The sequence below is a fragment of the Rhodococcus sp. USK13 genome, from assembly GCF_018343855.1.
Lineage (GTDB): Bacteria > Actinomycetota > Actinomycetes > Mycobacteriales > Mycobacteriaceae > Rhodococcus_F > Rhodococcus_F oxybenzonivorans.
Genome location: NZ_CP069241.1, coordinates 403,701 through 461,371 on the forward strand (window position 1 = coordinate 403,701; position 57,671 = coordinate 461,371).

Consider the following 57,671-nt stretch of genomic DNA (forward strand, 5'->3'; position numbering starts at 1 on the left):
GAGATGGACCCGGGACCATCCGACCAATGGTGTAAAGACCAAAGCCAGCAGCCACCACGGTGACACCGCTAGAGCCAATACAACCGTCACACCGGCTGAAACGCCGGTATGGACGCTGACTTTCCAGTGGAAAATGCTCGTGATTACCGCGGCCACTACCAGCGCCACTAGGCCCGCCGACATGAACGCGATCATCTCGATCGGTGCGTGCCCGAGGATCTGAATGATCAAACCACCCACCGCAACACTTAGAAGCACGACGATCAAGAGATGTCGCTCGTTGATCTGGGTGACATGGTGGTCGCCTATCCGCGACCTCCGCATCCCGAACAGGATGACGGCCATCGGGACGACTCCCGTACACACCGCAACGAACGCTCCCCAGCCCGCAGTGCCCACGGAAAAACCGATCACCATCGACGTCACGATGTTGATGACCCATGGGGCACCGACTTCAGTCAGTACGCGTGCGGCCATATCGGTTGCAGTACGGCGGTCTCGAAAATCGATCTCCGTCATTGCGCCAAGGCCATCTCTCGTTTGTTCGCGCGGGCGATTCGATAAGCGTTGCCTAACATGCACGCCCACATGGTGTCAGTGGTTCCGGGATCGAGGAAAAAGCTGTTGTATCCCAATCGGTCGGGAAGTCGACCGGTGACGAGCCATTCGGTGATTGCGTCGACGGCCAACTGCTGGGGAAGAGGTTCGCCCGGCGGCATACCACTGTGGTCGACTTCTAGGCTAAGAGCATCAAGTAGCTCAGCTGCTCGGTCGTCGACTTGCTCGGCGGCGCTGCTGCCGCGTTTCGATTCTCGTTCGGCGTTCGGCCACCGCGTCAGCAGCTCGGCTCGAAGGTCGGAGAACTGCTTGAGCGCAGCCTGGGCTCCAATCCAGTTCATCGCCAGGGCAGTAAGTACTCCTGCGGCGATGAGTAGCACGCCGGTCAGGGCGAGCGTACGGGAGATGGCGAACGGTGTGGGTGTCGGCGCCATCAGTCCGTAGCGCGCGGCGACCAGGTATCCGATTCGAAGGGCGGCGTATGTAGTCAGGATTGCAGCCCCCGGACAGATCAAAAGTAATCCCCGGCCGGTGACGGTATGTCGGTCTGCCTGGACGATCGTTACGACCGTCACCATCAGGCATAGCAGAAACGGGTATGCCATCGCGAGAATCAAGCCTTCGGCATATCCAGGTAGAAACGCATAGTCGTTGTCGAACGTGCGATTGTCCACATTCGCCGGCCATGGCGTTTTGAAAAAGAACACGAAGGCCATGGCGGCTGTGAACAACGAGAGTGCGAGGTGAAGCCGAATCAACTTGGTGCGCTGGCCGGCCTTACTCGTCACATCCGTGAACACGGTGGCAGTACCGATGCAGATTCCATAAACCAACAACATTTTGAGGGCACCAGGCATGCCCGCGCCCAAGGAAGATCGAACGAACTCCTCAATGGGCTGGATGTTGAGCATCATGTGAAGTGACATGCATACCAGGATGAGCGCGGCACCAGCGAGAGTCCATGAACGACTGAACCACCACCGATGCAGCCGGGTTGCCGCCGCCACGCCCAACAGTGCGGCAGCCAGCGCGGTAATCAACCGAGGGCCTCGTCGAGCCGTGACCGAACCGCAGGGTTGTGGCTAGTCTGACTGCTACCTTTCAAGCGTCGCAGCAGCAGGCTCGCGAACGCTTCAGCGTCGGCCTCCTCGATGGACCTTGTATCCGTGCAGTCGCGTTGGAGCATCAGTTTCGCTAGGTCGTGAGATTCGGGTGGAAGGTAGTCGGTAGCCAGTTCGATGGCAGGCCTGCCGACATGTCCCAGTGCCATGTGGCCGAGTTCGTGGGCGATGGTTCGCTCACGAGCATGCACCCACAACGCATATTTTATTTCGTCATGGTCGGGGTTGCGTACCCATTGGCCGAACACTCGGGACGGCAGGTCGGGGCCCTCCTGAATCAACAGTGGCCGTCCGCGATCGCGTGCGAGCGCATTCGCCATGCCTGTCAATGATCGTGCTTCGTCGCCCACCGCGATGCGGAACAGGTGATCGACGGCACGTGTAACTGCCGCTCTATGTGCCACTCCCGAAACCTCCTGCCGTCAGCATCCCCCGCGATGCCGACAGACAACGGTAGTCGCCTGGCGCGGGTACGCCCAGTCGGGGGGGCGGGCCGCACCCATGAGAAGTTCCACGCACTCTCGACTAGGATCGCCCGAATGCCGATCAGCCTCCGTCTGTCTCGTCACGGCACCGCTTGTGCCGCCATCATGGCAGGTACCTTGCTGCTAACGATGAGCGCGCTCGCTCCGACATACGCCGCAAGTCAGCTCGTGAAGATTCCCCTGGACATTGAGGCGGACACGGTCTCCACCGGTATTGCGCAACTGCTCGATGCGGCCGCTCTGGCGAAGGGTAAGCTGGAGATCAATCCCACAGTACCGATCACTGTGAACCAACGGGTCACTGTCCAAGATCCATCCGATTCAAATACCGTGACTCTGCAGTCTGCCGTGCAGATGACGCGGGATGACCGGATAGGACCAGGCGCAGTTATCAATGCAAGCGTCGACCGAACTACCGTCGATAGGCGAACCGGTTTCGCTGTTCCGGAGCCTTCTGGATCCATCCAGTCTTCGCTCGACAAGCCGGCGGAGCCAGTTGCTCACGAGGGACTCCAGTTTAAGTTCCCCTTCGACACAAAGAAGCTCTCCTACCCCTATTTTGATACGACCCTGCGCTCAAGTCGCGCCATCGACTTTGTGAAAGAGACCGAGATCAAGGGCCTCCCGGTCTTCCAGTTTCACCAAACAATCGAGCCGACCGCGATCGGGAGTGCTATCACACTTCCGGCGGTGACCTGGGGGAGAACCGGAACGGATCCGGTGTCCCTGAAGCGCTTTTACGGCGTCACTCGGGATCTCTGGGTCGAACCGGTTTCCGGTGCAATCGTCCAGGTACGACAGCATTACAACCAGCACTTTGGATCCGACATCGACGATCCGGAGCCAGTCACCATCATTGATGTCGCCACGATGCTCGACGAGCAAACCATCGATGAACAGGTGGAACGAGCCGTCGCATACACGCGGCTAATTCAGTGGGGCACCGTCTGTGGTCCCGGGATCGGTGCAGCAGCTGGTCTTTTGTTGATCGCCGGCGGTGTCTACCTCGGTGTTAGGTCAACCCGAGGAGCGACAGCTAAACCAAAACCCTTGGAAGAGGTTGCGGTCACTGACGAGCCTGTCGGCGTGCGCGATCGGGTGAGCAGCACCAATACGTGACGCTCTCGAGATCCAGGACTGCTGGCAGGTCCGCCGCCGGACTCGGTTCGGGCCCCTCGAGGCATTGCGAAGCGCCACCGATCGAGTAAGTCGATGCTGTATCACGCTGGACACAACAGCCCATTCGGGTGGCGAGACGATCAACGGCTGTCCCCACAAGCGAAGGACGCCCGTCCCACGGTCCTGTGAGGATTTCGCTATGCCCGCCCTGCGCTGTGGTCGGGATCGTGCTGATGGGCCCCGATCAACTTCGGGCGCCGCTGATCTCGCAGCTAGTTGAACTCGTAAAAAGCCGCACGTGCGTATGGCAGTGCCTCGGTGTAAGCGCTGCGGACCTTGTCTTCGGTGCCGAGATAGGACATGTTGTCGTCGTAGGCTTCGCGGTCCTCGAAGTACGTGCGGCCGCCCAAGTGGTCGGACAGCTGGATCGCCACGGCGTACTCGACCGGGTTGCCGTTCTTTGCGGCTTCCCCCTGGCTTTCCGCACCTGCATAGAAGGTCTGGATTGCGTCCGTGACGGCTCCGGCGTCGAGGGCAGGTCGGTTGTCCCACTTCTGGCTCCATCCGAAGAGGTTCCGTCCTCCCGAGCCGGAGTGGTGGACCCGCCAGAATCCTTCAGCTCGTGAGGCGACGAGAGCCGCGATGATGGCGTTGTCAGGCGCCTTCCGCTCGTTGCCGAGAGCGATGATGCGGGTGACGGTTTCCTTCTGCTGTCCGTCGGCGGTGTCGTCGACGAAGGGATCGACGACCTGGGTAGTGGCGTCGATCGTAGGTGCCGGTTGGGATGCGGTGTCGTCGTTCGAGTCGCTGCCGCACCCCGCGATGACCGCGGTGGCGAGCACCATGGCCGTCAGAGCTGTAGTGACGCGGTACTTCAAGGTTCCCCCTCGCTCGTTCGGTTGTGTTCAGTAGGTGAGGTTATCGATCAACCATCGGCCGTCTGCTTCGGTAAGGGTGAGCCAAACGGTAATTTCGGGCTCGACGGGGTGGGGGGTGTCGCCGAGGACCGCGGTTTGGGTGATTGTGGCAACCCGGTGAGCGGTGGAGTCGGTGTCGGGTGGGCAGCCGGAGCAACCGATGGCGACATCGGCGATGACCCGGGCGTTGTCGTTAATCCATTGCTGCCATTGCAGGCTGGGTCCGCGCTCGTTCCGGACATCGGAGGTAAGGTGCGCAGCCAGGGCCGGTGTGAACCATTGTGTCGCGCGACGGAACCCGCTGGTGGGGCTCTCGTCGGTGGCGGGGGCCCAGGTGAATGTGACGGTCATGGCCTGGCGGGCGACTTCCTCCGGCGATGTCGGTTCCGGTCGCTGAAAAGAGCTGGTGCCCGTTTCCGGTGCAGGTGCCGTGGTCGTCGTTCTCTGCTGTATCGCGGTTCCTGAGGGGTTGCCGTTGTCCTGGCAGGAGTAGAGCAGTGCCGCGACTGCGGCGGTGATCACCATGAGCACGATCGAGGTTCTTCGCATGGTTCCTCTCCTCCTGGGTCACATACGGCGGGCGCGCATGTCGGCCATCACGGGTGCTTGTTTGACGACGTCACCGGTGGTGGGTGCGTGAACCATCTGCCCGTTGCCGGCGTAGATACCGACGTGGCCTGGACCGCTTGCCTCCCAGGATCCGAAAACGAGGTCGCCGGGCTTGGCCTGGGAAATCGGAATTTCAATGCCCACTTCCCATTGCTCCTCGGAGGTGCGGGGAAGGATGGTCTTGCCGCCGGTGGCCCGGGCATAGGCGTACTGGGTCAGGCCAGAGCAGTCGAACCCGCCCCCGGACGGTCCACCAGCGCCGCCGCCGCCCCACACATACGGGGTGCCGAAGTACTGGCTGGCGGCCTCGACGACATTGCTGCCGCCGGCGGTGGGGGTGGGGACGAACTCGCCGCGACCGCCAGGTTGCTCGAACTCGGGAATGTAGGAGAGGACTTTTTGCACGTAGGGGCGGGTTTCGTTGGAATAGTCACCACCGGAGGGCATCCCACCGGCTCGCTTGATGGCACCCTCGCCGGCGTTGTAGCCGGCGATGTAGAGCGAGCGTGGATCGCCCTTCACGGAGCCGTCGGCGATCCAGCTGTCGACCGATCGCGCGATCTCACAGAAGTAGCGGCCCTGAGCCATCACCGCATCGCCGACGTCCGCTTGAGACACTCTGCCGTTGCCGTCGTCGTCGCGGCCGTACACGGCCCAGGTGCCATCCATGAACTGGGTGTAGCCTTTCGCTCCTGCGGGGCTGGTGACAGCGCGGAACCCGCTCTCGGCTTTGGTGTCCGCAGCGAGCAGCGCCGGGCTGATCTGGGGGCACAGCGATCCGCCCTTGCGGAACCATTCTTCGAATGCGGGTGGGACACTGCCGGGTTTGAGGTCGCCGCCGCCCGCGGTGCCGAAGCCTCTGCCGCAGTCGAGAGGAGCGGATGCGGCCATGAGAGAGATGGTCGATCCCGGTGTGCTCGAGTCCCATCCGGATGGTGCAGGGGCGCCGCCGAGCTTGGTCATAGGGTCGATCGCGGTGCCGCCCTGCAGGCGGCCGCCTTCCCAGTATTCGAAGTGCAGGTGTGGCCCGGTCGATCCGCCGGCGTTACCGATGTCGGCGATGTGGTCTCCGGCCTTGACGCTCTGCCCGGGTTTGACGTGGATACCGTTGGCGTACATGTGCCCGTAGACCGTGGAGACCGGCCGACCGTCGACCGCGGAGTCGATGATGACCCAGTTCTCGAAACCGACACCGGGAGCTTCACCGCTCGAACCGGCGGCGACGACGAGGCCGTCGAGGGCGGCGTAGATCGGGGTACCGACCGGGCCGCCGAAGTCGACACCGTTGTGCATCGCCCCCCATCGGGGTCCGAAACCGGAGGTGAACGTGGTGGTCTCCGGTGCGGTGGGGTGCTGGATCGGCCCGGACGGGGTCAGCGCGGCCGCCGGCGGATCGTCGGGTGTGCTGTCTGCGTGCGTGCCCCCGGAATCGGAGTGGGCGGGCCGGCAAGGTTTGGGCAGATCGATGATCGCCCCGCCGGTGCAGGCGCTGGCCATCCCGATGGTGAATGATGCGGCGAGAGCAGCCGCGGTCAGACGCCGAGGGGTCACGCGATCGGGCCCGGCAGAGGTGTGTCGAGTTCGGGGATGGTGGCCCGCTGTGCGGGCGGAGCAGGCTCCGAGGGCAATAGGGGCTCTGGGGTGCGCTCCGGGCTCAGTGCGGTGGCGGGTGACGGCCTGGTGGTGCGCGGGGTGGTGGGAGCCGCGTCCACGTCGTCGAGGTCGAGCGTCGGGAGGGGCGAGTCGACTTGCCAGCCGCCGTCGGTGTCGGTGACCGCGACGGTCAGGGTCCCGGCACTGGTGTCGATCTCCACGGTCGTTCCGGTGGTGCCGGTGCCTGACAGGGTGCGTGTCGGCCCGAGAATCGACACCTGAGCGGTGGGCCGGGCCGCGGCGAGGGTGTCATTGACGTGCTCGGGGCGGGTGACACGGCTGAGCGCGATCGCCCACTGAGTTGGCGACGCGGTGGTGTCGACGAACTCGTGTGCGTAATACATCGCCGCTGTTGCGGGACTACGACGGATCGAGCTGGCCGGCATCGACGTGACTTCAGTCTCGGTGATCTCCTTGGTTGCGGCGGTCTTGGTGGCCACCGACGTGGTGTGGGTGTGCGCCGCGTTCGCGAGTGGCTCTGCCGTGTCGCCGGCTGTCCCGGTGACTGTGGTGACCATCAGGCGGGCGAGGTAGAGGATCGCGACCATAATCGCGATCCCGCTGGCGAGCCGGCCGGGACTGCGCAGGACCCAGCTGCGGATCGCGGTGGTGATCGGGTTGGTGGTTCTCACTAGTTCACTCCCAGTTCCCGATTCGGCCGGTCGAGCACTCCCGTCGAGTGCTCCGCCGCGGTGTTCTCACGCAATCGAGCGCGGGGCAGGTCGTTGCGCGGGGGCGGCGCCACCGCCGTGGCCGAGGCCGGTGCGGTCCGGGTGATCGACACCCACGGACGCTTATCCTTTTCAGTCGCTTCCGTTTCCTCGATCGGCCGGTAGATGGTGGTCGGTGCGATGATCGCGTCGGGTCCGCCGTCCCACCGGTTCGCGTCCTGATGAGGAATGAAGATCTCGCTGTCATCGGTGTGGAGGGCCTCGAAACCGTCGGTGAAACCCGTTGCGGGGGTGTGTTTGCGCAGGTCTGCGAGCCTGGTGTTTCCGTTGCCGCCAGCTGGGTCGGCGGTGGGGTCGATACCGGGGAGCCGGGTGCCGGGGTCGGGCCTGTCTGGGGACGTTTTGCGCAGATCTGCCATCGCTCGACCGTCGCCGCTGCGTAGGGCGGCCAGTTGTGCTTGGCGGGCGCGGTTGCGGTAGTCGTCGGTGCGTGCGGCCGACAGTGCGCGTCCTTCTTGCCGGACGATCGGGGGCTTGTTGCCGCCGATCATGTCGGACCATTGCCGATCGGTCCCGTCGGCGGCGCGGTTGGTGCCGGCGCGGGCGAGTTCGAGGCTCTTCTCGGCAAGTCCTATGGCGGGGTTGGTGACCATCGAGCTGGCGGTGAGCAGTTTCTGCTTCCAGGAGCCGTGCTTGTGTCGGTCCATCGCACCGCCGATCATGCCGCGATGCGACTGGGTAATGGTCTGTGAGAGCCGTTTGAACGGGCGCAACAACATCCAGAAGACGATGGTGAGGATGACCAGGAACCACAGCCGCCAGGTTCCGTCGACCGCATCATTGCGGTACAGCTTGATCAAGATCAGCAGGTAGACCGACATCAGCACCGCAGCGGCTACCGCCCACAGGTAGATTCCGCCGAGGATGCGTCCGACACGGATCAGGATCGATGCGGAGACGATGGCGAGCGGAACCCACACCGGTGCGGTGACGATCGCCACCCGGATCGCCAAAAGCGCCGATAGTTTCAGCACCGAGGAACCGATCCACAAGAAGGAGGGCATCGAGGTCTTGACCATTGACAGGAACCCGGTCGAGACCCGGCTGCTGTCTTTGCCTTGAAAGGTGTAGAACGAGAGCCCCTTGCTCTCCAACGGCTCGACGACCTCCCGCCGGAACTTCTCGGCCTTGGCCTCGTCGATCTCCTTCTGTGTCGCGTTGTCGGCTTGGATTCTGGCCTGTTCGTCGTAGGTGTAGGCGATTGACTCCCGCAGCTTCGGCCACAGATCGTCGAGCGTTCGGCCAGATGCGTTCGACCCGAAATATCCTCGCTGCACGTCCGGGATGGTGATCCGGTCGGTGATCACCAACCGCGGGTCATCGGTCATGCCCGCGGAGTTGAAAATCTCGCCCTGAGTTTTCGTGATCAGCGCGCTGAACGTCTCGTCGGAGATCTGGATCGCCTTCGCTGGTGCACCGACCATTAACCCACCGATCGCCAGTGCGCCGGCACCGATCGTAAGCTGCCGGAACACCGCTGGGGCATCTGATCGCAGACCGCGGTAGAGGATGATCAGCCCGGCCGCACCCACCCCCAGCCCGAGCCACGGCCCGTAGACGGTCGGCCGCAACGAGTCGGAGACCGCGAGCACGATCTCGTCGAACTGCGCGATCGCTCCCCGTCGTCCGGTCTCGCGGCCTTCTGTGGGGGTGTTGGCCTGCTCGTCGAGCCAGAACGCCGCGGCAGCGAACGATTGCCCGATCGTGAGGAAGGTATTTCCGATGTCGGTCTTGTTGCGCACCAGCGATACCCCGGTGATGTCTTCACCGCATCCGAGGTCGTAGATGTGCCACGTCAAACCCGCCCAGCCGTGGCCGCCGTACCCGGTGCCCGACAGCTGGGATTCCGTGGGCTTGTCCACCGATCCGGAGTCGAAGAACGCCGGCGCCGCCGAGTTCGGGGACTGCGGTGCCGGCACGTCCTTGCAGTTGAAGCCCGCGGCGTGGGCGGTGGCCTGCCCGCACAGGGCGCTGAGCCCGACCAGCATCATGACCGCGCACAGTTGGATGATCCGCTGCAGCAGGTGTGCGGGTGATCTGGTGGTGCGGGCGGTGGCGGGCATCGAGAAGGTCCTTTTCAAGGAGGGGGTTAGGCGGCGGTGGCCCGGGAGTTCAGTGCTTGCGCGACGTGGGCGATGTGGGTGAAGTTTGTCCAGTTCGCGCGCAGCAGCTCGATGTCGCCGCCGAGGCGGACGACGTAGGTGCGGGCCTCGTCGGCGCCGGTCTTCGCGGCGCGCTGTTTACGGGCCTTGTTCGCGCGCGGGTCGTAGGTGTCGTTGCGGCCCCCGCCGAGCTGGTTCGCCAGGATCGTCTCGTACCCCTCGCCTTCGTCGAGGCCGAGAAGTTTCAGTGCGTCGGAGATCGCCCGTTCGGACGAGCCGAGTCGGCCGATGATGATCTCGTCGGTCAGCTGTGACTGGTCCTGGTCGTCGGCGCCGTCCGCCAATCCCAGGAAATCACCGGCAAGCTGGCTGCACACCAGTGCGCGGGTGCGGAACTTGCGGGTGTCGCGACCGAGCCGGACGTACAGAGTGCGCCCGGCCCCGGACTGCTTGAGGTACTTGTTCTCGTCCAGGAACAGCAGTTTCGGCAGCGCACGCGGCTTGTCGTAGACCAGCCGGGTCGCCAACCACGCCGCCAGGTGGATCAGCGGACCGGCCAGGCGTTGGCTGTCGGTGGCCGCACTGCCCTCGGCCTTGTCGTCGATCTGCAGGCCGGGCATGGTCAGGATCGTCAGTCGCTCGTCGAGGACCGAGTCGAATAGTTCGGCGGCGGCGTCGTCACCGGCCGTGGCCGACGGGAACAGCACCCGGGCGTCGCGCAGGTGCGACATCGTGCGCAGCATCGGCCCGATCCGGCCCGCGGCGGTGCGCAATACTTCACCGATGACGGGGGTGTTCTCGGAGTCGTGGGTCTGGCCGTTGGTCGTGCCGTGGGCGGCCCCATGGTCGTTGGTGTAGACCACGCCCGCGGCGATGTGGTCGATCGCGTCGAGGACCTTGCCCAGATGGTTGGTCGGCTCGCCCCCAACCATCGCCGCCGCCATCCGGACCACACTCTTGGCATCCCGGTCGCTGCGATCGTCGGCGTCGAGCATCGAGATCAGCACCCAGGACGCGAGCTGGACGCGCTCGGCATGGGCGGCACCGCGATCGTCCTCGTAGGCCGCTGCTGCGGCTGCTGCGGGGTCGGATTCGTGCGCGTACTCGGGATGGTCGGGGCGGTAGATCTCGTCGGCCGGGTCGGGCTCGGACACGACCCGGTAGACGTTGAGGACGCCGGGTTTGGCGCCGCGGCCGGTCAGCTCGTAGACCCGGGTGAACGGCTTGAGTTCAGGCAGCTCGGCGAGCGCACGCAGCGGACCGGACGGATCCAGGATCACTCCGTGCGCGCCCAGGCGCAGCGCCTGATAGGTGATCATCCCGGCCAGATGGGTTTTGCCGGCTCCCTGGACGCCGACCAGTGGGGTCAGGCCGCCCTTGTCGAAGAAGTCGTGGGCGGCGAAGAGATTCCAGGCGACCGGGCGCACCGAGATCGACGCGGTTTCGCCGAGGATGATGCCTTCCTCGTCACCTATCCGGTCGGCCGCCGCGCCCATCCCCGCCGACATGGCGAGGACGCTCATCCTGCGCTTGTGGGCGGTGTTGGCGAGCTTCTCACCGGGCATGAATTCTTTGAGCAGGTGGTACTGGCCGTTCTCGACTTCGAGTTCGATATCTGGTGCGTACTGTTGCTGCAGCTTCGAGACACGGTCCCGCACCTGTTGGGGGGAGGAACCGGTCACGGCGATCCGCCACCACCCCGATCCTCGGGTGGCCAGTGCCCCACCGTTCGACATCTCCGTCCGCAGGCGCCGGGACAACCCGTGCTGTGCTGCTAACTCATCGGGTGGGGTTTCGTCGTGCTCGACGGTGTAGTGCCGGTACTGCGCCTCGATCGCGTTGCGCTGCTTTTGTATCTCGCCGAGTGTCTCTTCTGGGGTGTGCAGGGTGATCCGCTCGGACCACTCCAAGGGCAACCCGAGCTGGTCGCCGAGCAGCTGCCACGGCATCTTCTGCTCGGGGATGGCCAATGGTGCCATCCTCCCCACCGTCAGCACGGTCACGTACGACCTATAGGTACGGCCGGCGATCGTGCCCTCGACGACGGTGTGTCCGGCGCCGGGCGTGTAATGCATGTCCGCCAGGTTGCTCAGCGACAACACATCTGGCAGACCCCACCCCGACGGTGCACCTGCGGCGGCAGGTTCGGTCAACGGCATCCCCACCGCTGCGGAGCGGCGCAACAGATAGTCCACCTGTCCGTTGTCGGCCGGCAGGGCTTCGACACCGGGGGAGAGCATTACGCGCTCGATCTCGGCGATGTGTTCGGCCGCAGCGTCCTGCTCGGCGATCAGCACCTGCTCGGACCACTTCGACAACCGCGGCCCCAATCCCTTCACCGCGGTGCACATGTCGGCCACCGCGACGATCGCCTGCGCGGTCATCGACCGCCGGGGCAGTTCGATGCCCCAGTAACGGCGCTTGCGGGTAGGGGCCGAGTCCAGCAGCGCGACTTGCTGACCGACGAGGTAGTCGTCCCACGCGAGGGCACCGGGAACGTCGGGGAGTCGGTCCTCGGCGAGCTGCGCGTGTGCGCGTCCCCATTCCTTGACCGGCCAGGGCTCGCGCACGGTGCGCCGGTGGATACCGGCCACCCCTTTGCTGCGCAGTTCCGCCAGCACCAACGCTTCGTCCCGGATGAACCGCGACTGATCGGCAATTGCCCGCATGCTCCACGTGCCGGGCGATTGCACGAACCACAACGTGGCGGTGTCGTCGGTGATCGTGACGTTTCCCAGCACCGCCCGCAGCCGCCACTTGGACTGCTTCCGCAGCCGTGCCCTGCTCCCGCGATCCGCGGCGGCACTGGTCGAGTGCCCCTGCGGACCAGGCCGGGAGTTTTTCCCGCGCCGTTTGCTGCCCATGCGGCGGGTAGGTTCTGCGGCCACGTCCTCGTCATCGTCGGATCGAGTGACCGGGGAAAGGTCGGTGGGCAGTGCATCACCCGAACTGGCGTGTGGTGCAGCGGTGGAGTGCGGGTCGGCGGTCTGCAGCCCGGCTTGGCGTGCCGCGCGCAGCCACGACTCGGGCAGCACCGGCGGGAGCGCACCGGGGGGTGGGACGAGGTCGGCCGGGTCGAACCGGTTACCGGAATAGCTCATGACCTACCTGCTCGTAGTCGAAGAAGTCGTGTGATCGCCGGCGGCGGGGGCGAGGCGAACGCGCGCGATCTGGTCGGGGATCGACACCGTCTGCGGCGTGGTCCGGATCTTCTTGTTGCGGCCGGTCGCGGGGCGTGGGGAGGTGAGGTCGTTGATCGCGGACCGGGCCAGCGACCGGATGGTGCGTTCGTGGCCGAGCCCGTCGACGATCCGTTTCGTCCCGAGATAGGTCAACCCCAGCACCGCGGTGACGGACCAACCGCTCCACGGCACCGACAGCACCCCCATCACGAGGATGTACGACAGGATCAGCAACAACCCACCGATACCCACCGCCTGCCACCTGATCGGTCTCGGGAACGCCCGCCCCGGAGGGCCTAGCCAGTGCTGATCCACCCGGTACAGGTCGTCATCGGTCTCGATCACGGCAAGCCCCTCACCGGCGCTCGCTGATGGCACGGCCGATTGCGAACATGATGGCGGCGGCGATGACCACGCCGAAGATGATCGTCATGACAGACATAAGGGTTCGTTCCTATCGACGCTGGGGTGGGACCGGTTGTGGGTGGGAGCGCAGTCAGATTCCGGGGAAGACCAACCGGGCTATTCCGGTGCCGACGTTCATCGCAGCATCCGGGTTCGCCGACAACCCGAACCAGCCCAACGCGATCAGGGAAAGGCCAGCGATGGTGATGACGGCAGACCAGGATGAGCGAATCGCCTTCGCCAGAAGCACAATCGCTCCGACGCCGAGGATCGGAGGAACTACCTGCTCGCGGAGAAAATCTCCCACCCCGCCGGTGTCGATCCCCTCCTGTGCCAGAAGCGTCAGCTGCGACGCAGCCTCGAAAGACTCATGAAGCATGCTCTCTCCCAGAAGATTCGCGGGCAACACCGAACGGTGACTCGAGAACAGTGGCATGAGGTGGCTTCGGCACACGAAGACCCCCGCACGCGCTCGGGCGTGTCGCTGCGGGATTCACAGAGGGGTGGTGTCGGTTGCCTGGGGTCTCGAGATCCACCATTCGGGCACGCTCTCGGGGACAACCCTCGCGAAGAACGTGATTGGCCCATGCCGGGCACATGTCGACGATTGCGGCATCGTCGATGCTTGCGCCCCACTCCCTTCGGGAGACGCCTCCCCCCTACGGGGGGAGGCGAAGTTGAAAATACCGCCCCGGACCGGTTTCGGCGCGCAGTGGTTCAAACACCACTTGGCAGAGGCGTTTTGAACTCCTCGGTGGGGTCTGTCTCACCGCGGTCGAGGACGCATTCGCGGGAGCTGCGCGTGGGGCGACACGCCCGAGTGCGTGCGGGGGTCCTTGGTGAATCCTTTGACGAGCGGATTCACTTCTGCTCATGAGCACCACCCCGATATCCGACCGAGAAGGGTTTCTGCGATGCCGTCGAGTGACCCTGTAGGAGAGTTTTTTCGGGATGTGTTCGGTTCTTCCGGTACCTCGCCGGCCGCCGGCGGACGAAGGCGTTCCGAGCAGTCGGGGGAGGAGACTGCGCGTTTCACCCCGTGGGTGGTCGTCGCCGCTGTCGTCGCTGTCGTCGTGTGGTGGGTGCCGGCCATGCTGGTGTCCGCCCAGGTCGCCGAGCTGTGGCCGCGCGCGCCGCTCTGGTCACAGTGGTTCATCGACTTTCGTCCCGGGCTCGCCGTCGCCGTCACTCTCGTCGGTGCCGGGGACCTGATTCGGTTCCTACGGCACCGGCAGCGGCGAATCCTGTCCGCGGTGGTACGGCAGACCACCGGTCACAGCCCCGTACGGATCAGGCTCAGCATGCGGACCGGGTGGCACAGCACCGCATGGGCGGTGATCCGCCTGCCGCAGGGATCGGTTGTCGACGCGACCCGGCAAGAGCGTCTGAATACGGCCGTCAATGCGTTGATCGTCGGATCGCCGCTGGGGCACCGCGTCCGCGCCCCGCTCCCCGCCCTCGGACCCACCCGCCCCCTGCGCTTCTTGCCCCGCACGACGCCAGCACAGATCAACAGCGCCCCGACGGTCGAACCGGGACCCGACAGCATCACACCCTCGACGCCGAAGGCGGAGCGATGAACCGATTTCTCGGACCCACAATCACCGACTGGAAATACGTCACCGACTTCCGGGCCGACAAGAGCACCATCACGCTCACCCGCCGACCGGTGCTCCCGGACACCCGCAGCCCACGGCACCGCATGCTCGCCGAGCTGTTCTCCGACGGCAAGGCCCTGCGGGACGTGACGGTCTCAGTTGGCGCCTACGCCGACGACGGAACCGAAGCCTCGTACCGCCTCCACTACAAGCACACGCTGGCCACCGGCATGGAAGCCAACCGCGACAAGCTCTCCGAGGCTCTGCTCGCCGCCCTCGGCACACACGAGTCCGGGCAGCTGTGGCGAGTCGATTGGAACCCGGAGCAGCCCATCATCACGCTCTCGCTCCGCAAACCACTCGAGAAGATGATCCTGCACTCGTTGCCGACACCGGCAGCCGAACTACCCACACCTACGCTCGCCAAGCACGGCATCGGACGTCAACAGATCGCGTGGCCTAGTCGGATTCCGAACCAGCCAGGACAACGCCTGCACGTCCCATACGCCTCGTGCGAGATCGGCTCCGACGTAGTCGACGCGTTCTGGAACGTCTCCCACCGCTCGTCGGCACCGCACATGCTGGTGGTCGGACCGACCGGCGGCGGCAAAACGGTCCTGCTGACCACGGTCATCACCGAACTGGTTCTCCGCGGTATCCCGGTCATCGGTGTCGACCCCAAACGCATCGAGCTGCACCAGTTCCTCGGCTACCCCGGTGTGCCCGCGATCGTGTTCGAGCCACTGCGCGCGGCGAAACTGATTTACGCACTGTGGTGCGAGATGCACGCACGCACCAAGTACATGCAGATCCAGCGCATTGCGCCCGCGAATATGCCACTGCTGGTGGCCGTGCTCGATGAGTTTTTCATCCTGTCCGCGTCATGGACTCAGATGGCCAAGAGCGGAACCGATCTGGAGAAGGACGTTCTCAAGTTCTGCAACCCACTCGGGCGGATCGGCGAACTGGTTGCGCTGGCACGCTCTACGGGAATCCGCCTCGCCGTGGGCGTGCAGCGTCCCGATGCGCACCTGTTCGGACGCGATTCCGGTGGAGTGCGCGACAACTTCAAGACCCGCGCCTCGTTGGCCCGCCTCAGTAGCGACGGCGCCTACATGATGTGGGGAGACACCACCGTCGGCCGCGACATCGATGCCGCCATCGCCGGCCGCGCCACCGTCACCGACCCCTCCGGTGACCCCGCTCTTGCGCAGGTCTGGTTCACCCCCAGCGTGGATGCTCACCCCGCAGTGCGCGCCGATATGTCCGGCGAAGAACGGGGTGCCGTCGACAGTCTCCGCCCAGAGGTGGACACCCCGGTGTTCTGCTTCTCCGCCGAGTTGCCCGAGTTCATTGCCGAAGAACAAGCTCTGATCACCGCGATGGCCAACGACGTGCGCGACCCTATCGCGATCTCGAGCAGCTTCAGCGCACCGAGTGCGGCTGACACTATCGCGGATGCGATCCCGGCCCGCTCCATCGAAGAGGGCATGCACATTGTCGTCGGACTCGACGACGACCCGGACCTGACCGGGCTGGTCACCTCGGTCGAAATCGCCCGCGAAGTCGAGCGCACCAACGACGGCACCGTCACCGACGAAGGGAAGGTCATCGTCGGTATCGCCGTCGAGAGCGCCGGCCGCCGCCCTGAGGTGCTGTTCGTCGAGTACGGCGGCCTCGACACGGTCGTCCTCGCCGCACCGGAACTCACCACAGTCGCCTGATTCCCACATCGCCCACCACCGCCACCCACACGCAGCAAGAAAGGTCCCACGATGGCCGTCCGGCAGATCGAACGAGCAGTCATCCTCGAGCCCGAGGACATCGAGGCCATGCACCGCCCCTTCATCAACAAGGGCAACTCCGACCCCGTCGTTCGAGCGTTCCGCGAAGCGCTACGAGCCTCCACACCCGGGTGGCTCTCGGCCCTGGACTCGGAAAGCAAGACCGTCTCCCGCAGCCGACTCGACGAACTCCTCACCGCGATCGGTCATCGACGGAACCTGGTGGGCGCACTTCCCAACGGCGACGTCAAGACCGAGGCACTCGATCAGCTCACCAGCCTCGATGAGCTGATCACCGAGATGCTCGCCCAGCTCGACGGCACCACCCCCGGCGCCGGGAGTCTGTGATGCGGGCCCCGCAGATGACCGTCGACATCGACGACGGAGGACGCCACGCCACGGCGTATGTGCCGTCGCAGGACGCGACGCTCGACCTGCGAGGCGACACCGAGCACGACCTGATGACCGCCGTGTTCGCCCAGGCCCACGCCGAAGCACGAAGCATCGGCCACACGATCACCGTCGCGGTCAGCGGCGGCATCGACACCGCGCCGATGCGGCTCGAGGTCGACCCCGACCAGACCATCCGCCCCGCCCCAGAACAGCCCCCGGGCCAGGAATCCGTGGCACCCACCCGGGAACGGCCCTTGCCCGGCCTGGCCGGCGGCACTCCCGTGGTACGGATCCAGGCCGAGAGCATCGAGCCCGCGGTTCCCGTGCAGCCGCCAGCGAGCGACCCGACACCCGAATCGGCCGCTATGTCGACCGAGCGGGAGGACGGACACGCTCGCACACCCGCCCGGCCGCTGCACCCCATGTCGGGGCTCGCGGCCCCCGAAATCGCCCCCGGAGCGGGCGAACCCGCGCGTCTGGGAGTGCGAGGCCGACTCAACGCCATGCTCGGGTTGAGTCTCGCCCCGAAAGCGCAGTCACCGGAGATGCGGCTGCGGGCCGCCGAGTCGGTGATCACCCGGACGCTGCCGGATTTCTCCGTGATTACCATCGCCAACCCGAAAGGCGGAGTCGGCAAGACACCGATCGCCGTGGCTCTCACCCAGACCTTGGCCGACCTCCGCGGTGCCGGCACCGCGGTGTGCGCAGATCTCGGCGAGGTCGGCGGCAGTCTCGCAAAGCGGGTCGCCGTCCGTCCGCCGCATGACAACGACGTCCCCGCGTTGCTGGCCGCGCATCCCGACCCGCGCGTCCCCATCCGCCCCTCGGAACTCGCGCAGTACCTCACCCGTCAACCGTCGGGTGAAGACATCATCGCGGGACGCCGCGGCGGTGTCACCTCGGTTCTAGGCCAGAATCATGCGGAGCATCTGACCGCGATCGTGGCCCAGCACCGCGACATCCTCGTCGCCGATACCGGCAACAACCCCCTCGCCGGGAGCTGGCAGTGGGCAGTGACGGCAGCTGACGCCGTCGTGGTGCCCGTTCCGTTGCGCTGGGACGCCGCAGATGCCGCGGAAGAAATGATCACGGAATTGGCGTCGACGGGCAACGGTGTCCTGCAACGCACGATCGTCGTCATCACTACCGGCCCCGGGGACGCCCCGATGGTCGAACACGACACCGTCGAGACCCTCCGCGAACTGGGAGTCCCATTGGTGGCGCGCATGCCTTTCGAGCCGCTGTTCGCTTCCGGGGAACGCCTGGCACTGACCCGGCTCCAACCCCACACCCGGTCCGCGCTCACCCGACTGGCCGAAGAGGTCATCACGACGATCACCGGCCCCTGACCCAACCATCACCAACTGGGCCCTACAGATTGTCGCGCCCTATCCGGCACATCTGCCCTTTCGATTCCCCACGGCCCGCACCTTCCAGGCGGTTTCATCCACTTCAGGAAAGGCACACAATGAGCAACAACGCCACCGGCGGCAACGCCGCCCACCACGCCCGAGGCCGACACCGCGATCACAGCGCCACCCAGTCCGTCACCGCGCTGGCAGTCCTCACCGCAGCCCTGGCTTCCGGAATCGTCCTGTCCCCGTCCGCAATCGCTGACCCGATCCAAGGTGGTGTCACCGGCGACAGCAACCAGGGCGGCGTCACTAGCGGCGACACCCTCAGCGGAACCACCACTCCTTCACCAGCACCGGAGCCCACGTACGTGCCCGAAACCCCGCCGGAACCGGTGTACTGGGTTGATCCGCCCGCCGAATACCAGAACATCGAGTACCAGCCACTACCGAACTACGACTACGAGACCAACGCGTATGTCGAGCCAACGGACTACTACGTCGCACCAGTGCAATTCGACCAGCTGCACCTGCCGACCCCGGTGGAGCCGACGAAGCCGTTCATCGCGCCCCGGGACACCCTTCGTCTGGGTGAGCTGCACATCAAGCAGCCGAACTGGGTGTCCGACATGGACCGGAACCGGACGAACAACACGATGGCGGTGGTGCAGGCAGGGGTCTCGACGGGTTGGCGGTCGATCGGTGTGGAAACCTCGCGGGCCGACCGGATCGCCGCCGCGCAGGTCGGTGCCGGAGCAGCCGGCGCAGCGCTCGGTGCCCTCACCGCAGGCGGGGCGGCGGCCACCGCAGGGGCTCTGGTCGGTGGCACCATCGGCGGCATCGCCGGAATGACCGCGGGCACCGTCTTCCTCCCCGGAATCGGTTGGGTGCCCGTCGGCATCATCGGCACCGCCGCAGGGGCGGGTATCGGTGCCGCCGCAGCGGGCATCCCCGCCGCCGCTGCCGGCGCCCTGGTCGGCGGCGGAATCGCGGTGGCCGCGGTGACACCTCTCGCTGCCGGCGACAAGGGAGAACCGAAGGAGATCGACGTCCCGGACATCGATCAGCAGGTAGTGACCGCACAGACCGAGACGGTCCTCACCGACTGGGAGAACTCGGGCCCGATCGGACAGGCCGCCGCCTCCGCCGTGCAGGACACCGTCGAGGCTGCGCCCGCGATCGACCACCAGGCCCGCGACTTCGTCGCTGCCCAGCCCGGCGGGCAGCAGATCATCGAGCAGGTCGACAACACTTTGAACTCGTTCTTCACCGACGCCACGCCCGGCCTGGCAGCAAACCTGCTGTCGGGCGCCATCAGTGGCGGCATTCCGCCCGCCAACTGACCCGGAAGGTGGGTGCACAACCATGACGAAGCCGAACAGCCGCCGAAACCCTGCACGGCATCCCGCCGTACTCGACCTTCTCTGCAACACACCCACCGCCCACGCGCCGGGCGCCCGCACCAAGGCGCCCGGTCGCCCGGTCGCACCACCGCCCACACGGCCGCGTCTCCCGTCCGCGAGCGGCCGCCGCCCGGGAAAGAAGGCGGTGGCTGGCATTGCGGTGGCGGCCTTGGCCGTGGCCGGTGCGGTGGCAATAAGCCACCCGCCCGGCGGAGGCAGCGAAACCGCGGCCACCTCCAGCGCCACCGTTGCAGTGGACGAGAAGGGGCTGCCCATCCTCAACCTGCCCGAGTCCGAACAGCCCGAACAGGCATCCACATCCGACGGGGACTGCCGGGCCGACCGCGGTGACCAGAAGAGCGGCGCGGGCGCGATCGCAGCGTTCAATTTCGCGTACTACAGCCAACGCAGCGGCGCACTCGCCCGCGCCCTCGCAACACCCAACTCGTCGGTGCTACCGGGCCCCGAGTTGCAGCGCGTCATCGACGCGGTGCCGCTCGGTACCAGCTACTGCGTCCGCACCATCGAACTCTCCCATGGGGTCTACCTGGTCGATCTCTCCCTTATGCGACCGGACCAGCCTCTCTCCCGCGGCACCCAGACCGTCACCACCCAAGAGATCGACGGGCGCTGGTACGTCGATGTCTTCACCTGAGTGTCCAGATGCGAGGTGCGGTGCGGACTGCGCCGCCGACCCGGAAACGAGGACGTATTGCGTGCAGAGTGCTCGAACCATCGGGATGACCGCAACGCCAGCGCCGCAATGCTGGCGTTGCGCGCACGATGGTTCGGGCGGGCAGATCGACTGCGCCATCGTGCGCCGGTACGTCATCGCTTCGCTTCCAGAACAGGGCCGTTTGCGGGTAGAGGGACTAGCGAGCCATGCCCGCTGGGAGCACTTGTTGCTAGCGAGTGAAGTGGTGCCCCGGTGGCTGTTGCAACACGGCGCAACACCCCTATGAAGTGGCGCAATGCATTTTCCGCAACACCCCAGGAAATACCACGGTCGGCAACCAGTGGCCAATTGTCTAGTGGAACCTTATGAAAGGAGACCCCGAGCATGAACGACCTCAGTATCCGAGCCGCGCAAGTCCAGCTCCGCGCCCTCATCGCGGCGCTCATCGTTGCGATCGCCATTGCAATCGGCATCACCACAGGCGCCTTCGTGCTCTCCTTCGCCGTGCAACGTGACCTCGCGTTGCAAGCGGGTATCCCGCCATACCTCACGTGGATCTTCCCGGCCATCGTCGACGGCGCAATACTCGGCGCGACGATCGCGGTCGTTGCGTTGAGCAAAATCGGCGGCAGCGCAATAGGAAAAAGGTTCTTCCTCGGGCTCGCTGTAGTGGTGGTCTTCATCAGCGTCTTCGGCAACGCCAACCATGCCTACCGTGCAGGAGAAGCCGCCGCGCGCAACGTTGCCGCCGGAATCGAACTGGGGTACACCCCGCTGTCACCGACCGGCGCATCACTCATTGCGATCATTCCACCGTTGCTCGTGCTCGCCTTCACCCACGGCGTCGGCATTCTCATCAAAGCCATCGGCACCGCCCACATGGAGTACACCGCGGTCGTGAGAGACGCCCGACACCGTGAACAACAATGGGCGGGCGGGGAAGCCGCGACCGACTATGAGAAGTCTGCACCGGAGCCGAGGCCGGTCGACCGCAACGCCGGACGCAATGCGCAACCCGTTGCCCAGGCCGTTGCACCCGGCGCCGACGTTGCGTCGGCAGCCGAGTCGTCGGCACCCGACCGCGCCAGGGCCGCCACTGCGAGGCCAGACATGGACCCTGACGTTGCGGCTGCCCTGCGGCCGACGGAAACGGACCCAGCTGACCTCACCGGTATTGGGGGACAGAGTGAGCAACAACAGGAGCGCACTATTCGCAATGCACTGGACAGTCGCGCTACCGCAGAAGCGATTAGCAATGCCTCGGAGGATCCACCTCAGTCGTTCGTGCTGCCGGACGAGACACAGACCATCGACAACCTCCTCGCTTTCATCGACGCCTGCGCCGACTTCGAACCAATAGTGAAGGAGACGGCCCGGCTGCGGATCAGTGAGCAACGCAGCTACGCGGAAATCGCCACGCTCACGAACGCCAAGGCAGCCTCCACCGCAATGCGCCGCTTCGACAAGGTGGCGCAACGTGCGGTCGAGGCAGGGTTTCGCACCCCGCCGCTGCCCGACATCGACGACTCGACCGACGGCCGCAAGGCCGCAACGCCCGACAAGCAGTACGCCTTTGCCGGGGCATTGCGATGACTCGAATCGGCGAGAGCGTCCACACATGAGTCCGCGCACTCTGAAAGGTCGCCGGAAAGCCGAGAACGGACCTCGGACAAGAACGGGCATCGTTGGAACCAACACGCTCGGGGTCCGAGCGCAATACCGGCAATGGCACGCACCACTCAGACGAGCCGAACAATGCAATACCCGGCAACGACAAAGCCGGCAGCGCAACACCGCCCAGCCCCGAAATTCCGTGCCACTAGGAGGTAATGCAGACACGACACCAGCTGCCCCAACAGTCGGGCTGCCCGCTACCGGAGAAGGCGAACGGCGGAGGTTCCCCCGTCTCCGGTGCCTGGAGTGAGAGAACCCGGCATATCCCGTATCAGTCGACGAGAGCGCCGGGGCGAACCGGTAGCATCCTGCGCGCGCAGCAAATAGTCGACTGTCTCGGAACACGATCGGGGTCAGTCCGTCTCAGGGTTTCGAGATCCGGTCGGCCAGTGAGAACGGCTACAGTCCGGGTCCGCCAGGGACCGATACCGCAAAAGACAAGGGGGAGGGGTCCGTCGATGGCAATGGTCAGGAGCTCTACGCGGAGTGCAAACACGTGGCGAGTGGGGTTGGTCGCCGCGCTATGGATGAGCGGGACGCTCGCCACCGCTGCATCAGCCCAAGCCGAACCTGCCGACCTACACGCGCCGGGGGCTGTGCTCTCCGAGCAACCCCTCGCCGCCGCGGTGCTCCCTGCCGGCGCCGCCGACACCAGCACCCGAATTCGCTACTCCACACTGCGCACCGCCACCGACCCTGGCGAATCCACCGGATCAGTCTTCCTGCCACCGGGCCCACCACCGGCCGGGGGATGGCCGGTCGTGTCATACGCCCACGGCAACGTTGGCATCGACGATGCCTGCGCCCCGTCGGTCACCGGATCCACTGAGGTCGAACGCGCATCAATCGAACAATGGCTGGCCGCCGGCTACGCGGTCGCGGCCACCGACTACGCCGGGATCGGCACCGACGGAGTCAATGCCTACACAGATGGTCCCGCGGCCGGCGCTAACGCCGTCGACATCGTCCGCGCGGCCCACCAGGTCTACGGCGACCAACTCAGCGACCGATGGATCGTTACCGGCCTGTCCCAAGGCGGCCACGCCACCTACTTCGCCGCCCATCAGGCCACCACCCGAAGCCCTGAACTCGACTTCCGCGGTGCCATCGCTGTCGCCGCCCCGACCCACCTCGACCAGCTCTTACCGCTCGCTGGGCCGAGTTTCCCACCGGTGCAGAACGCGGGGATCACCCACTACGTTCTCTATACCCTCGCCGGCCTCGACGACCAGCGCCCGCAGCTCGACATCCGCCACCGTCTGACCCCAACCGGCATCGAGCTCATTGATAAGGCGAAGGTGACCTGCAGCAGCGAGCTGAACGAGTATCTGCGCGCCAACCCGGTCACCATCGCGGAGCTTTTCACCGCCCCCCTGGACAGCCCCGATCTGCATGCAGTGCTCCACCACATGCAGCAGGCACCTACCAGCCGATACGACCGCCCAATCCGACTCGTGCACAGCCTCATCGACACCACCGTGCCGATCCCACTGACCTGGGCGCAACTGGGCGAGATGCGTTCGAACGGTGTCGACGCCGAGTACCAGCAGCTCTCCGATGTGGACCATTCCGCCAGCTTGACCGCCGCCATGCCTGAATCGCTGGCCTTCGCTGCGCGCATCCTGAGGTAATCACACCCGGATACACTGTGCGCTTCTGTGGGGGTCTCCGTTTCTCTCATTAGCGCTACGGTCTGCCGGATGTCACGGTCGTCCGCGACGCTTTCTGACCCCACTGCGGCGGTTGTCAAGGCAACTCATCTGTCCCACATCTCGTGGCTCGAGTACCCACCGTGCACGCCGGAGCCATACAACTGCAGCCCTGATCACAACTTTCGACACGCCCGACCGCGTGCGGGGGTCGTCGCTGGTAGAAGGACCGCTACCGGACACTGACAGCCGGAAAACCCTCGGTTGCAGCGCGATAGGAGTCCGAAGATGGCACGGTCAGCCAGAGGTGGGATCGCGGCGATCACCACCACCGCACTCTTATGCGGTACCGCGCTCATCTCAGGATCCGCGATCGCGCAAGCCGAGCCGGCCAGTTGCTCGGCGACGTTCAACCTGTTCATCCCTGGCACGTGGGAGACCAACGAGAACGCCGACCCGCAACAGCCGGTGGGGATGCTGGCCCCCGTCGCCGAGGCGATCAAGGCGAAGAACGGTGCCCGCGCGCAGGTATACACCGTGCCGTACATGGCGCGCGCGTTCGACAACGGGCACACCTACGCCGACAGCAAAGCCGACGCAGTCAGCAGGGCCACCGCCGTGCTGAAGAACTACGCCGACAGATGCCCGGAAGCGAAGATCACCATCACCGGATACTCCCAAGGTTCCGATGCAGCCGGCGATCTCGCGTCGGCAATCGGAAACGATCAAGGACCGATCGACGCGGACCGGGTCCTCGGTGTGGCACTGCTCGCCGATCCCGGTGCCGGCACGAAGGGCGCCGCGACGGTCGGACCGAAAACCTCCGGGGAGGGGATCGCCGGTCCCAGGGAACAGGGCATGGGCAAGCTGTCGGGGCGGGTCGCCTCGATCTGTGATCCGAAAGACCTGTACTGCTCGATCCACAAGGGTGCCAACCCGTTCCTCGGATCGCTCGGATCGATCCTGTCGAAAACCCCGGGTACCACTGGTGCCGGCGCGGGAGGTGGTAACGCGGCAGTCGCCACCGCACTGACCTCCGATTTCACCCACGCCGACCTGCCCGGTCTCGGATCGAATCTGGACGCGCTCGGAAAGCAACTCTCCGGCATCGACACCGGCGGCTCGGTCGATGTCGCGGAGGTCGCGAACACTGCGACCACGCTGGCCAAGACCCTTCGCCCGCTGGCCGAGCTGCTCCAGTCCGGAGCTGCAAACAGTGCCGCCACCAAGGGTCTTGCCGCAGCCCCGGCCGGCACACCGGAAAACGCGGCCGCGCAGGTCCTCACCACGGCCAGCCACGCGGACCTGACCGGTGCACTGGACTCGGTGGCCACCATCGCGAACACCGCGGCCAACCTCTCGAATCGTGGCACCACCACGCTTCCCCCCACCGACCCTCAAATCTCCCAGCTCTCCACCACCGCCGCGTCACTCGGTAGCCAGATAGCCCCTGTGGCAACCACACCCGCAGATGCCCTGTCGACCGCGTCGAGCGTGTTATCGGTCCTCAAACCGACAGTCGTCGTCGACCAAGCCCTGGGCGTCGTCACCGGCATCACTGCCCTCGACATCCCGACAATCCTGCACAACCTGATCGTGCTCCCGCAGAAGATCGCCGCCGGCGATGTCCGCGGCGCCCGGGACGCCGCCCGGGAACTGAACGTGCAGTTCGAACCCCTGGTGAAGATGGCCGCCGGTGTCGACCTGAAGTGGATCTCCCAGATCCTCTCGATCATCCCGGACCCGTCCGGCTACACCCAGATCGCAGCACTGGTCACCAGCATCCTCGGCAACGTCGACGTGATCAAGCTGGCCAACATCGCCGGTCAGGCCCAGGAAATCGCGTGGGCCGCCGCGGACAAACTCTTCCCCCCGCCCGGAGTGCTACCCGACCCGGTTGGTGCCGCGGCGCAGACCGCGGCGTTGATCCCCCTCGGACTCGAACTCGCCTCGGTGGCCGCGAACATGCTCACCGGCACAGCCACCAAGACCGACCCCGCACTACTTGGCAAGCACGCCAACCCGGTGGGAAACGCGATCACCACGCAAGCGCAAAACCTCGACCTGCAAGGACTCGCCGGATCGGTATCGACGATGGCGCAATCGCAGGGAGCCGAGGATCTCGCCGCGGTCGTCGGGGAGGGCCTGAACGCGGCCAGCTTCTTCGCCTCCGGAGCCCACCAGAGCTACCACACCCTGGTCGTCGACAACGCCGGCCGCAATGCCATCGAGTGGGTCTCCGATTGGCTGAACCTGCAGATCACCCGCGCCGCCTGACCATCCCCGGCAGCGTCCCCAGTCGAATAGGAGCACCAAGAAGTGGCCCCTCGAGCACATCGCCCTACCGCGCGCTGGGCGACCTGCCAACACTGCAACAAACGCACCTATTTCAGCCGAAAGGATGCACGCGCCGCCCGCACACAACACGACAAGCGGCGCGGCCTGTCGATTTACACCTGCCCCCACCAGGAAGACGGCCGCGACGGCTTCCACGTCGGGCACCGACCTAAGGGCCTTACTCGGGGTTGCATCGGCCGCGACGCACTTGTCGAGAGCCAACGAGTTTCGCTCCATCAACGACATCTCGACAGCGGGGGTGCATGGTGACGTTGATGAATGCGACCGGTACACCGACGACACCCATCACATTCGAACCAGGTGACAGAACCCGTCCCGCGAGGATATCCCTGCCGCAACACGGTCGAGTCCTGGCGTGACACGTGAGCGGAAAAACGGACTACATGGGGGTGTACGCGGGACAAGGACGGCGGATATCGGAAGACCCATGGCGGTGGCCACGAACCCGTTGGGCTGATCGGCCGCGGAGGGGATGGCGCCTGCCCGGCGGCCGGCCACCTGCGGTGTTCCCCAAGAGGAGTCATGAACGCAAATGCGCGATCTGCAATCAGAAAGGGGGAGTGGGCAAGACCGCCACAACCCTCGGTCTCGCGAGCGCAATAAGCAACGCCGGCGGACACGTCCTCATTGTCGACGTCGACCCCCAGGGTAACGCCACCAACGGCGTGGGCGTCACCATCACCGACGAGATGCTGACAACCTACGACCTGATGAGCCGAACCGAGTCGGGCACGGCGATCGACGCCGTCATCGCCACCCCATGGGACGGCGTCGATCTGATCCCGGCCGACCAGACGCTCGCGAACATCGAGTCGGATGGGGCCAACGACCTCATCTTCCGCCTCGACATCGCGTTCGAGGGCCTCGACCTCTCCGCCTATGACGCAGTCCTCTTCGACTGCCCACCGTCGCTCGGCAAACTCCTCTTCGCCGTTTTCTGCGCAGTGGACGGGGTCATTGCAGTGACCGAGCCCACCATCGACAGCGTTCAAGGCGTCACCAAACTCTTCGAAACCGTCGAGAACGTCCAGCGACGCCCCAACCCGAACCTGGCTGTCGACAAGATCGTCCTCAGCCGACAGCGGGGGACAGGCGAGCACCGATTCCGGGAGAGCGAACTGCGCGAGGTCTACGGCGACCTCGTCGCGCGCACAACCATCCCGGAATACGCCACTCGGCAGGACGCACACAGCGCGCGCACTCCGATCCACAAGTTCACCGGCGGGAAATCGCTGTCATTGCAGCTCGCCTACACCGACCTACTCAGCGAACTACCCATCAAGACCGCAGGAGCGACCGTATGAGCGTCCAACGTGAACCCGCTATCCGCAGGCCCGCGCACCCTGCCGCAGATCTTCCTGAGCGCCCCCGGGTCGTCAAAGACCCCACCCCGGCCGCCGTCGACGAGAAGCCGACGCAACTTCCGACCGAATCGACCATCAGATCTGTCGCCGACGCGCCCGTCACGCCAGTCTTGTCTCCTGCACCCGAGGCGGCATCGGCTGTCGAGAAACTCAGCGAACAACACAACGTACGGGTGCGGCCCTCGACCAAGGCTCGCCTGACGCGCGGTGTGGACAAGCTGCGCTACGAGACCGGGGACCGGAGCATCACCATCTCGTCAGTCACCGACGCCGCGCTCATCGAGTACCTGAACAACAACGGCTGCTAGCACCAATAGCAACACTAGCTATCCGTGCTAGGTGAGCGCTCGTGGTTCGAGGTATGCCCACCACGACGCACTGGCCGCACCAACACAAGGAAGCCCCCGCCGATTGCGCCGGCGGGGGCCTCGTGGACCGGGACCCCGTGAAAGGACACCCGATCATGAACGACCTTAGTATCCGAGCAGCACGAATCCAGCTCCGCGCCCTGATTGCCGCCCTAATCGTTGCCATCGCCATTGCGGTCGGCATCACCACCGGAGCGTTCGTACTCTCGTTCGCCGTGCAACGCGACCTCGCAATGCAGGCCGGAATCCCGCACTACCTCACCTGGATCTTCCCCGCCATCGTCGACGGCGCAATCCTCGGCGCAACGATCGCCATCGTTGCGCTAAGCAAAATCAACGGCAGCGCCACAGGCAAGCACTTCTTCCTCTGGCTCGCAGTCGTCGTCGTCTTCATCAGCGTCTTCGGCAACGCCTACCACGCCTACCGCGCCGGGGAAGCCGCCGCACGAAGCGTTGCAGCCGGCATCGACCTGGGATACACCCCACTGACCCCAACCGGCGCCTCACTCATTGCAGTCATACCGCCACTTCTGGTCCTGGCCTTCACCCACGGCGTCGGAATCCTCATCAAAGCCATTGGCACCGCCCATACCGAGTACACCGCGGTGATCCGAAAACAGCGAGACGACGAGGACATCACGCCCGACGACACGACGGCGGTGCTCGAGGCGATGCAGGCACCCACACGCAACGGCCGCCATATTGCGGCCTTCGTTGCCCCGAGCATTGCGCAGGCCCCCGACGTTGCGCGGCATCCCGACGTTGCGCCGGACCCGAGCATTGCGCAGGCCCCCGACGTTGCGGCGGACCCGAACGTTGCGCCGCGCATTGCTCAGGCCGTTGCGCAGTTCGCCGACGTTGCAAGGACAGACGACTCCTCGGCACTCGACGACAGCCGTAAGGCAGCTACCGGACATGATGGTTTCACCGGCGTTGCGGATGCCACGCAACCAACCGAGGCGAACCCCGATGACCTCACCGACGTTGCGACCCTCACCGAGGAGCACATTGCGCCCAGCGCACTGAGCAAGCGCAATGACGATGCACTCAAGGTCGGCAATGCGCCGGAGGACTCGCAAGAGCCATTCGTGTTGCCGGACGAGGCCCAGACCATCGAGAACCTCCTCGACTTCATCGACACCTGCGCCGACTTCGAGCCCGTAGTGAAAGAGACGGCCCGACTGCGAATCCTCGAACAACACAGCTACGCGGAAATCGCCACACTCACGCGGGCCAAGGCCGCAAGCACCGCAATGCGCCGATTCGACAAGGTTGCGCAACGAGCGGTCGACGCCGGGTTCCGAACCCCCCCGTTGCCGGAGCTCGAGGAGATGGCGGACGGCCGCAATGCGGCAACGCTCGATCCGCAGTACACATTGGTCGGGGCACCCTGAGCACCCGCCCCCGGAAAGGCGGCGAAAGCCAGTTCGTACTCCCCGGCTCAAACGGGGAGACGACCCGACCAGCAGAACGAGGCGGGCAGAACGAGGTGGGCCGCACCCACCAAATTCCGAACGCCGCAACACCCAGCGACTCTGACCGCGACACAGCCCGACGTTGCAGACCAACCAGACGAGGTCGGCAGCGCAACGCCCGGTTGCGGCAACGCAACGCCGACAGTACGAGGTTGGCAACGCGGGCGCCCGATTCGGATGCAACAGACAATCGGCGTGTGGACCGCAATGCAGATGCAACACCATCACAACGCCGGCGATGACCTGCGCATTGCGTGTGGGCGGGCGCCGCGTTGCATGCTGGACGCCGATGACTCATACAGTTCACTCAAGAAGGGTGGATGAGGGAGCGGTTGTGGAGTGGTTCGTGTCGTTTTGGGATCTGGAGATTCCGCGGACATCGGTGGTGCAGCGGAAGCGTCCGATCGCGATGACGCCATGGCTCAGGTTATCGCCGCTGGGCGCGACCTGGCGTGCCGTGACGACGGATCGGTGGTCAATAAGTCTGCCCACATCCGCATCGGATCCGAGCTGGCGGTGGTGGCCGGGTCGACAGTCCACGCCTGGACGACGAAACCCTGCGCTGCCGTATCGACGCTTCCATCATGGCGAAGAAGCAACAACACGCGGCAATGGAACCTACAGAAAGCGGACCCGGTAGTAACCGCTCCGTTTCACTCATGGTTTGTGCGGGGTGACTGCTGAAAGAAACATCTACACAGCGTCGCCAGCGATACCCCTGTTCAACATACTTTTTGCTCTGCAGAGCGCGGTTTCGGAGTGCCCCAGGTTGGTTGGTGCAGGTGGGGACGGAGACGGGCGGAGGAGACGGTTCGGACGGCGTCCGGGACGGCGGGCCCGGTAACAACTCGGCTGGCAATCACGAAGTTGATCTTGTGCGGAGACTGATACTGATCGGAACGGCCCTCGGCCTCGGGGCAGGCCTGGTGTGTACTGGCCTGTTCGCCTGGTGGTTGTCGTACCCGGTGCGGTTCACCGTGGGTTATGTCGGTGAAGGGTCCAGCGGTGGGCGCATGGAATCGGCGGATCCCCTCCCGTTCCTGATGGCCGGCCTGGTTGTCAGCGCGATCCTCGGTGCCGCCGCAGGTTACGCGGCCGCACACCGCGGTTGGCGGCTGATACGACACGATGACTGATGCCCATTGTTCGAGGAGGTCTCGGTCTCGGTGCTGGGGTATCGCTACCGCCCTTGGGGCTGACAGCTACACCGGGCGGGCGTCGGGCTGAGCGTGAACTCTACCTACACCCGGCTCAGAGACGAACGAGCGGCAGATGCGGACCGACAACCTGAGGTCAGTGATCTGACAATGTGCCCAGCAATGGTAGTTGCGTCTGCAGATCGACGTTTTTGTCCTTTGCCTCGGTTGCAACGACCCGGAGAGCGGGTGTGGCGTGTTGGGTGACCGTCACCTGTTGCTCTTGCGCTACCCAGGCGGCAGCCGTTTCCCGTAGAGAACGGCCCGCCGGTGAGAGTAGGGCCGGTGAGGTGTTCATCAGGCGATGTGCCGAGACCGAGATCTGCGCGGTCAGCCATTGCCCTCGCTCTTCGCTCATTCGATACGCACCTTTCTGTTCGCCATCAGACTAGCTTCACTGACCGACAGTTCCAGTTCTGGATGAGGGGTCCTCAGCGGTGTCGCTGCTGGTAGGTTCACTCGCTTGTTGAGGCCGTTGTATCGGCTGACCTGTGATGTTTGCGATCGCAGTCACAACCTGGTCTTCTTTGTTTCTGACGCCGACTCCGTTCCATCCGCGTCCAATCGGGCACGCCTCGAGCTTGTTCTGCTCTGCAACCTGTCGCCCCTCTTTTCGTTTACCTGCTGCGAAAACCTCATCGTATCGACCGGGTCCGAAGCCGATGAAGGGCCGAAACGGTATCCGTTCCATCTCTTTCGGGTCTGAGTCTTTCGCCATCGGTGGCAACGCATCGATGAGGTCCCGATACAGTTCACCTGCCATACTCTTTGGGTATGGCTCGATGTACTGGACTTGTTTGATTCCCGCCCCAACAATGAATTTTGTGCATTCGTGGCATGGAAAAGTCGTTGTGTACAAGGAAGAACCAGCTAAAGCGACGCCCGTTCGTGCTGCACTAACGATGGCGGCCTGCTCGGCATGCAGGCAGCGTGTGAACTCGATAAGCGACTTGGCGCGTGTGTTATCTAATACTGCGGGCTGGTCGTCCCTCTTTTTTCTTGCCTCCTCTAAAACTTTCGCACCACCGAGCTTATTTCGATCACTGGAGAAGAATTCCGCTTTTGCGAGGCGTTCGAAAACCTCCACAAGGAGCCGATCGACATAGGTAGGGTTAGGGTCGTACCCAGTTCTAAAGTCACGGAAATCTGGAGAATCACCTTCACGGAATTGCCCACCACCAGGCTTCGGAACTTCATTGGTTCCCAGAAGGTATGGGTCACCGGACACAGGAACAATGGCCGCGCCGACCTGTCGTCCAAGCGCCGCCGAGCGTAGAGCGGCCGCCTGGGCGTACCTCATCGCCTCTTCATCTGCTGCAGGCGTCACGAACGGAGCGTCAAAGACTCCATCCAGGAAGCGCTCGATGTGCCGAGTCCACATCGCGCCTCTCTTCACCGGTAAGAAGAAGTCGGCCGCGGAGAATACGTCCCGGACCTGCTGACCATGCTCGGCTACTGGGTCAGCTTCGTCTCGGCGCATCAGCTCAAAAAGTTCTGAATCAGATTCACTACTGAACTGACCACGTTGTGCTGCGCGGGCCTCTCCTAAATTATGTTCCCGTTCCTCGATATCTTGAACAATCGAGACCAGCCAGAATCCCGGCCCATAGACATTGCGTAGCAACTGCGCTTCCCGGGGGTGCTTGAGGCTGTCGAATACGTACGCAACTGGCTTTTGTGGCTCACCTGCCGACGCCGCGCCGCGCATCTCGGCAACGCGCGCCACAGCAAGCGCTGCCACGGCACTCTCGTCACCAGCGGATTTCCTCAACGCGTCGCCGGCGTCCATGTGCGCCTTGTAATAGTTAGGGTCGTCGCGACCCGGGAGCGACTCTGCGTCCCCTTTGCCAGGCAGATCGTCTAACAAGCCAGCAAGATGGACGTGCTTCATGTCGTAGTCGTAAGGGAGAAGATGAAGACGAAGCTGCTTGATCACCTCTTCACGACTGGATCCGATCGGTGCGACGATACCGAAAAAGAGGTCGTGACGTTCAGGTTCACCATCGGTCAGCGCCTGCAGCGGGACATCAGAGGAGCCGTCGCCCATGTTCTAGTACTCCTTCATCCGCAACTGCCACGAACTGCGGCACTGCATCGAGTCTAAAGCTTTTCATCCGAGGGCCAGGCGGAGTCTTGTGGGTGCCAAGCCAAAATCTTACGCAGCTGGGGAAAGCCCGAGAGCCTGAACAAGGCACCGACAACGCACGAGGGGAACTTTGACCGAGTTTTACACCGCGACCGAACTCGAACAGATCGGTTACGTTCGGCACCGACTGACCGAGCTTTTCGGAGAACCCGACACAACAGGCAGCGAGGAACGCTGGCCGAGCGAGACCGTGCACGCCGTTGAACACGATGTTCTCGCACCGGCGGCGAGGATGGTCTTCACTGCGTTCGAGCGCGACTTGGATACCCGCGCGGGGATGATCGCGGCCGATCTCCGGTTCGGGTGGCCCCAGATGGAGCAAATGCTCGCCCGCGCGACCTTGCGGGAAGCCCAGACACGAAGTGGACGGACTGTGTCTAGCGTGGCCGGTGATGAGGGAACGGCCGCCCCGTGATCAGCGAGTTCCGCGGCGCCGTCCTTGATGCGCTGCTGTTCGGGTCGTCCCTGGCCGACCGGTGGCGCACAGCTCGAGCACGGCGGGCGCGGATGGCCGAGATCGCCGCCACGCTAGATCGCTTCCAGTGGTTGGTCGTCGAGGACCTGGCCGAGGCACGCCGGGCGTTCCAGCACCGAGACCGCCAGCGGGAATTCGGAGGTCACGGCGTTCCGTGCGGCCCACGAGCGCGCCAGGATGGTCGGTATCCCCGACGAGCGGGCGGTGTACCGCTTGGCCGATCGGATGGCCCGGGCGCGTGACAGACAGGCCTGATGCGGGGGCCAGCGAAGATGTGGGCGCTAGGAATCGGCCGGGACGAGATATTTCACCTCGACGCTGAACGGTAGGTGCCTGGGCTTTGCACCACGGCCTCGATGAGTGCTCAGCCGTCCTCGATACTGAGGACCTTGAACCGCGAGACCCCTTGAGGGTGAAGCCGTACCGTGTCGCCGATCGTCACAGCAGCGGGAGTTGCCGGATTCTCAGTCATACGCCATGCCTTACTCTCTCCCCGGCGACCACATGATCCACTAGCTCGGAGAGCCTCATTCTCCCAGACCCACCAGTGGCGACTACTCGAGCTGATGGCCTGCCCGTCAGCGCTGCTCGGGCAGGGTGGCGTCCTCCGGTGGGATATCCGATCGCTGCCCTTTGTACGACGAATGCCTCAGACCACCACCCTCGCTGAACTCGCGGAACTCGACGTCGACGACCACCCGAGGCTCGACCCAGTGCACACCACGAGGGGCGTCAGTATGTGCTGACGTGGAGGGAATGGGACTGGTCGGGCGCTCGAGTTCCCCGAGTTGGTCGCGCAGCTGCCGGCGCATCGAAGCAGTAAATCCGGTCCCGACCTGACCGATGTACCTCAAGACCCCCTCGTCGTCATAGGCGCCCAGGACGAGAGAGCCCACCACGTTCCGCTGCGCCCCACCGCCAGCGACCCACGCGATGACGACGGCGGACATTCGCTGTCGAATGAGTGTCTTCACCCACGACCGAGTTCGCCTGCCCGGCAGATAGATCGATGAGACCTTCTTGAAAACCACACCCTCCATCCCGGTCTCGCGGGCCACACCGAGCATGGTCTCCCCGCTCAGCCCGAGCCAATGCGGAGGTGCCTGCACCGGCAGACCCACACCGTGGGCCGGGACGAGCTCGGCGAGCGCCGCCCGCCGATCGAGATACGGCGCCGACATCAAATCCTTCCCATTCAGAACAAGCAGGTCGAACACGAAAAAGTTGACGATGACCAGGCGGCGCAACACCGCCGACGGGCGCACCATGTTCATGCGGCGTTGCAGACGGCCGAACGAGGGCCGCCCATCGGGTCCCAACGCCACAACCTCCCCATCCAGCACGACCCGGCGGCGGCCGCCGACAGCGTCGGCCAAGGCCTCGACCAGTTCCGGATACGACGATGTCACCACGTTCAGATTCCGGGCCCACAGAACCGGAACACGGTGGCCACCGGTCGATGCCAGCAATCGGCAGCCGTCGTACTTAATCTCCGCCGCCCACGACCCACTCGATTCACCCTCTGGCGGAGCGCCCAGGGTCGCCAACATCGGAGCAATCAGCCCCCGGTCGGGATCACTCATCCGCTGATTGTCCGCCCCGACGAGCCGTTATCCGTGGTGATTGACTTCCTGCGCGACAATGAAGCCGGTGGCATTCCGTCGCCTGGGCAGTAGAGTCTGCGTGGCTGTAACCGGAAGCAGAAGGAGTGCACACGTGGCGCGGAAAATGGTCGTGGAGCTGGTCGACGACCTCGACGGCAGTGTCATCGAGGCCGGTGAGGGCGAGCACATCACGTTCTCGGTGAACGGTGTTGACTACGAGATCGACCTCAAGACGAAGAACGCCCGCGAATTCCTCAAGACGATGGACTTTTACATCGAACATGCCACCAAAATCGGGAGCCACAAGCGCCGCCCGACCGCAAAGGCCGGCTCGGCCCGGTCCCGGTCGCGGGCACGAGAGGTGCGGGAGTGGGCGGCCGCGAACGGCTACGCAGTGTCCGCACGCGGCCGGATCCCCGCCGAGATCCAGGAAGCGTTCGACGCAGCGCACTGATCGTTCCAGCACGGTGCGGCTGCGCCGGCTCCGTGCTGAACCGGGCGCGGCCTGAACACGACCGATACTCTGGACTACCGGGCACGCCTGATCCACGCTTACCCCAGTCGATTGTGCTCGACGCGTCGTGTCGACGTGAGGGTTCAGCCAGTGTGAATCGACGAACTTGATGCAGGGGACGCAAGATCCCACCTGACACTTCGAGTGCCTCTGACGTGGGAAGCCGCCGGCACCCGGTGATGTCAGCGGCTTTCGTTCCGACCCGGGTGACGGTGCCCGCCAGTGCGCCTCTCGGCAAGTGGTCGCTCGAAGCGACGATTCTGATGTGGTCCCCGGGGCATGGGGTCGAACACCATCGCGTCCTTCAACGGCCCCGCGGCCAGCGATATTCCGACCTTTGCCGGGTCAGGCGGTGATGTCGAGGAGTGCTTGCCGCTGATTCGCACCCAGGCCACCGATCCTGCGGGTGTCAATGATCGTCAGCTCCTCGAGGATCTGCGTTGCCCGCACCTTCCCGACGCCAGGCAGGGCCTTCACCAGGGCCGACACCTTGGTCTTCTTGACGATTTCGTCCGTCTCCGCCTTTGCGAGGACGCCCGCGACCGTGAGGTCACCGGCCTTCACCGCGGACAGCAGTTCGGTCCGTGCTTTCCGCGCTATCGCGGCCTTCTCCAGTGCTACCGCGCGCTGCTCGGGGGTCAAGACGGGCAATGCCATATACGGCTCCTCGTTGCTCTGACCGCCCAGAAAAGGCGGTGTCGGGTTTATCGTGCCAGGTAGAACGCCGACGCGGCGTGGAAGCCGAGGGCGACGCCAGCGGCGACCATCACGATAACAGTTAAGATCGAATGTGTGTTCGAACGATGGGAGTCGGTCTACGGCCCGAAGCCGTGGCGGGTCGTTGACCCACCTCAGCGGGTCATGGTCGACGTCTCGGCCGCGATCGCTTACGACGGCGGACGATCCGCTAACGACTGCCCCTTCGAGTGCGAGCCGAGGGGCTCGACCTGGATGTTCGATTCCGCGGAGTGCTCCGGGCTGGGGGGCGTACCTCCCGGGGCGAATGGCTGGCGGCATGTACGTTCGCAATTCCCACCGGTAACAAGCGGGGGAGTCTCGAAATCACCCAGTGGTGTCCTGCATCGGCGATCACCGCCGAGTGCGAGTGATGGAACGGCTGGCCGATGCCCGGGCACACTCATGCGCACCGAGATGCGAGAAGGACGAGAAGATCGAGGGATGACGGAGTCGAGGCCGGGGCGGATCCCGGTGGGCGATCCCATCGCGCTGCGCTTCGACCCGGAGACCAAACACCGACTCGACGAGCTGGCCGAGGGTATCGGCCCGCGCCGGTTCGGGGCGTTGATCCGCGTCGCCTGCCGGCGACTGGTCACCCAACCCAAAGCCGTCCGCACCCGGCTCGAGGAGGCGCGGCGCCTCTCGGCCGTGCGGCGGTCGATCCCGCTGGTCATGCTCACGCTCAAACTCGAACCGGACACCGCGCGAAAGTTCACCGCTGTGGCCGTCGAGCACGACACCACGATCAGTGCACTGATGCGGATCGCGGTGCACCGATTCCTGGAAACACCGGGCCGCTACAAACATCCGATGCTCCGCGAGACCGGGCGGACCGGACTGTCCGAGAAGGTCGAGGTGATGGTCAACCCGTCCAGCAAGCACCGGATCTGGCGTCTCGCAGGCCGACACGGCGACAAGCTGGGCACCGCGCTTCTTCGGGTTGCGCTACGCCGTCTGCTCGATGAGCCCGGTGACCTCATGGGGGACTTGGAGGCCATCGCGCCGTTGCGCGATCTTCGGTCCGAGGTCTATTCGGCGAGGGTGAATGTGCATTTCGGCGCCCCGCTCCGGGACAGGCTCGACGGGTTGGCCGCACGGGTCGGGTCCGATCGCGCGGAGTTGATGCGTCTGGCGGCGCAGCGTGTGCTCGAGGCCCCCGGAATGATCGAACACTCTGTCAATCGCGAGATCTTCCGCAGCGAGAAGAACGGAGCGCCTCTGCTGGCCCGCCACGCCCGCCGCCAGGCGCGGCGCCGCACGCCCCCTGACTGATCCGCCGGACACCCCTCCGCGCCCATCTGAACTGATCGACCGCAGCTGCTGGTCCGTGTGTGGGGGCTGGGTTGCGTAGGAACGGAAGAGCCCGCCGAGACCCGGATGATCGCGTCGATCAACGCTACTTGTGAAGCTGCGGGAGTCACCCCCCGTGGAGGTACCGTCGCGCAAGGAGCTGGACTGGCCGAACGCCGAACGGCGTAGGGACATCGAGGCTGCCATCACCGCGAAGCAACAACCCGCCCGCACGGTGCAGCAACGGATATCCGTCGAGCCTTGGTCGGGTCTCCTCGGGGGTACCTGGCGTGCTGACGGCCGCACCGCGGACCCGCACCGCCGCTCGATCCCCCGAAGGGGGGAGATCCGGATGATGGTCGAACGCGACGGTGACCGCGATCGATCGCGGTCACTAGAGTCGAGTACGGGTCTCCCCGAATGTCATCGCCCCCGCCCACTCATTCGACGGTGCCGCGGGCATATCAGTGCGCGTCTCGACGCGGGTAGGTGCAGTTGCGGAATGGTTGGCGAACCTATTTTCGTGTGGCTCTGCTGGCGGGGGGGAGACCAGGCGCGATTTCATCACGGTGGCGTAAGTCCCCGAGCCTGGGTCGGTTGTCTGTTTCTGCGCCGACGGCCCGATGGCCGGCCGCGGATCGCCAAACGTGCGGTGGTGGCTGCGCAGAAGGCTCAGATCGGTTGGGCTGCAACACCCGGGCCGGTGCGCGGCGGCGTTATCGATCGTGCGCCGAAATGCTCCGCGACGGTAGCCGCACAGCAGGGATAGCTAGTGTCGCTACGCTAGCTAGCATTGCGCCGAACACGGTTTCCTTAGACGTCCTCGACCAGGTCCGCCACAACCCACGTGTCACGAGGATGACTGCCCCGATAGTCGATACCCACGAGCCCACAACGGGCGCCTTGCGTTGCACAACACCCAATCCCAACCCGAGGGGCGACAGCATCAGCTACGCGCTCGACACTGTCGAGTACGGGATCGACCTCGAGAACGGAACGCTGGCGAGTTCCCCGCAGGCCTCGACGCATTCCAGCGGTTGGGGTGGGTGGGTCGGTGGTGGTGTGCGCCCGCTCCTTTCGGTGACCGCAGCTGCTCACAGGTCCCATAGCTCACAGGTCCCATAGCTCACAGGTCCCATAGTGCGAGCAGCGCCGTCCGGAGGCTGGGGGAGCGGACGTAGTGATCGGTCCGCAGCCGTGAGCCGGGGTGCCCGAGGTCGGTCAGCGTCTTCTCGGCGTCGGTGAGGGGCGCAGGTGGCAGGTCGGTGCGGGTGCGGAGGAAGAACAACACCGCTCCACCGGACCGTGGGATCCGCATCGGGTCGGAGATCACCACGGCGGGCGGGTGGATCCACTCGTCGTCGGTGGAGACGAAGATGATCAGGTCGCCGCGCCGGATGGTGCCGGGTGTGTCGAGGCGGAGCGACTCGAGCTGGTACTTCACCACCGGCCCGCCGGCGGCGTTGTGCCGGTCGCGCTGCTGGTCGAGGATCTGTTGTTCGGTGTCGGTGGGTTCGTAATCGGCGGCGTGTGTGACGAACATCCGGAGCACCGGGGTGGGGAGGAAGTCTGTGTCGGTGCGGACGCGGCCGGTGACCCCGGGCAGTGGGACGGCGCGGCCGATCTCCCATTCGAGGATGGCGTTGTCGAGGAACACCTGATCGACCTCGGTGATCTCGTCGAGGTTGTCGATGAACTTCCGTACGGAGGCGATGATGTCGGGGTGGTCGGTGATGATCACGGCGTCGTCGGCGAGGGTGGAGTTCTCGGATGCGTTTGCGGACCCGATTACCGCCCGGGTGGTGGTGGCGATCACTTTGGCGTGCAGGGTCGGTGACGACAGCACCCGCACCCCCTTGTTCAGGTAGTACGCGAGGGCGGCGGGGGAGGTGGCGTGTGCCCGGATAGCGGCCTTGGAGGCGTTGACGACCAACAGGTCCCCGGCGCGCAGCGGGAGTAGCTTGGGTGCGTCCTGGCCGAGGTAGCCGATCGCGGCGTACCGTGCGCCGCGGGTGCGGATGGCGCGGGTGATGTGCGGCCACGGGCTCGGCCCGTGGAAGGTGGTCCCCATACCGACAGACGGTAACCGGACCGTACCCCCGGGTGGGCGATGGTCCCGGGCAACGCGACAAGGAAGCTAAAGAAGTCTTCGCTCTCGGACCGTCCCTGCGGCGCAGTTCCGAGTTCCGCGGGGCCGCGGGTGACGGGCTGGCCGCGCGGAGGCTCGGGCGTCTGCGAGACTTTCGGCAACGATCCACCGCAGGTAGAGCAAAGGAGGGATGGTGCCCAGCCTCATCTTCAATGGCGTCACCTACGGCATCAGCCAGACCAGGTTCGAGGCCACCCGCGAGCTGCTCGCACGGTTTACCGAGGGACACACTCTGGGAGTGGCGATGTCCCTCACTCACGACGGCGCCCGGCACCATTTGTTCATCACGCCCGGTGTGCCGATCACGCTGGTGGAATAACGAATCCGACGGTTGTCGAGTCATGAAAGGCTTCCGGCGCAGACAGATCCGAGCAGTATGCCGGGCCGGGCCGTGACCAGCGGCGTCGATACCTTCGGCAGGAGGGTTGCACCCGGTCACAGTCTGGGCGCGAATGTGCGCGCAAACATGCCAGCGAAAATACCGGCAATACGCCATGTACTGGGTAGGGTGATACCCGCGGCAATTAAGGCGGCATGTGGAAGACGAGTGGGTGGGGATGGTGAAGGTAGGAACTGCCGGCGGCGGCGCCCGCCGCGCGACCGGGGGTGGACGTGCAGGCGCCGCCCGGTCGGGGAAGCAGCGTTCCGGCGCCGAAGGCGTCTCTGGGTCGGGAACGCCGAGTCCGGAGTTGACGGTGAAGTTGGAACCGCGGAAGGGGCCGGCGAAGGTTCCGCTCAATACCCGGGTGTTGGCGTCGACGGAGGCCCGGTTGACCTGGCTGGTGAAGGATCGCCAATCGACGGTGACCAATGTCGTGGACGTGGCCCTGCAGGAGTTCTTCGACCGCTACCGTGTCCCTCCGGCCGATCATGATGGCCGGATCCTCGAGCAGGAGTCATGAGCGGTCGGGGGGAGCAGATTCCCCTGTTCGTACTGCCCGAGGCCACCCTGACGGCATCGGCCGCTCCCACCGATGACGCCGCCCTCCCCACCGATGATGCCCTCCCCACCGATGATGCCCTCCCCGACGACGACAGTGCCTCCGTGAATGCTGGTGTCGTCGTCGCAGCCGAGCGGGTGGGCTCGGAGCCAGCCGACGCTCCACACCGGACATCGTTCGAGCAGTGTGATGGCGCCGAAGCCGAAGCCGAAGCCGAAGCCGAAGCCGAAGCCGAAGCCGGCGACGTCCCGACCCCGCCGGCTCCCGAAGCGGACAGCCAAAAACCGGCCAGCGGTGCGGTGGACCGCGGCGACGCGGCCACCGAAACCGCGCCGGCGGAAGCAGCTACGACGGAAGCAGCTACGACGGAACCGGCGGCGTCCGCTGATGGCCGTGTTTCCCCGGCTTCGGAGATCGAGCCGACGGCCACACGACGTACCCCGGTGTGGGAGGCGCTGCCGGCGGGTGAGGCCGCGGATGGGCATGCCCTGATCGTGACCGCCGCGGGAACGTATACCCCGTCTGGGCGGGAGTTGACCGGTCCGGTCGATTCACTCGAGAAGCTGGACAAGCTGATTCGCTGGGCCTCGCTGACCCCGTTGGGGGCACCCGCGCAGATCTGGGTCGTCGGGTTGGCTGCGTGTGAGCTACTCGGGTGGGTCATCGATCCGGGCAGTGAGGACGACGTCGACGACATGGAAGCGTTGCGGTTACGCGCCGCAACCGAGTTGACCGCCACCCTGCATGCCACCCTCCCCCCGCTGCTCAGTGCGGGGTGGGAGCTGCGCGGCGAACCCGGGCATGTGGTGCACCTGTCCCGCACGATCGGGAAGTTCACCTCGATGGTCGATGTGGTGATCGAACCGTATGTGTGGACCTATTGGAACAAGGACTTCGGCTGGCACAACCGGGTCGGCGATATGGGTGTCCTCGGCTCACCGACCGCCGGAACGTATCTCCCGGACGACGACCTCCCGGCCGCCCGGGAACTCGGGCGCCGGCTGGCGTGGTGCGCGCAGCATCTCGGGGTGCTTCCCGGGCCGACACCGGCCCGCACCGGCGCCGCGATCGTCGACAAAATTAAACGGGAACGCACCCGCAGCGGTAAAGGGATCGTGGTCACCACCGCGGGCGCGGTCCCGCCGCTCGACGGCCCGCCGCGCGGGGACCTCGAACCCGCGGCCGGGTGGACCCGGGTCCCCGACACCGAGGATTTGGAGGGTGCGGACCGGTTGGTGTCGATCGATCAACGCGCCGCCTATTTGGCCTCGGCCGGGATGCTCGAACTCGGCTACGGCCAACCCACACATTTCACTGGTGACAAGGCCGCTGCCGCGGCGGTGGGGGACAAGGGCACCCCGTTCGGGTTGTGGCGGATCACCCTCCCGGCCGGGCAAACCTTGTCGCTGCCCGAGAAACTACCGCTGCCGCACCCCCATATGCTTGCGGATCAGCCGGTGCAGACCTGGGTCACCTCGGTCAGCCTCGATGCCCTTCGGGAGCCGATCGCTGATGGTGGTATCGGTGCCGATCTCGACGACCTCGACATCACCGAGGCCTGGGTGTACCCGCAGCAGGGGCGCGTGCTGGACAAGTGGGCGAAGATCCTGCGCGAGGCCCGCAAGGTTTCGGTGGACACCCGGGATGCGGCGATGAAGGGGTTTCTCGGGTCCTGCTACAAGGGGTACATCGGGCGGATGGTCAACCCGGACATGTGGACCGCCAAACAGATGCAACACCACCACCAACCGCTCTGGCGCGCGGCGATCATCGCGCACTGCCGGTGGCGCGGCCGCCGCGTCGCGATGCGGATCGCCCGCGAACACCATCGGTGGCCGGTCCGCACCGTCACCGACTCCTGGGTCTACCTCCTCCCCGGTGGTGAGAACATTGCCGACCCGAGTCAGGCGCTGGGGAAGATGACGGTCGAAAAAGACACCCTCCTCACCGACACCCTCCGCGGCGCACTGGCGTCGGCTGCGGACGTGCACGAGGTGAACCTCGCGATCAAGGCCGCCCTCACCGACAACGACCACGACGCCGACGACGAGGACGCCGACGAAGAGAACGGGGTGCTTTGATGGCCCTGCATCTGCCGAGGCCGCGGACGAAGAAGCCGGCGCAGCAGGCGGTCGGCCTCGACGGCCTCAAAGTCTCCGTCGCCACCGCCGCGACCAGCGGTGTCGAGAAGTCGAAGCAAGTCAAAACCGGGGGACTGGCCGGACTGACCAGCAAGGTCTCGGTCAGACAGTTGCGCCAGGAATTGGGCAACGAGGGTCTGCGGCAGGCGGCGATCGATGCCGGCCGCACCCCACCGTCGGATCGCACGTTGCGCCGGTGGGCGCACCAGGGCCGCATCCCGCATGCGGATGTTCTCGAGCGAGCACAACGGCGGGCGGCGATCGAACGATTGGGTGGTCTCGATGCCGTCGCACAGAAGATCGGGCGGTCCCGCTCCGCGGTGTCCCGGTACCGGTCGGGGGAGACGAACGAGTTACGGGCCGACGCCAGCAAAAAACTCAAGAATGTGAAGGCGCAGGACATCATGGCCCGTGCCGGGGTGCTGCGCCCGGACGGAACCCCGAAGACCGCGGTGATCCGGGTCAAGGGCGGTGTGATGGTCCGCAACGGCGCCGACGAGGGCTACGACTACCGGGTCCGCACCCTGGACTTCGCGAACTCCGACACCCCCTTCACCAGTGAGGAGTCACGCGAACTCGCCGCCGCCCTCGCCAATGATGATCACGCCCGGGTCGTCGCCCTATTGGAGCGGCACGCCACCCTCGACTACCCCGAGAACAAGGGCTTCGACAGGTACAGCGACCAGTTCGGATTCCACTTCGACCACATCGACTCCGTCCACATCGACTGGATCTAATAACCGGACGGTGGTGTTCTGTCGGGTCCGGTGGGCTGTGGGCGCGGTCCGTCAATCTCGATGATGGTATCGACGCCAGCACCGGGGTCCCAGGGGGCTGTATACGCGTTTTCCGCACCGTCGAGGTCGAATCTGCACGTCACACCGCGGTTTCGCGGGCGGGGTCTGTGTCGGTGCGAGTCGGTAGGGTCGGCGCTTGTGACGATCGAGCAGACCTACGGCAGCCGCACCGCCGCAACCGATGTCGTCCCCGCAGCTGGGTGGGGGTTGGCGCCGGAGTTGTCGGAGGAGGGGGTCGCCCGGATCGCTGGCGCGGATGCGGGCCCGGGCGCCGTTGTTCCGGTCGATCCGTAAGAACGGCAACCTCTCCGACACCGCGTTGTCGGGGTCGTCGGTGCATGCGGCGATCCGTCGCCGCGCCGCCCTTGCCGGCTATGACGACACCCTCGTCGCCCAGCTCGGTGGGCATTCGCTGCGGGCCGGTTTCGTCACCCAGGCGTTCCGCAACGGCGCCGACGCGCACGCGATCATGCGCCAAACCGGACATTCGAACCCGGCCACAGTCGAGCTGTACGCGCGTGAACACGCCCCGCTCCTCGGCAACGCCGTCACGAACATCGGTTTGTAGCGGGCATGACCCTCGACATCGGCACCGTCGCTGCCGTAACGGGGCCGGGTAACAGCTCACCGCGGGTGCCGCGCCGCTACATTCACGACTGGGCTCTGCTCACCGACTGGTGCGCCGCCTGCGACCACCGCGCGTTGCCGGCGCATCTCGCCGTTGTGGCGGAGTTCCTCGCCGACCACCCGGCCGCCGCCGGCACCCAGCGCCGCCGGCTGAGCGCGATCAACGCCGTCCACACCACCAATAGCCTCCCGACGCCGGGCCTGGCGGAAACGATCCAGCAACTGCTCAACGACTCCCGGGCCGAACGTTTGGGCCGGGTCAGGGCTGTTGCGGGGCAGCGAATTCCGCAGATTCCAACCATGGGGTGGCCGGGCGGCTTGTTCGGTCGCCGCGACGCCTTGATCCTCACTCTGGTGTCTGGCGGGCTCGGATTCGAGGACATCACCCGCCTGCGCCGCACCGACCTCACCACCGAGGACGAGGCGCTGATGGTGCGGGTGGGGGAGCGGTGGCTCCGCATCCCCGACGACGGTGTCGGTGCGGTGTCCGCGGTGGCGGTGTTCCGGCGGTGGGTGGAGGTGCTCGGGTTCCTCGACCGCTATCCGAGCACCCGGTTGCTCGCGCAGCGTCTCGACCGCGACGGCGCGGGTCTGGCGGCGTTTGCCGAGTTCGTGTGCCGGGCCGATCGGCCGGTGGTGATGCCGATCGACCGCTGGGGACACACCCCGTTCGCCCCGACACCGTTGTCGGGGCCCTCAGTCTCACGTCGGGTCCGCGCCTATCTGACCGGACAGGCGCCGGCGCACAAACGGCTGCCGCCGCGACCCGATACGCCGAGCACGCCGTCGGAGACATCGATCGAGATCGCGGACATCGAGCTCGATGTCGGGTACTACGACCGCGGCATCACCGCCCGACGCGAGGCCCACACCCAGCTCACGGATGTCACCGACATCCTCGACAGCATCGCGAAAACTGTGGTCCCGGAATTGGGTGTCAAAGGAGACCGTCGCCCGTTCCGACGTATCGATGGAACACTTGATTAATAGCGCGTGTTCGTGCCAGCGACCGCCGAGTGCGCTGCAGTCGAGCGACGTTGGCACTAGCTTCTGGCGGTGGAGGAATCTGTAGTCGGTGAGCGGAACGCGGTCAAGTCGGTCTCGTACTCCTCGACGGTGTGCAAGAACATAGAGTCGCGGTCAAAAAGTTTCTCTTCGTCTGCTGCGACAAGTGTACGGAACGACTGGTCCATGGGCTTTTCGAAAAAGTCTCTATATGACTGATCGTCTTCGAACCACAGCTCCATGACAACGTCAAAGCCAGACGACCGGGACTCCCCTGAGATCGCGTCACGAATCGGTGTTAGGTAGCGGCGGGCATAGCGCAGGATCCCGGGGGCGCGTAGATGCTCCGCAAACAGCTTGATGTGGTTGTTCTCGTAGTGGTCCCTGAAGGCGCTATCGGAGAGACCATCTTTTTTCTTAAACAGGGCAACGACTTTGATCATGGACTGTGTCCTCTCGGCCTCGGTTGCAGTGTCGTGTTCCGAGGGTCTGGTCGGTATTGGGCAGGCGTCATCTCGTGCGATTGCACTCGTCTCAAAGAGTAGATCATTTTGACTTCAGTGTCGATTATCCGCCACTCTCGTGTAACCGGGTTTGGCAGCGTCGGCTGGCGGATAGGTAGTTCGCAGTTTAAGCAACCGCTCCGGGCTTCCGGTTTGACAGCGGCTTGCAGTCCGTGGACCGAGGGGATCGTGAACTTTGCTAAACAATGGGACCAACGCCCCATGTCGATACTGACTTCGCACCCACGCCTGCATTGGCGACCTCAGGGAGAAGTCGGGCACGTTCTTGAGCCCACCTTGGCAGCGGATTTCACACCTTGGCGATTAACAGCGTCTCGCAGTCATCGGTGCATACCAATCGTTGGCTGTTGTTGTCGGTCGTTCAACCCGAGACGTGCAGTTCGCGAGTCCGCTGCGACTGATACGACCGTCACTGCCACCGTCCGGTCTCACCTACTTCGGAGGAGCGGTCAATGGTTGCCAAGGCAGGGTAGGTGCTACACAACGACCGCGTCATGACGATCCAAGTCATGCTTATGTTCTGCGTCGTTGCTGAACAGCTTTTCGCGTATCGTAACCTGAGTCGAATTTTTGACGCTTTGCCGAGTAGGCTCGCCTGCATGGAACCAAAGACTACCGCGACGAAGACGGCAGCCAAGAAGGCGACACCGACGGAGAAGGTAGCCAAGAAGGCGACACCGACGGAGAAGGTAGCCAAGAAGGCGACACCGACGAAGAAGGTAGCCAAGAAGGCGACACCCTCGTCTCAAGCGGATCCGTCGACAAGCAGCTCTCCGCGTAGGCAACTCATGGAAAACGAAGTACTTGAGCACGCGACGCGTCTATTCGCTGAAAAAGGATTCGCTGGTACCAACCTGCAGGATGTGGCTGCATCCATGGGTCTCAAACGACCAGCACTCTACTATTACTTCAAGAACAAGGACGAGCTGCTCGAACGCCTAATTTTCGAAGCAACAGCTGGCCCAGCCAATGATCTGCAAACCGTTGCTTCGCAGACTGAATATGATGCAGGTCGACGCCTTCACGAGTTGGCGCGCCGCATGGTTGTCTGGGTAGCATCTCACAGCGATCGGTTCTTGCTCCTAGTCAAGTCGGAGTCGGACCTATCTCCAGCCAGCGCGAAAGCCTTCACTGATGGGCGCCGCGCCGCGCTCAACGCAGTCAGAGGTGTCATCGAAGAGGGTGTCGAGTCAGGTCAGTTCCGGCCCATGGATCCCCTCGTTGCAAGCTTCGGGGTCTGGGGAATTTGCAACTGGGTTGCCTTCTGGTATCAACCTGACGGCACGCAGTCGATCGACGCCATCGCCGACCAGCTGGCCGACATGGCTCTAGCGAGCCTGCAGCGGGCGGAGGAGCGGGGCAACACGGCCCTTAGTTTGAGCACCACGTTGGCAGTTTTGCGTCAAGACCTCGATCGGCTGGAGCAAGCGCTGAGCGGGGACCGTTCGATGGAATCTACTAAACCCCGGTTTACGGATCTAAACCCGAACTCGTCTGGGTAGATCCAGTCGATTCCCCGTACCCGTCGGTCAGGGCGACGAGCTCATTGAGCCGTCTGCGCGGATATACGATGCATATTTTTAGCGTTGTATCGTCGGCAGGTGCCGACGACGCACATCGACGAATGCTTACAAACAGGCCAGGCAAGCCGCAACCTCGGAGAGCGGCACCCCAGACTAGTTAAGCTCACGATGCGCAACACGGTGGCGAGATGGCGAACGGTGTAGCGACGATGCGTGGCCCGCTCGTGAGCACGCTAGTCGCTCGATCCGACTTCAACGATTTCATTCACGGCGCCGCTCGCGAACACTGCAGCGCGGAAGGAAGCCACCATGTCGCGGTTGTCTCTTTTCCCGGAGGCGATGCCGACCACTGCGTGTGGGCCTTCGAGGGGGATGTACCTGACACCGGGGTGGGGGAGGTATCGACGCGCCGGTTCCGCATATACCCCCAGCATGCCGGTCGTCGCTACAGCTGCGGGGATGTTCGCCGGGGATCGCACCTGCGCTCCTCCGAACCTGGTCTGCGTCGATCCCCATTCGGTCAGCCCAGGCTGGCCGACCGGGGTGATGCTGGGGCGGTCGCGAACGTCGGCGGCCGTCAGACGGACGGCGTCGGCGAGGTCGGACTCGACCGGTACGACGGCATAACGGTCGGTCGTCATGACCGCTTCGACACGCAGATCGTCGGCACCTCCGAGGTCGTGGAGGATGGCTACGTCCACCTCCCCCGTCCGCACCGCGTCGTACTGATTTGCCCAATCGATCTCGACGTACGACACCGTCAGCTGTGGGTGATGCCGAGCGAGGAAGTGCCGCGCGGCGGCCCAGCGGTCGGCCAGACCGAATCCCAGGACTCCGACTCGGAGCACGGAATCGGATTGGCCGGCCTGGGAGGCGAGCATCAAATCGTCCAGCTCACCCAAGACCCGGCGCGCTCGCGGAATGAAGCGTGCACCGTCGGCGGTGAGTTCGACGCGGCGGCTGGTGCGTGCGAACAGTGTGACCCCGAGGTCGCGTTCGAGTTGCTGGATGTGACGGCCGAACGGTTGTGCACCGATGTAGTGGATTTGCGCGGCGCGGCCGAAATGCAGCTCTTCGGCCAACGTGAGGGCGTATCTCAGCGATTCGATATTCACGAGCACCCTCACCTCTCCCAGCCAGTCAAACTTCGGCCGTCAGGCCGATCATAACTTTTTTGCCTCATGATCAGCCGTCCGATTCAGAGCATACTTCGACGAAAGGGAGTCTGTGTCGGAGGTCACTCCGGCGCCCTGTATCCGGTGGAGGCAACAATGAGCACACAACGCACGTTGGTCAAGGACGGACACGTCTTGACCATGGACCCCGCTCTCGGGGACTTCGAATCCGCGGACATCTTGATCGAGGACGGTGTGATCGTTGCGGTGGGACCAGATCTGGGGGTGACCGACGCGGAGGTCATCGATGCAACAGGTCACCTGGTCTTGCCGGGTTTCATCGACACGCACCGACACACATGGCAGTCGCTGGTTCGCGGAATCTGTGGGGACTGGACGCTCGGCGACTACTACTTCGGGATGCGATTGGGGATTTCCCCGGCATACACAGCCGACGATGTACGTCTGGGCAACTTCTACGGTGCGGTGGATGCCTTGAACGCCGGTGTCACCACGCTGCTCGATTTCTCGCACTGCAACAACACACCCGACCATTCCGATGGTGCGGTACGCGGCCTGCAGGAATCGGGGATCCGAGCGGCGTTCTGCTATGGATTCTTCGAAAGCTCCCCACACGGTACGCAATTCGGCGACCACGCAGCCCGCATCGCGGACTTCCACCGCATCGCCGATCAATACTTCACCTCAGACGGTCGACTCACCCTCGGGGTCTCGCTGTCCGAAATCTTCGGACTTCCGTGGGAACAGACCGTGTCGGAACTTTCAGCGGCCCGAGAACGGAACGCACTGCTGGTCAACCATGCCGGGTGCGTCTTCGGTAGTCCCTTGTCGAACGGCATTCTCGAGATGGACGCTCTCGGGCTTTTGGGACCGGACATGGTTCACGTCCACTGCACGACGTTCGATGATGACGCAGTGTGGGAAGCGCTGGCCCGCAGCGGCGGGAAAGTGTCCATCTCGACGCAGACCGAGATGAACATGGGGTTCGGCCGACCAGCATTTCAACGTTGCCGTCAGCACGGCATCAAGCCGACCCTGTCGGCGGACATCGTCTCACTCAACAGCGGAGATCTGTGGCACGAGATGCGGTTCGGTCTCTCCTGCGCACGGGCCGATGCGGCGGATGCGATCAATTCGGCCGGGCACATGCCCGAGCAGGTAGCTGTCACGGCGCGCGAGGCGCTGACGTGGCCAACTGTCAATGCCGCCGACGCGATGGGTCTCGGTGACCGGGTGGGCTCGCTGTCCCCAGGCAAGCGGGCCGATCTCCAGATCGTGGGGGGCGCCGCACTCGAGCAGCATCCTGTGGTGGACCCCTACGCCACATTGGTGTTCCAAACCTCATCCGCGGACGTCCGAACCGTTCTCGTCGACGGTCAGGTGGTCAAGCGCGACGGTGTTCTGACCGTGGCAGACAGGCAGTCGTTGACCACGCAGGTCGATGCGGCGTCCGAGCGGATACTCGGCCGGGTGCGCGATGCCGGCCGGACGCTACCAGGAACCCCACCGGGGGCGTTCGACGCTATTGAGCCGATCACACGTGAGTACCACGAACAGGCTGTTCGAGCGGCGATGGCCGGCCGACACTGAACAGGCGACTGGCTCCTATTACAACGGATCCCCTCGACCAGGCAGTAACCAAATAGAGTTCAAGGAGTCTTTCTGTGAAGTTTGTGACCTACGACGCCGGAACCGGCACCCGCGCCGGGATCGTCGATGGTGACACCGTCCGGGGTTTGCGTGACGGCACGACACTGCTTTCCCTCATTACCGCTGGAGAGGAGGCGCTTGTCGAGGCAGGCCAGTCTGCACAGCTTTCGCCCGCTGAGGTCAAGGCCATCGGCGATGTCCGACTGCTTCCACCGCTGCCGCGGCCGCCGTCCGTTCGAGATGGGTTGTGCTTCCTCGATCATCTGCGCGGCTGCTACCGCGCGCTCGGACGAAGTTCCGAACTACACGATGCATGGTCGAAGATTCCCGCCTTCTACTTTTCCAACGCCGGTTCGATCCTGGGACCAGATGAAGACGTACCGATCGCACCCGGCAGCACCATGTTCGACCTCGAACTCGAACTTGGCGCGGTGATCGGCCGCGGCGGGCGGGACCTTGATCCGAAGAATGCCGAACAACACATCGTCGGATATACCCTATTCAACGACTGGACCGCACGCGACCACCAACTCCTTGACCTGGCACTTGGTATAGGGATGGGTAAGAGCAAAGACAGTGCCATCACCCTGGGACCGATGCTGGTCACTGCTGACGAACTCGAGGAACACCGCAAAGACGGTCGACTCGCACTTGAGCTCTCCGCCACGGTCAACGACGAGGAAATCGCGCGGGGATCGCTCGACCAGATGGACTGGACTTTCGGCGAGCTCATCGCATTCGTCTCCAGAGGCGTCGACCTTGTCCCCGGTGACGTGATCGGTTCCGGAACCGTTCCAGGCGGTTGCCTGCTTGAACACGTCGATACGGCCGATATGAAGGACTTCACGCGTTGGCTCAAGCCCGGCGATGTGGTGAGCTTGCGCGGGCAAGGACTCGGTGAGACGATGCAAACAATCGTGGCCGGTGTAGACGTCCTGCCGCTGTCCTCGGGATTCTGACCATGGATACTCCGCTCACTCCTCTCCGTTTTCTCGAGCGTGCCGCCGAAGTGCACCCCGACGCAATCGGGGTCATCGACGGACAACGATCGTGGACCTGGAACGAATTCGCCAATGAAGTGACGCTACTGGCCAACGCACTCAGCGCAAGCGGCGTGCAAAAAGGTGACCGAATTGCGTTCTTGGCGACGAATTCGGCTGAAATGCTCTCCGCTCACTTTGCGGTCCCGTTGGCCGGTGCGGTTCTGGTGGCAATCAACACCCGCCTGGCCACGGATGAGATCGGTTACATCTGCGAGCACTCCAATACCACAATGCTGTTCGGGGATGCCGAGTTCTTGGAACCGGTGATCGAACGTGCCGAGAAGAGAGCGGTGCGCGAGTTCGTCGAGCTGCCCCGAATAGACGGCAGATACAGCGGTCTTGTCGGTACGACTGCATACGCGGATCTCCTTGCGCGTGGTGACGCGTCGCCGCGTCCGTGGCAGGTCGACGACGAGTATCAGTTGATCGCAATCAACTACACCTCGGGAACGACTGGTCAGCCTAAAGGCGTGGAGTACACCCACCGCGGCGCCTACCTGAACGCACTCGGGGAGGTCCATCATCAGCGGCTGCAGCAGGTCAGTCGATATCTTTGGACTCTGCCGATGTTCCATTGCAACGGGTGGTGCACTACATGGGCATTGACCGCGGTCGCGGGAACCCACGTGTGCTTGCGAGCCGTACGCGGCCAGGATATGTGGACGCTCATCGACCGGGAACAGATATCTCATCTGGCCGGCGCGCCAACTGTTCTCACGACACTCGCGACCGCGCCCGAAGCGCACCCCGTCGATCACTCGCTGGTCGTCACCACCGCGGGTGCACCGCCCAGCCCAGCGGTCATCGGCCGCATCCGAGACCTCGGCGCCGAGGTCGTCCACGTGTACGGCCTCACCGAGACCTACGGACCGTACGCAGTGTGCGAGCCTCAGGACACCTGGAACGACCTGTCCCCCGATGAACTTGCCGGACGACTGGCACGCCAAGGCGTCGGGATGCTCACCTCCGAACGACTCCGGGTAGTACGCACCCAGCGCGAGGATGCCGGGGAACTCCTCGACGTGGCGCGAGACGGTGTCGAGATCGGTGAGATCGTCATGCGCGGCAACTCGGTGATGAAGGCCTACCACCGCGACCCCGATGCGACAGCAACAGCATTCGACGGGGGATGGTTCCACTCCGGCGACCTCGCAGTGATGCATCCCGACGGCTACGTCCAGATCGTCGACCGAGCGAAAGATGTCATCATCTCGGGCGGGGAAAACATTTCGAGCATCGAGGTCGAGCAAGCACTCCTGACTCATCCCCACGTGTACGAAGCGGCCGTAGTGGGCGCACCCGACCCGAAGTGGGGTGAAAGTCCGATTGCTTTCGTGGTTCTGTCGCCATCCGCTCCGAACGTTGTGACCGAGGAAATCCTCATCGAACACGTTCGCGGCCGCATCGCGCGTTACAAGGCACCCAAGATGGTCATTTCTGTTCCCGAACTACCCAAGACATCCACCGGTAAAACCCGCAAACACGAACTACGTCAACTGACGGACGTGCACGCAGAAACGCGCCCCACGCGAACCGATCTGAAAAATCGGCCATGACCGTCATTGAGAGAAAAGGTGCACAACCATGCGTCAGCTGATCGATATCTCGGCTCCGCTACAAACCGGGATTGCATCCGATCCACCCGGATTGCGGCCGGAGATCGACTACTACACCCATGCCGATACCGCTGGGGATCTTCTCGCGTTCTTCCCGGGCGCCACTCGCGAGGATCTGCCGGACGGAGAAGGCTGGGCCTACGAATGGGTTCGGGCAACAACGCATAACGGTACGCATCTGGACGCCCCCTACCACTATTCTGCGACGATGAATGGTGGAGCGCGCGCCGCTACCATCGACGAAGTGCCACTCGAGTGGTGTCTGCAGCCCGCCGTGAAGCTCGATTTTCGTCATTTCGCCGACGGCTACGTCGTCACTGCGGCCGATGTCGAAGCCGAACTGCGACGCATCGACCATGAGTTGGCACCGTTGGAGATTGTTGTTGTCAACACCGCCGCGGGCGCTCGGTATGGCGAGGAGAACTATGTGTCCTCGGGTTGCGGGATGGGGCGTGAAGCTACCCTTTACCTCCTTGAACGTGGCGTCAGGCTCACCGGTACCGACGCCTGGAGTTGGGATGCTCCCTTCGTTCATACCGCAGATCGCTACGCACAGGACCACGACGCAAGTGTGATTTGGGAGGGTCACCGAGTTGGGCGGGAGATCGGTTACTGCCACCTCGAGAAGCTGCACGGCCTCGACCAGCTTCCCGCTACCGGATTCGACATTTCCTGTTTTCCCGTGAAGATTGCGGCTGCATCGGCCGGCTGGACGCGGGCCGTCGCCATTCTCAACGGAGGCTGAAATCTCGATGCTTCTGTAACGCTACGCCCGGTTGGTGCGAGGTTCATCCAGGGTCGCCGACACCAGGATAGTTTGACCGATGCTTGCGCTGGAAAAATAGGTTGAACATACCGCTCATGCGCAGGGTGTCTCGCGATCGGACCCGCGGGGCAGATGCTGCCGCTTACCCGGCGGTCGATTCCGACCGCACATCGCCGCGTTCATCTGCGAACCGGCATCATCCGAGCCTGGTTACCTGCAGGATCGCCACCGAACACCACGGCATCCGAGCCGTGGCCGCAGCCGGTGACGAACTGTTTGCAGGCCATGAAACGCCGCGTCAATGCGGCGGGGCATAAGTAACTTGACACTTGAGGGCGTTTGACACCCTGCGTATTCCCTCACTGCGGGGAGGGGTCGCCAGCGCTCTGCCTTCGGCTCTCCCGACTCCTGGATGTGTGAAATCACCATGAACTCTCGTGATCATGGCCAGTGGCGCCACAGGCGACGTGCCGCCTGGATCGAGGCCAACCGCAGGCGCAAACATCCTGACACTGAAGCGGAGCGTCTCATCGAGTTTGCTAGCAAGTGGGCACCATTCGGCGGTGCCGCCGAGGAGGAAATACTCGTGCACTTCGGGATGACAGTGCACCGGTTCCTCGAGCGACTGTGGCAGGTCATCCCTGAATCAAACTGTGTCCAAGACGAGGTCCGCGTCCTCGCGCGCGTATATCCGCGACCCTCATCGAGTCGGCAGTCCGCACGTCATAGGGATGACCCGCTCGCCTAGTGTTTCGCGACACCTCACCGTCAAGTTACTTGCACCACGGGAATCTAGTTACCCACTTGCGCGAGCAGGGAAGGACGCCTCGTTCAGGCCGACGCTCGGGGTCTGCGCCAATGAGAAATCAGACCGAATGGAGATTGCAATGTCATCGAGTATCCCTGGCACCGTTAGGCCCACGACCGAGTTTCGCACCGGCTGGAAGGCGCTCACCGCGGCGACCGTCGGTATCGGGACCGGGGTCGCAGTCCTGCCCTTCTATACCAATGGTCTGTTCATACCCGAACTCGAAGCCGAGTTCGGCTGGAGCCGCAGCCAATTGTCACTGCTTCAGCTGGTCGGGTCCACAATCACTGTGGCGACGGCTCCGCTCGTAGGACTGTTGGTCGACCGCGTGGGCGTTCGAGTGCCCGCGACCGTCTCCTTGATCGCGCTCGGACTCTCCTACTGTGCACTGTCCAAAACTGGTTCGTCCTTTCTGGCCTTCCTTTCAGTGTGGGCGCTGATGTATATATTGGCGGCGGCGTCGACCGCGGTGGCCTTCACCAGGCCGGTCAATGAACGATTTTATAAATCCCGCGGATTGGCCTTGGGCATTGCGCTGAGCGGAGCGGGGATAGCTGCGGTCGTGGTGCCGAAACTTCTGGGTTCGACAATCGATGAGGATTGGCGGCTGTCTTACAAGATCATCGGTGGCACTGTCCTGGCCGGCGCCGTGCTCGTTCTGCTTCTGATGCCCTCGAACCGCCGGATGAACACGCCAAGAATTTTGACGGCCGATACCGGAATTGTAGATTTACTCCGAGGACAACTATTTTGGCGATTGTCTCTCGCATTTCTTTTTCTGGCGTTGGCAGTCGGCGGGATGACGGTACATTTTGTGCCCATGCTGCGCGATGCTGGGGTTTCTTCCGCATCTGCGGCCTCGACGGCGGCACTGGTCGGCATCACCGTGATAGTGGGGCGAATCGTGGTGGGAATGCTGGTCGACCGCCTGTTCGCGCCCTACGTTGCCGCCGGCGTCATTTGTTTGTCAGCCGCGGGTTTCGCCCTCCTCTTATTGGGCGGTCCTAGTTTCGCAGCCGCGGCCGCGCTAGCCATCGGGTTCGCGCTCGGCGCGGAGGTTGATCTCATCGGATACTTGACATCTCGCTACTTCGGTCTGGAAAATTACGGACGGATATTCGGAATTTTCTACGGAATATTTACACTCGCATTGGGTATAAGCCCGCTGGTTATTGCCGAGATTCATAGTCTGACCCAGAGCTATTCGCTGCCACTGCTAGCAGGAATAGTTCTGATGCTCGCTGCGGCATCCCTTTTGGGAACTGCGCCCAGATTTTGCGACGAGAAACCGATACCCGACTCGGTCAACGACGTGGTAGTGCCCACCAGAGACTGAGCACGCCTATGAGCACCTGACCCCGACGACTGGCGAGACATCGTTCTCGATGCGCATCGCCGGTATTTGAGACTCGAGCTAGGTCCCAGCCGCCACCTACCTGCTTGTACCCCCATGTTTACTGGAGAATTCCCTATTCGAAGCCTTGCCCACGAACTGATCAGGACTGACCTGCTACGCGTCATCGAGTTCATGCCAGACTTGCTGCGATAAGCAGTGGCAACGCGACGAGGAGCTAGCTGAGGTCGCACGGTGAATCGACCGCCTCTCGCCCCGGCCCCAGAGCAGGAATTCGGTGCGACGGACGAAATCATTCGACCTCACCCGGTCAACGGGGCGCGAATGCGCCAGTCGGTTGCACCGCCAACGAGGTTCGCCGAGCGGTGACATTCGACCGGTCACTAGGCGGAGCCAGTAGCTGGTTGCTCGGATGCAAGCACAAATTTCCGCAGCCGATATCGACGGGTGCCCAGAAGAGGAAGCCAATGAAACAAGTTAAGGACGGGATCAGCACGATCCTTCAGGACCTGTTGTTCGACGGAATGACTTTGGCGGTAGGAGGTTTCGGGGTGAGCGGTGTCCCTGTTGACCTGATCGAAGCCGTCCGCGACTCCAATGCCAAGGACCTCGTCGTGGTATCGAACAACATGGGGCTCGACGGCGCCGGGCTCGGGCTGTTGCTCGAAGCTGGGCAGGTCCGCAGAATAGTCTGCTCGTACGTCGGCGAGAACGCCCTGTTCGCCCAGCAGTATCTCGACGGCGCCATCGAGGTCGAGTTCAATCCTCAGGGCACCTTGGCCGAGCGACTCCGAGCGGGCGGTGCCGGAATACCCGCGTTTTACACTCCCACGGGAGTCGGAACCGTTGTTGCGGAGGGAAAGCCCCACCAGGAATTTGATGGCCGAACCTACGTGCTCGAACGAGGAATCGTCGCAGACCTGTCGCTGGTTCGTGCCCACGTCGCGGACGGCTTCGGCAATCTCGCTTACCGATATACCGCCAGAAATTTCAACCCGGTCGTCGCTGCCGCCGGCCGCGTCACGATCGCAGAGGCGGAACGGATCGTCGAGGTCGGCGAACTCTCTCCGGAGTCGATCACCACTCCCGGAGTGTATGTGCAGCACGTGGTCCAGGCAAGCGATAGGCCGAAAGCTATCGAGCAGCGGACAGTCCGTTCTTGCACGGAGTCGGGGCAGTCCACAGCACAGCCCTCGCTGTCGATGGAAGGAGCAAACTGATGACATGGACGCGTGAAGAGATGGCTGCGATCGCGGCTTCGGAACTTGCAGATGGCGAATATGTCAATTTGGGTATCGGAATCCCCACGCTTGTCGCAAACAATTTGCCCGAGGGGCGTCAAGTACTTTTTCAGAGCGAGAACGGTCTTCTGGGCATGGGGCCGTACCCTTTCGAGGGAGAGGAGGATGCTGATCTGATCAACGCCGGCAAGCAGACTGTTACCATTGTTCCCGGTGGCGCGCTGTTTGATTCCGCAGAATCGTTCGCGATGATTCGCGGCGGACACGTGAAAGTCGCGATATTGGGCGCGATGCAGGTTTCCGCTTCCGGCGACCTAGCTAACTGGAGCATCCCCGGCAAACTTGTCAAAGGAATGGGAGGGGCAATGGATTTGGTCGCCGGCTCACCACGGGTCATCGTGGTGACCGAGCATGTCGCCCGAGACGGTTCACCGAAAATCGTGGAGCAGTGCACCCTCCCCCTCACAGGACGAGGTGTCGTGAATAGACTCGTTACCGACCGCGCCGTCTTCGATGTTGAGGACGGTGTGCTGATATTACGCCGAATGGCGCCCGGAGTGACACTTGAGTCGCTGCGACATACTACCGGCGCTAAATTCAGCGTCGCGTTGGATACAAAGGCGGCGTCATGAGTTTGCATGAAACATTCAGATTCGGACGGCGTGATTGAGGGATTGGGAATCCGAACTTCGGTAGATTCGAGGGGCGGGACGCCCTCGAATCGCTCATCAACGGTGTCGCACACGATGCCGTTTCCTGTTCCGGGGTGGTGTCGCCCAGATCGACATGATCTACTTCGGACATTACATCTCGGGGATGAAACCCACGGTTTCTCGTCATCACTGACCGTCCGAGGCCATTCAAACCATGGCGTCGGACACTCCCCATGGCGGGATGATTCCGTGCCGTCGGCACTTCTGTCGCGATCAAGGCGTTCGAAATCGATTACGGGGCGAAGTACCCGAAAGCGGTCGCGAAGATCACTGACGACCCCGACGTGCTGCTTGAGTTCTTCCGGTATCCGGCCGAGCGCTGGGTGCACCTGCGCACCACTAATCCCGTCGAGTCAAACTTTGCGACAGTGCGTTTGAGAACCGAGGTGACCAAGGGTCCGGGGGCCTGCAGGGCTGCGGCGAGCATCTGCCGGGCTCCCTCGTGGACGATCTCGTCGAGCAACGAGCGGCCCGCGCCGACTGCCTGGAAAGGCTCGTTGGAGTCGTCGTCGTGGTCCACTATCGTGAGCACGGGCGTGCCTTCCCGCCAGCGTTGGCGCGCTGGACGTGATCAGAATCCTGTTCGTGTACAGATCATCATCAGGGAAGGTGCGTCCTCCGGGGATCCACAGGTTTCGATCATTCCTCACCTCTGTGTCGCCGACGGAAAGAAATGGCTGAACTATGAACATACGAGT

Annotated in this window: 49 protein-coding genes and 2 pseudogenes (1 of these 51 only partly in view); 33 read left to right on the forward strand and 18 right to left on the reverse strand. The window is 64.2% G+C overall.

The genetic code is table 11. The features are described 5' to 3' along the window. The 3 genes from JQT59_RS01845 to JQT59_RS01855 form a co-directional block, all read right to left on the reverse strand. On the reverse strand, positions 1-519 hold the 5' portion of the coding sequence (locus tag JQT59_RS01845) for a phosphatase PAP2 family protein (protein ID WP_213571382.1). It extends 84 nt beyond the left edge of the window; only the first 519 of its 603 coding nucleotides appear in the window; it begins with the start codon at positions 517-519; its stop codon lies beyond the left edge, outside the window. Continuing rightward, entirely contained in the window at positions 516-1,484 is a 969-nt protein-coding gene (locus JQT59_RS01850; protein WP_213571383.1) for a hypothetical protein, read from the reverse strand. Before JQT59_RS01850 ends, JQT59_RS01845 begins: the two co-directional genes overlap by 4 nt. A gap of 110 nt (positions 1,485-1,594) precedes the next feature. Continuing rightward, positions 1,595-2,083, reverse strand: coding sequence for a hypothetical protein (locus JQT59_RS01855; RefSeq protein WP_213571384.1), 489 nt, complete (start codon positions 2,081-2,083; stop codon positions 1,595-1,597). 135 nt (positions 2,084-2,218) lie between these two features. Here JQT59_RS01855 and pgfA point away from each other — a divergent pair, with 135 nt between their 5' ends. Then, on the forward strand, positions 2,219-3,283 hold the full coding sequence (gene pgfA, locus JQT59_RS01860; protein WP_213571385.1) for a cell envelope lipid trafficking protein PgfA: 1,065 nt from the start codon (positions 2,219-2,221) through the stop codon (positions 3,281-3,283). A gap of 272 nt (positions 3,284-3,555) precedes the next feature. On the opposite strand, the gene JQT59_RS01865 is transcribed toward pgfA, so the two are convergent. From JQT59_RS01865 to JQT59_RS01900, 8 genes are all read right to left on the reverse strand, one after another. Beyond that, the gene (locus tag JQT59_RS01865; protein WP_213571386.1) at positions 3,556-4,161 is read right to left on the reverse strand and encodes a hypothetical protein; all 606 of its coding nucleotides are present in this window, start codon (positions 4,159-4,161) and stop codon (positions 3,556-3,558) included. A gap of 27 nt (positions 4,162-4,188) precedes the next feature. Continuing rightward, positions 4,189-4,749: a hypothetical protein gene (locus tag JQT59_RS01870; protein WP_213571387.1), complete on the reverse strand. Its 561-nt coding sequence runs from the start codon at positions 4,747-4,749 to the stop codon at positions 4,189-4,191. An 18-nt stretch (positions 4,750-4,767) separates the two neighbouring features. Continuing rightward, the gene (locus tag JQT59_RS01875; RefSeq protein ID WP_249353658.1) at positions 4,768-6,306 is read right to left on the reverse strand and encodes a peptidoglycan DD-metalloendopeptidase family protein; all 1,539 of its coding nucleotides are present in this window, start codon (positions 6,304-6,306) and stop codon (positions 4,768-4,770) included. Positions 6,307-6,356: 50 nt separating this feature from the next. Beyond that, positions 6,357-7,094 (reverse strand): hypothetical protein, encoded by a 738-nt coding sequence (locus tag JQT59_RS01880; protein ID WP_213571388.1) that lies wholly within the window; start codon positions 7,092-7,094, stop codon positions 6,357-6,359. Further along, positions 7,094-9,256 (reverse strand): hypothetical protein, encoded by a 2,163-nt coding sequence (locus JQT59_RS01885; RefSeq protein ID WP_213571389.1) that lies wholly within the window; start codon positions 9,254-9,256, stop codon positions 7,094-7,096. The genes JQT59_RS01880 and JQT59_RS01885 overlap by 1 nt, the downstream gene beginning before the upstream one ends. A 26-nt stretch (positions 9,257-9,282) precedes the next feature. Next, positions 9,283-12,396: an ATP-binding protein gene (locus JQT59_RS01890; RefSeq protein WP_213571390.1), complete on the reverse strand. Its 3,114-nt coding sequence runs from the start codon at positions 12,394-12,396 to the stop codon at positions 9,283-9,285. A 3-nt stretch (positions 12,397-12,399) separates the two neighbouring features. After that, the gene (locus JQT59_RS01895; RefSeq protein WP_213571391.1) at positions 12,400-12,822 is read right to left on the reverse strand and encodes a hypothetical protein; all 423 of its coding nucleotides are present in this window, start codon (positions 12,820-12,822) and stop codon (positions 12,400-12,402) included. A 151-nt stretch (positions 12,823-12,973) separates the two neighbouring features. Then, the gene (locus JQT59_RS01900; protein WP_213571392.1) at positions 12,974-13,261 is read right to left on the reverse strand and encodes a hypothetical protein; all 288 of its coding nucleotides are present in this window, start codon (positions 13,259-13,261) and stop codon (positions 12,974-12,976) included. Positions 13,262-13,835: 574 nt separating this feature from the next. Here JQT59_RS01900 and JQT59_RS01905 point away from each other — a divergent pair. The 13 genes from JQT59_RS01905 to JQT59_RS01965 all read left to right on the forward strand — a co-directional run bounded on the left by JQT59_RS01905 (position 13,836) and on the right by JQT59_RS01965 (position 30,112). Next, positions 13,836-14,462, forward strand: a complete 627-nt coding sequence (locus JQT59_RS01905) for a hypothetical protein (RefSeq protein ID WP_213571393.1) — start codon at positions 13,836-13,838, stop codon at positions 14,460-14,462. Next, positions 14,459-16,204 carry an FtsK/SpoIIIE domain-containing protein gene (locus JQT59_RS01910; RefSeq protein ID WP_213571394.1) on the forward strand — a complete coding sequence of 582 codons (1,746 nt, stop codon included), beginning with the start codon at positions 14,459-14,461 and terminating at the stop codon, positions 16,202-16,204. Before JQT59_RS01905 ends, JQT59_RS01910 begins: the two co-directional genes overlap by 4 nt. A 51-nt stretch (positions 16,205-16,255) precedes the next feature. Beyond that, positions 16,256-16,612, forward strand: a complete 357-nt coding sequence (locus tag JQT59_RS01915) for a hypothetical protein (RefSeq protein ID WP_213571395.1) — start codon at positions 16,256-16,258, stop codon at positions 16,610-16,612. Beyond that, a complete protein-coding gene (locus tag JQT59_RS01920) occupies positions 16,612-18,006 on the forward strand; it encodes a ParA family protein (RefSeq protein WP_213571396.1) in 1,395 nt (464 codons plus the stop codon). Before JQT59_RS01915 ends, JQT59_RS01920 begins: the two co-directional genes overlap by 1 nt. A gap of 119 nt (positions 18,007-18,125) precedes the next feature. Further along, the gene (locus JQT59_RS01925; protein ID WP_213571397.1) at positions 18,126-19,352 is read left to right on the forward strand and encodes an insoluble domain protein; all 1,227 of its coding nucleotides are present in this window, start codon (positions 18,126-18,128) and stop codon (positions 19,350-19,352) included. Positions 19,353-19,374: 22 nt separating this feature from the next. Continuing rightward, complete coding sequence (locus tag JQT59_RS01930) at positions 19,375-20,067, forward strand: DUF8176 domain-containing protein (protein ID WP_213571398.1); 693 nt, start codon at positions 19,375-19,377, stop codon at positions 20,065-20,067. A gap of 405 nt (positions 20,068-20,472) precedes the next feature. After that, positions 20,473-21,681 (forward strand): DUF2637 domain-containing protein, encoded by a 1,209-nt coding sequence (locus JQT59_RS01935; protein WP_213571399.1) that lies wholly within the window; start codon positions 20,473-20,475, stop codon positions 21,679-21,681. A gap of 608 nt (positions 21,682-22,289) precedes the next feature. Next, entirely contained in the window at positions 22,290-23,393 is a 1,104-nt protein-coding gene (locus JQT59_RS01940; RefSeq protein ID WP_249353615.1) for an alpha/beta hydrolase family protein, read from the forward strand. 306 nt (positions 23,394-23,699) lie between these two features. Continuing rightward, complete coding sequence (locus JQT59_RS01945) at positions 23,700-25,688, forward strand: cutinase family protein (RefSeq protein ID WP_213571400.1); 1,989 nt, start codon at positions 23,700-23,702, stop codon at positions 25,686-25,688. A gap of 584 nt (positions 25,689-26,272) precedes the next feature. Beyond that, positions 26,273-27,073, forward strand: coding sequence for a ParA family protein (locus JQT59_RS01950; protein ID WP_213571401.1), 801 nt, complete (start codon positions 26,273-26,275; stop codon positions 27,071-27,073). Beyond that, positions 27,070-27,441: a hypothetical protein gene (locus JQT59_RS01955; RefSeq protein ID WP_213571402.1), complete on the forward strand. Its 372-nt coding sequence runs from the start codon at positions 27,070-27,072 to the stop codon at positions 27,439-27,441. Before JQT59_RS01950 ends, JQT59_RS01955 begins: the two co-directional genes overlap by 4 nt. 155 nt (positions 27,442-27,596) lie before the next feature. Next, entirely contained in the window at positions 27,597-28,895 is a 1,299-nt protein-coding gene (locus JQT59_RS01960) for a DUF2637 domain-containing protein (RefSeq protein ID WP_213571403.1), read from the forward strand. 956 nt (positions 28,896-29,851) lie between these two features. After that, on the forward strand, positions 29,852-30,112 hold the full coding sequence (locus JQT59_RS01965; RefSeq protein ID WP_213571404.1) for a hypothetical protein: 261 nt from the start codon (positions 29,852-29,854) through the stop codon (positions 30,110-30,112). A 157-nt stretch (positions 30,113-30,269) separates the two neighbouring features. On the opposite strand, the gene JQT59_RS01970 is transcribed toward JQT59_RS01965, so the two are convergent. Together JQT59_RS01970 and JQT59_RS01975 are read right to left on the reverse strand one after the other, a co-directional pair. After that, a complete protein-coding gene (locus JQT59_RS01970) occupies positions 30,270-30,530 on the reverse strand; it encodes a hypothetical protein (RefSeq protein WP_213571405.1) in 261 nt (86 codons plus the stop codon). A gap of 36 nt (positions 30,531-30,566) precedes the next feature. Next, positions 30,567-32,219, reverse strand: coding sequence for a cytidine/deoxycytidylate deaminase family protein (locus JQT59_RS01975; RefSeq protein ID WP_213571406.1), 1,653 nt, complete (start codon positions 32,217-32,219; stop codon positions 30,567-30,569). 169 nt (positions 32,220-32,388) lie between these two features. Here JQT59_RS01975 and JQT59_RS01980 point away from each other — a divergent pair, with 169 nt between their 5' ends. Then, positions 32,389-32,733 carry a hypothetical protein gene (locus JQT59_RS01980; RefSeq protein WP_213571407.1) on the forward strand — a complete coding sequence of 115 codons (345 nt, stop codon included), beginning with the start codon at positions 32,389-32,391 and terminating at the stop codon, positions 32,731-32,733. 638 nt (positions 32,734-33,371) lie between these two features. On the opposite strand, the gene ligD is transcribed toward JQT59_RS01980, so the two are convergent. Continuing rightward, on the reverse strand, positions 33,372-34,376 hold the full coding sequence (gene ligD / locus JQT59_RS01985) for a non-homologous end-joining DNA ligase (RefSeq protein WP_249353617.1): 1,005 nt from the start codon (positions 34,374-34,376) through the stop codon (positions 33,372-33,374). 133 nt (positions 34,377-34,509) lie between these two features. On the opposite strand from ligD, the gene JQT59_RS01990 reads away from it, so the two are divergent. Next, positions 34,510-34,851 (forward strand): histone-like nucleoid-structuring protein Lsr2, encoded by a 342-nt coding sequence (locus JQT59_RS01990; protein WP_213571408.1) that lies wholly within the window; start codon positions 34,510-34,512, stop codon positions 34,849-34,851. Positions 34,852-35,256: 405 nt separating this feature from the next. Here the strand turns inward: JQT59_RS01990 and mihF are convergent, their stop codons facing one another. Continuing rightward, positions 35,257-35,568 (reverse strand): integration host factor, actinobacterial type, encoded by a 312-nt coding sequence (gene mihF / locus JQT59_RS01995; protein ID WP_213571409.1) that lies wholly within the window; start codon positions 35,566-35,568, stop codon positions 35,257-35,259. Positions 35,569-36,090: 522 nt separating this feature from the next. Between mihF and JQT59_RS02000 the strand changes: the two genes are divergently transcribed. After that, positions 36,091-36,921, forward strand: coding sequence for a CopG family transcriptional regulator (locus JQT59_RS02000; RefSeq protein ID WP_213571410.1), 831 nt, complete (start codon positions 36,091-36,093; stop codon positions 36,919-36,921). Between the two features lie 1,144 nt (positions 36,922-38,065). Here the strand turns inward: JQT59_RS02000 and JQT59_RS02005 are convergent. After that, positions 38,066-39,010 carry a phospholipase D family protein gene (locus tag JQT59_RS02005; protein ID WP_213571411.1) on the reverse strand — a complete coding sequence of 315 codons (945 nt, stop codon included), beginning with the start codon at positions 39,008-39,010 and terminating at the stop codon, positions 38,066-38,068. A 208-nt stretch (positions 39,011-39,218) separates the two neighbouring features. Between JQT59_RS02005 and JQT59_RS02010 the strand changes: the two genes are divergently transcribed. The 7 genes and pseudogenes from JQT59_RS02010 to JQT59_RS02040 all read left to right on the forward strand — a co-directional run bounded on the left by JQT59_RS02010 (position 39,219) and on the right by JQT59_RS02040 (position 44,581). Next, the gene (locus JQT59_RS02010) at positions 39,219-39,407 is read left to right on the forward strand and encodes a hypothetical protein (RefSeq protein ID WP_213571412.1); all 189 of its coding nucleotides are present in this window, start codon (positions 39,219-39,221) and stop codon (positions 39,405-39,407) included. A gap of 238 nt (positions 39,408-39,645) precedes the next feature. Further along, positions 39,646-39,990: a hypothetical protein gene (locus JQT59_RS02015; RefSeq protein ID WP_213571568.1), complete on the forward strand. Its 345-nt coding sequence runs from the start codon at positions 39,646-39,648 to the stop codon at positions 39,988-39,990. Next, complete coding sequence (locus tag JQT59_RS02020; RefSeq protein ID WP_213571413.1) at positions 39,987-42,110, forward strand: hypothetical protein; 2,124 nt, start codon at positions 39,987-39,989, stop codon at positions 42,108-42,110. The genes JQT59_RS02015 and JQT59_RS02020 overlap by 4 nt, the downstream gene beginning before the upstream one ends. Next, positions 42,110-42,907, forward strand: coding sequence for a hypothetical protein (locus JQT59_RS02025; protein WP_213571359.1), 798 nt, complete (start codon positions 42,110-42,112; stop codon positions 42,905-42,907). Before JQT59_RS02020 ends, JQT59_RS02025 begins: the two co-directional genes overlap by 1 nt. A 198-nt stretch (positions 42,908-43,105) precedes the next feature. Continuing rightward, positions 43,106-43,261 (forward strand): hypothetical protein, encoded by a 156-nt coding sequence (locus JQT59_RS02030; RefSeq protein ID WP_213571414.1) that lies wholly within the window; start codon positions 43,106-43,108, stop codon positions 43,259-43,261. After that, positions 43,236-43,535: pseudogene (locus tag JQT59_RS02035) on the forward strand (tyrosine-type recombinase/integrase); the annotation flags it as partial. The gene JQT59_RS02030 and the pseudogene JQT59_RS02035, both read left to right, overlap by 26 nt. A gap of 5 nt (positions 43,536-43,540) precedes the next feature. Next, positions 43,541-44,581, forward strand: a complete 1,041-nt coding sequence (locus JQT59_RS02040; protein ID WP_213571415.1) for a site-specific integrase — start codon at positions 43,541-43,543, stop codon at positions 44,579-44,581. 56 nt (positions 44,582-44,637) lie between these two features. Here the strand turns inward: JQT59_RS02040 and JQT59_RS02045 are convergent, their stop codons facing one another. Beyond that, entirely contained in the window at positions 44,638-45,042 is a 405-nt protein-coding gene (locus tag JQT59_RS02045) for an EthD domain-containing protein (protein ID WP_213571416.1), read from the reverse strand. Positions 45,043-45,617: 575 nt separating this feature from the next. Between JQT59_RS02045 and JQT59_RS02050 the strand changes: the two genes are divergently transcribed. Beyond that, positions 45,618-46,625, forward strand: a complete 1,008-nt coding sequence (locus JQT59_RS02050; protein WP_249353619.1) for a TetR-type transcription factor C-terminal domain-containing protein — start codon at positions 45,618-45,620, stop codon at positions 46,623-46,625. 254 nt (positions 46,626-46,879) lie between these two features. Here JQT59_RS02050 and JQT59_RS02055 read toward each other — a convergent pair whose 3' ends face one another. Then, positions 46,880-47,761 carry a LysR family transcriptional regulator gene (locus JQT59_RS02055; protein ID WP_213571417.1) on the reverse strand — a complete coding sequence of 294 codons (882 nt, stop codon included), beginning with the start codon at positions 47,759-47,761 and terminating at the stop codon, positions 46,880-46,882. A gap of 156 nt (positions 47,762-47,917) precedes the next feature. On the opposite strand from JQT59_RS02055, the gene JQT59_RS02060 reads away from it, so the two are divergent. The 8 genes and pseudogenes from JQT59_RS02060 to JQT59_RS02095 form a co-directional block, all read left to right on the forward strand. Further along, positions 47,918-49,372, forward strand: coding sequence for an amidohydrolase family protein (locus JQT59_RS02060; RefSeq protein WP_213571418.1), 1,455 nt, complete (start codon positions 47,918-47,920; stop codon positions 49,370-49,372). A gap of 83 nt (positions 49,373-49,455) precedes the next feature. Next, entirely contained in the window at positions 49,456-50,391 is a 936-nt protein-coding gene (locus tag JQT59_RS02065; RefSeq protein ID WP_249353621.1) for a fumarylacetoacetate hydrolase family protein, read from the forward strand. A gap of 2 nt (positions 50,392-50,393) precedes the next feature. After that, positions 50,394-52,031 (forward strand): AMP-binding protein, encoded by a 1,638-nt coding sequence (locus tag JQT59_RS02070; RefSeq protein ID WP_213571420.1) that lies wholly within the window; start codon positions 50,394-50,396, stop codon positions 52,029-52,031. Positions 52,032-52,059: 28 nt separating this feature from the next. Next, a complete protein-coding gene (locus tag JQT59_RS02075; protein WP_213571421.1) occupies positions 52,060-52,836 on the forward strand; it encodes a cyclase family protein in 777 nt (258 codons plus the stop codon). A 908-nt stretch (positions 52,837-53,744) separates the two neighbouring features. Beyond that, a complete protein-coding gene (locus JQT59_RS02080) occupies positions 53,745-55,001 on the forward strand; it encodes an MFS transporter (protein ID WP_213571422.1) in 1,257 nt (418 codons plus the stop codon). Between the two features lie 485 nt (positions 55,002-55,486). Further along, positions 55,487-56,239, forward strand: coding sequence for a CoA transferase subunit A (locus JQT59_RS02085; protein WP_213571423.1), 753 nt, complete (start codon positions 55,487-55,489; stop codon positions 56,237-56,239). After that, positions 56,239-56,892 (forward strand): CoA transferase subunit B, encoded by a 654-nt coding sequence (locus JQT59_RS02090; protein WP_213571424.1) that lies wholly within the window; start codon positions 56,239-56,241, stop codon positions 56,890-56,892. The genes JQT59_RS02085 and JQT59_RS02090 overlap by 1 nt, the downstream gene beginning before the upstream one ends. A 287-nt stretch (positions 56,893-57,179) precedes the next feature. Beyond that, positions 57,180-57,392 (forward strand): annotated as a pseudogene (locus JQT59_RS02095) (transposase); the annotation flags it as partial. Positions 57,393-57,671 lie beyond the last annotated feature (279 nt).

Bases quoted from the DNA above. Each gene is read 5' to 3' on its own strand.
- JQT59_RS01925 (WP_213571397.1), top strand. From the start codon at position 18,126: ATGAGCAACAACGCCACCGGCGGCAACGCCGCCCACCACGCCCGAGGC.
- JQT59_RS02015 (WP_213571568.1), top strand. From the start codon at position 39,646: ATGGTGAAGGTAGGAACTGCCGGCGGCGGCGCCCGCCGCGCGACCGGG.
- JQT59_RS01955 (WP_213571402.1), top strand. From the start codon at position 27,070: ATGAGCGTCCAACGTGAACCCGCTATCCGCAGGCCCGCGCACCCTGCC.
- JQT59_RS02020 (WP_213571413.1), top strand. From the start codon at position 39,987: ATGAGCGGTCGGGGGGAGCAGATTCCCCTGTTCGTACTGCCCGAGGCC.
- JQT59_RS01885 (WP_213571389.1), bottom strand. From the start codon at position 9,256: ATGCCCGCCACCGCCCGCACCACCAGATCACCCGCACACCTGCTGCAG.
- JQT59_RS02080 (WP_213571422.1), top strand. From the start codon at position 53,745: ATGTCATCGAGTATCCCTGGCACCGTTAGGCCCACGACCGAGTTTCGC.
- JQT59_RS01870 (WP_213571387.1), bottom strand. From the start codon at position 4,749: ATGCGAAGAACCTCGATCGTGCTCATGGTGATCACCGCCGCAGTCGCG.
- JQT59_RS02005 (WP_213571411.1), bottom strand. From the start codon at position 39,010: ATGGGGACCACCTTCCACGGGCCGAGCCCGTGGCCGCACATCACCCGC.
- mihF (WP_213571409.1), bottom strand. From the start codon at position 35,568: ATGGCATTGCCCGTCTTGACCCCCGAGCAGCGCGCGGTAGCACTGGAG.
- JQT59_RS02085 (WP_213571423.1), top strand. From the start codon at position 55,487: ATGAAACAAGTTAAGGACGGGATCAGCACGATCCTTCAGGACCTGTTG.
- JQT59_RS01975 (WP_213571406.1), bottom strand. From the start codon at position 32,219: ATGGGCGACGGCTCCTCTGATGTCCCGCTGCAGGCGCTGACCGATGGT.
- JQT59_RS01900 (WP_213571392.1), bottom strand. From the start codon at position 13,261: ATGCTTCATGAGTCTTTCGAGGCTGCGTCGCAGCTGACGCTTCTGGCA.
- JQT59_RS01960 (WP_213571403.1), top strand. From the start codon at position 27,597: ATGAACGACCTTAGTATCCGAGCAGCACGAATCCAGCTCCGCGCCCTG.
- JQT59_RS01940 (WP_249353615.1), top strand. From the start codon at position 22,290: ATGAGCGGGACGCTCGCCACCGCTGCATCAGCCCAAGCCGAACCTGCC.
- JQT59_RS01945 (WP_213571400.1), top strand. From the start codon at position 23,700: ATGGCACGGTCAGCCAGAGGTGGGATCGCGGCGATCACCACCACCGCA.
- JQT59_RS02025 (WP_213571359.1), top strand. From the start codon at position 42,110: ATGGCCCTGCATCTGCCGAGGCCGCGGACGAAGAAGCCGGCGCAGCAG.
- JQT59_RS01910 (WP_213571394.1), top strand. From the start codon at position 14,459: ATGAACCGATTTCTCGGACCCACAATCACCGACTGGAAATACGTCACC.
- JQT59_RS02090 (WP_213571424.1), top strand. From the start codon at position 56,239: ATGACATGGACGCGTGAAGAGATGGCTGCGATCGCGGCTTCGGAACTT.
- JQT59_RS01935 (WP_213571399.1), top strand. From the start codon at position 20,473: ATGAACGACCTCAGTATCCGAGCCGCGCAAGTCCAGCTCCGCGCCCTC.
- JQT59_RS02075 (WP_213571421.1), top strand. From the start codon at position 52,060: ATGCGTCAGCTGATCGATATCTCGGCTCCGCTACAAACCGGGATTGCA.
- pgfA (WP_213571385.1), top strand. From the start codon at position 2,219: ATGCCGATCAGCCTCCGTCTGTCTCGTCACGGCACCGCTTGTGCCGCC.
- JQT59_RS02045 (WP_213571416.1), bottom strand. From the start codon at position 45,042: ATGATCAAAGTCGTTGCCCTGTTTAAGAAAAAAGATGGTCTCTCCGAT.
- JQT59_RS01920 (WP_213571396.1), top strand. From the start codon at position 16,612: ATGCGGGCCCCGCAGATGACCGTCGACATCGACGACGGAGGACGCCAC.
- JQT59_RS01850 (WP_213571383.1), bottom strand. From the start codon at position 1,484: ATGTCACTTCACATGATGCTCAACATCCAGCCCATTGAGGAGTTCGTT.
- ligD (WP_249353617.1), bottom strand. From the start codon at position 34,376: ATGAGTGATCCCGACCGGGGGCTGATTGCTCCGATGTTGGCGACCCTG.
- JQT59_RS01930 (WP_213571398.1), top strand. From the start codon at position 19,375: ATGACGAAGCCGAACAGCCGCCGAAACCCTGCACGGCATCCCGCCGTA.
- JQT59_RS01915 (WP_213571395.1), top strand. From the start codon at position 16,256: ATGGCCGTCCGGCAGATCGAACGAGCAGTCATCCTCGAGCCCGAGGAC.
- JQT59_RS02010 (WP_213571412.1), top strand. From the start codon at position 39,219: ATGGTGCCCAGCCTCATCTTCAATGGCGTCACCTACGGCATCAGCCAG.
- JQT59_RS02000 (WP_213571410.1), top strand. From the start codon at position 36,091: ATGACGGAGTCGAGGCCGGGGCGGATCCCGGTGGGCGATCCCATCGCG.
- JQT59_RS02040 (WP_213571415.1), top strand. From the start codon at position 43,541: ATGACCCTCGACATCGGCACCGTCGCTGCCGTAACGGGGCCGGGTAAC.
- JQT59_RS02060 (WP_213571418.1), top strand. From the start codon at position 47,918: ATGAGCACACAACGCACGTTGGTCAAGGACGGACACGTCTTGACCATG.
- JQT59_RS02050 (WP_249353619.1), top strand. From the start codon at position 45,618: ATGACGATCCAAGTCATGCTTATGTTCTGCGTCGTTGCTGAACAGCTT.
- JQT59_RS02070 (WP_213571420.1), top strand. From the start codon at position 50,394: ATGGATACTCCGCTCACTCCTCTCCGTTTTCTCGAGCGTGCCGCCGAA.
- JQT59_RS01875 (WP_249353658.1), bottom strand. From the start codon at position 6,306: ATGGCCAGCGCCTGCACCGGCGGGGCGATCATCGATCTGCCCAAACCT.
- JQT59_RS01890 (WP_213571390.1), bottom strand. From the start codon at position 12,396: ATGAGCTATTCCGGTAACCGGTTCGACCCGGCCGACCTCGTCCCACCC.
- JQT59_RS01970 (WP_213571405.1), bottom strand. From the start codon at position 30,530: ATGAGCGAAGAGCGAGGGCAATGGCTGACCGCGCAGATCTCGGTCTCG.